This window comes from Pseudoalteromonas piscicida (genome assembly GCF_002208135.1).
Classification (GTDB): domain Bacteria; phylum Pseudomonadota; class Gammaproteobacteria; order Enterobacterales; family Alteromonadaceae; genus Pseudoalteromonas; species Pseudoalteromonas piscicida_A.
In genome coordinates this window covers 57,672-115,342 of sequence record NZ_CP021647.1, presented here as the reverse complement: position 1 = coordinate 115,342, position 57,671 = coordinate 57,672, and the positions used below count along the sequence as shown (strand labels likewise).

General features: G+C 42.1%; 45 protein-coding genes and 1 pseudogene (2 of these 46 cut by a window edge). 16 read left to right on the top strand and 30 right to left on the bottom strand.

What is annotated here, in order from left to right; all coding sequences use genetic code 11:
- Positions 1 to 701: the 3' portion of a M14 family metallopeptidase gene (locus B1L02_RS19045; RefSeq protein WP_088532392.1), read on the top strand. 217 nt of this gene lie to the left of the window's left edge; 701 of the gene's 918 nt are visible here — the last part of the coding sequence; its start codon lies beyond the left edge, outside the window; its stop codon occupies positions 699 to 701.
- Between the two features lie 127 nt (positions 702 to 828).
- Here B1L02_RS19045 and B1L02_RS19040 read toward each other — a convergent pair whose 3' ends face one another.
- Complete coding sequence (locus tag B1L02_RS19040; protein ID WP_088532391.1) at positions 829 to 1,416, bottom strand: CBS domain-containing protein; 588 nt, start codon at positions 1,414 to 1,416, stop codon at positions 829 to 831.
- 646 nt (positions 1,417 to 2,062) lie between these two features.
- Here B1L02_RS19040 and B1L02_RS19035 point away from each other — a divergent pair.
- Positions 2,063 to 3,019: an FHA domain-containing protein gene (locus tag B1L02_RS19035; protein ID WP_088532390.1), complete on the top strand. Its 957-nt coding sequence runs from the start codon at positions 2,063 to 2,065 to the stop codon at positions 3,017 to 3,019.
- A gap of 46 nt (positions 3,020 to 3,065) precedes the next feature.
- On the opposite strand, the gene B1L02_RS19030 is transcribed toward B1L02_RS19035, so the two are convergent.
- The 8 genes from B1L02_RS19030 to norR form a co-directional block, all read right to left on the bottom strand.
- Positions 3,066 to 3,578, bottom strand: a complete 513-nt coding sequence (locus tag B1L02_RS19030; RefSeq protein ID WP_088532389.1) for a DUF962 domain-containing protein — start codon at positions 3,576 to 3,578, stop codon at positions 3,066 to 3,068.
- 89 nt (positions 3,579 to 3,667) lie between these two features.
- Positions 3,668 to 4,036: a DUF1294 domain-containing protein gene (locus B1L02_RS19025; protein ID WP_088532388.1), complete on the bottom strand. Its 369-nt coding sequence runs from the start codon at positions 4,034 to 4,036 to the stop codon at positions 3,668 to 3,670.
- Position 4,037: 1 nt separating this feature from the next.
- Positions 4,038 to 6,191: an exonuclease domain-containing protein gene (locus B1L02_RS19020; protein ID WP_088533130.1), complete on the bottom strand. Its 2,154-nt coding sequence runs from the start codon at positions 6,189 to 6,191 to the stop codon at positions 4,038 to 4,040.
- A 77-nt stretch (positions 6,192 to 6,268) separates the two neighbouring features.
- Positions 6,269 to 9,580: a response regulator gene (locus tag B1L02_RS19015; RefSeq protein ID WP_088532387.1), complete on the bottom strand. Its 3,312-nt coding sequence runs from the start codon at positions 9,578 to 9,580 to the stop codon at positions 6,269 to 6,271.
- Positions 9,577 to 10,806, bottom strand: a complete 1,230-nt coding sequence (locus B1L02_RS19010) for an ABC transporter substrate-binding protein (protein ID WP_088532386.1) — start codon at positions 10,804 to 10,806, stop codon at positions 9,577 to 9,579. Before B1L02_RS19010 ends, B1L02_RS19015 begins: the two co-directional genes overlap by 4 nt.
- A gap of 152 nt (positions 10,807 to 10,958) precedes the next feature.
- Positions 10,959 to 11,441, bottom strand: a complete 483-nt coding sequence (gene bfr, locus B1L02_RS19005) for a bacterioferritin (RefSeq protein ID WP_088532385.1) — start codon at positions 11,439 to 11,441, stop codon at positions 10,959 to 10,961.
- Between the two features lie 3 nt (positions 11,442 to 11,444).
- On the bottom strand, positions 11,445 to 11,915 hold the full coding sequence (bfr, locus tag B1L02_RS19000; RefSeq protein WP_088532384.1) for a bacterioferritin: 471 nt from the start codon (positions 11,913 to 11,915) through the stop codon (positions 11,445 to 11,447).
- Positions 11,916 to 12,156: 241 nt separating this feature from the next.
- Positions 12,157 to 13,719: a nitric oxide reductase transcriptional regulator NorR gene (gene norR, locus B1L02_RS18995; protein WP_088532383.1), complete on the bottom strand. Its 1,563-nt coding sequence runs from the start codon at positions 13,717 to 13,719 to the stop codon at positions 12,157 to 12,159.
- A 161-nt stretch (positions 13,720 to 13,880) separates the two neighbouring features.
- Here norR and B1L02_RS18990 point away from each other — a divergent pair, with 161 nt between their 5' ends.
- The 5 genes from B1L02_RS18990 (at position 13,881) to B1L02_RS18970 (ending at position 17,827) form a co-directional block, all read left to right on the top strand.
- On the top strand, positions 13,881 to 14,105 hold the full coding sequence (locus B1L02_RS18990; protein ID WP_088532382.1) for a hypothetical protein: 225 nt from the start codon (positions 13,881 to 13,883) through the stop codon (positions 14,103 to 14,105).
- Positions 14,106 to 15,323: an NnrS family protein gene (locus B1L02_RS18985; protein WP_088532381.1), complete on the top strand. Its 1,218-nt coding sequence runs from the start codon at positions 14,106 to 14,108 to the stop codon at positions 15,321 to 15,323.
- Positions 15,324 to 15,348: 25 nt separating this feature from the next.
- On the top strand, positions 15,349 to 16,518 hold the full coding sequence (gene hmpA, locus B1L02_RS18980; protein ID WP_088532380.1) for an NO-inducible flavohemoprotein: 1,170 nt from the start codon (positions 15,349 to 15,351) through the stop codon (positions 16,516 to 16,518).
- A gap of 127 nt (positions 16,519 to 16,645) precedes the next feature.
- Positions 16,646 to 17,119 (top strand): low molecular weight protein-tyrosine-phosphatase, encoded by a 474-nt coding sequence (locus B1L02_RS18975; RefSeq protein ID WP_088532379.1) that lies wholly within the window; start codon positions 16,646 to 16,648, stop codon positions 17,117 to 17,119.
- A 63-nt stretch (positions 17,120 to 17,182) separates the two neighbouring features.
- On the top strand, positions 17,183 to 17,827 hold the full coding sequence (locus tag B1L02_RS18970; RefSeq protein ID WP_088532378.1) for a 2OG-Fe(II) oxygenase: 645 nt from the start codon (positions 17,183 to 17,185) through the stop codon (positions 17,825 to 17,827).
- 40 nt (positions 17,828 to 17,867) lie between these two features.
- Here the strand turns inward: B1L02_RS18970 and B1L02_RS18965 are convergent, their stop codons facing one another.
- The 6 genes from B1L02_RS18965 to B1L02_RS18940 form a co-directional block, all read right to left on the bottom strand.
- Positions 17,868 to 19,157: a sensor histidine kinase gene (locus B1L02_RS18965; protein WP_088532377.1), complete on the bottom strand. Its 1,290-nt coding sequence runs from the start codon at positions 19,155 to 19,157 to the stop codon at positions 17,868 to 17,870.
- A gap of 8 nt (positions 19,158 to 19,165) precedes the next feature.
- Positions 19,166 to 20,506 carry a sigma-54-dependent transcriptional regulator gene (locus B1L02_RS18960; RefSeq protein ID WP_088532376.1) on the bottom strand — a complete coding sequence of 447 codons (1,341 nt, stop codon included), beginning with the start codon at positions 20,504 to 20,506 and terminating at the stop codon, positions 19,166 to 19,168.
- A 106-nt stretch (positions 20,507 to 20,612) separates the two neighbouring features.
- The gene (locus B1L02_RS18955; RefSeq protein WP_088532375.1) at positions 20,613 to 21,815 is read right to left on the bottom strand and encodes an ABC transporter permease; all 1,203 of its coding nucleotides are present in this window, start codon (positions 21,813 to 21,815) and stop codon (positions 20,613 to 20,615) included.
- A 10-nt stretch (positions 21,816 to 21,825) separates the two neighbouring features.
- Positions 21,826 to 23,139, bottom strand: a complete 1,314-nt coding sequence (locus B1L02_RS18950; protein WP_088532374.1) for an ABC transporter permease — start codon at positions 23,137 to 23,139, stop codon at positions 21,826 to 21,828.
- 3 nt (positions 23,140 to 23,142) lie between these two features.
- Complete coding sequence (locus tag B1L02_RS18945; RefSeq protein ID WP_088532373.1) at positions 23,143 to 23,865, bottom strand: ABC transporter ATP-binding protein; 723 nt, start codon at positions 23,863 to 23,865, stop codon at positions 23,143 to 23,145.
- Between the two features lie 14 nt (positions 23,866 to 23,879).
- Positions 23,880 to 25,136, bottom strand: a complete 1,257-nt coding sequence (locus B1L02_RS18940; protein ID WP_088532372.1) for an efflux RND transporter periplasmic adaptor subunit — start codon at positions 25,134 to 25,136, stop codon at positions 23,880 to 23,882.
- A 324-nt stretch (positions 25,137 to 25,460) separates the two neighbouring features.
- On the opposite strand from B1L02_RS18940, the gene B1L02_RS18930 reads away from it, so the two are divergent.
- From B1L02_RS18930 to B1L02_RS18920, 4 genes and pseudogenes are all read left to right on the top strand, one after another.
- Positions 25,461 to 25,802, top strand: coding sequence for an insulinase family protein (locus B1L02_RS18930; RefSeq protein WP_088532370.1), 342 nt, complete (start codon positions 25,461 to 25,463; stop codon positions 25,800 to 25,802).
- 342 nt (positions 25,803 to 26,144) lie between these two features.
- A pseudogene (locus B1L02_RS24660) lies at positions 26,145 to 26,648 on the top strand (M16 family metallopeptidase); the annotation flags it as partial.
- Between the two features lie 132 nt (positions 26,649 to 26,780).
- Entirely contained in the window at positions 26,781 to 27,590 is an 810-nt protein-coding gene (locus B1L02_RS24655; protein WP_223192196.1) for a M16 family metallopeptidase, read from the top strand.
- A gap of 172 nt (positions 27,591 to 27,762) precedes the next feature.
- Complete coding sequence (locus B1L02_RS18920) at positions 27,763 to 28,503, top strand: M16 family metallopeptidase (RefSeq protein WP_232003213.1); 741 nt, start codon at positions 27,763 to 27,765, stop codon at positions 28,501 to 28,503.
- 161 nt (positions 28,504 to 28,664) lie between these two features.
- Here the strand turns inward: B1L02_RS18920 and B1L02_RS18915 are convergent, their stop codons facing one another.
- The 11 genes from B1L02_RS18915 to B1L02_RS18865 form a co-directional block, all read right to left on the bottom strand.
- Positions 28,665 to 30,062 (bottom strand): ATP-binding protein, encoded by a 1,398-nt coding sequence (locus B1L02_RS18915; protein ID WP_088532367.1) that lies wholly within the window; start codon positions 30,060 to 30,062, stop codon positions 28,665 to 28,667.
- Positions 30,063 to 30,243: 181 nt separating this feature from the next.
- On the bottom strand, positions 30,244 to 30,822 hold the full coding sequence (locus B1L02_RS18910; RefSeq protein WP_088532366.1) for a thymidine kinase: 579 nt from the start codon (positions 30,820 to 30,822) through the stop codon (positions 30,244 to 30,246).
- 56 nt (positions 30,823 to 30,878) lie between these two features.
- Positions 30,879 to 31,655, bottom strand: a complete 777-nt coding sequence (locus B1L02_RS18905; RefSeq protein WP_088532365.1) for a substrate-binding periplasmic protein — start codon at positions 31,653 to 31,655, stop codon at positions 30,879 to 30,881.
- 72 nt (positions 31,656 to 31,727) lie between these two features.
- The gene (locus B1L02_RS18900; RefSeq protein ID WP_088532364.1) at positions 31,728 to 32,189 is read right to left on the bottom strand and encodes a methylated-DNA--[protein]-cysteine S-methyltransferase; all 462 of its coding nucleotides are present in this window, start codon (positions 32,187 to 32,189) and stop codon (positions 31,728 to 31,730) included.
- Complete coding sequence (locus tag B1L02_RS18895; protein WP_088532363.1) at positions 32,186 to 33,544, bottom strand: AlkA N-terminal domain-containing protein; 1,359 nt, start codon at positions 33,542 to 33,544, stop codon at positions 32,186 to 32,188. Before B1L02_RS18895 ends, B1L02_RS18900 begins: the two co-directional genes overlap by 4 nt.
- 334 nt (positions 33,545 to 33,878) lie before the next feature.
- A complete protein-coding gene (locus tag B1L02_RS18890) occupies positions 33,879 to 34,490 on the bottom strand; it encodes a superoxide dismutase (RefSeq protein WP_088532362.1) in 612 nt (203 codons plus the stop codon).
- Positions 34,491 to 34,504: 14 nt separating this feature from the next.
- The gene (locus B1L02_RS18885; RefSeq protein WP_088532361.1) at positions 34,505 to 35,023 is read right to left on the bottom strand and encodes a hypothetical protein; all 519 of its coding nucleotides are present in this window, start codon (positions 35,021 to 35,023) and stop codon (positions 34,505 to 34,507) included.
- Positions 35,024 to 35,130: 107 nt separating this feature from the next.
- A complete protein-coding gene (locus B1L02_RS18880) occupies positions 35,131 to 36,015 on the bottom strand; it encodes a cation diffusion facilitator family transporter (RefSeq protein WP_088532360.1) in 885 nt (294 codons plus the stop codon).
- Positions 36,016 to 36,071: 56 nt separating this feature from the next.
- Positions 36,072 to 39,200, bottom strand: coding sequence for an efflux RND transporter permease subunit (locus B1L02_RS18875; protein ID WP_088532359.1), 3,129 nt, complete (start codon positions 39,198 to 39,200; stop codon positions 36,072 to 36,074).
- A gap of 13 nt (positions 39,201 to 39,213) precedes the next feature.
- The gene (locus B1L02_RS18870; protein WP_088532358.1) at positions 39,214 to 40,323 is read right to left on the bottom strand and encodes an efflux RND transporter periplasmic adaptor subunit; all 1,110 of its coding nucleotides are present in this window, start codon (positions 40,321 to 40,323) and stop codon (positions 39,214 to 39,216) included.
- A gap of 366 nt (positions 40,324 to 40,689) precedes the next feature.
- Positions 40,690 to 41,016, bottom strand: coding sequence for a hypothetical protein (locus B1L02_RS18865; RefSeq protein ID WP_088533129.1), 327 nt, complete (start codon positions 41,014 to 41,016; stop codon positions 40,690 to 40,692).
- A 284-nt stretch (positions 41,017 to 41,300) separates the two neighbouring features.
- Here B1L02_RS18865 and bfr (B1L02_RS18860) point away from each other — a divergent pair, with 284 nt between their 5' ends.
- Both bfr (B1L02_RS18860) and bfr (B1L02_RS18855) read left to right on the top strand, forming a co-directional pair.
- Positions 41,301 to 41,768, top strand: a complete 468-nt coding sequence (gene bfr, locus B1L02_RS18860) for a bacterioferritin (RefSeq protein ID WP_010607507.1) — start codon at positions 41,301 to 41,303, stop codon at positions 41,766 to 41,768.
- Positions 41,769 to 41,782: 14 nt separating this feature from the next.
- Positions 41,783 to 42,247: a bacterioferritin gene (gene bfr, locus B1L02_RS18855; RefSeq protein ID WP_088532357.1), complete on the top strand. Its 465-nt coding sequence runs from the start codon at positions 41,783 to 41,785 to the stop codon at positions 42,245 to 42,247.
- A 32-nt stretch (positions 42,248 to 42,279) separates the two neighbouring features.
- Here the strand turns inward: bfr (B1L02_RS18855) and B1L02_RS18850 are convergent, their stop codons facing one another.
- On the bottom strand, positions 42,280 to 42,474 hold the full coding sequence (locus B1L02_RS18850) for a (2Fe-2S)-binding protein (protein WP_088532356.1): 195 nt from the start codon (positions 42,472 to 42,474) through the stop codon (positions 42,280 to 42,282).
- Positions 42,475 to 42,957: 483 nt separating this feature from the next.
- On the opposite strand from B1L02_RS18850, the gene B1L02_RS18845 reads away from it, so the two are divergent.
- Positions 42,958 to 47,445, top strand: coding sequence for an EAL domain-containing protein (locus B1L02_RS18845; protein WP_088532355.1), 4,488 nt, complete (start codon positions 42,958 to 42,960; stop codon positions 47,443 to 47,445).
- A gap of 47 nt (positions 47,446 to 47,492) precedes the next feature.
- On the opposite strand, the gene B1L02_RS18840 is transcribed toward B1L02_RS18845, so the two are convergent.
- The 3 genes from B1L02_RS18840 to B1L02_RS18830 form a co-directional block, all read right to left on the bottom strand.
- Positions 47,493 to 50,276, bottom strand: coding sequence for a hybrid sensor histidine kinase/response regulator (locus tag B1L02_RS18840; RefSeq protein WP_088532354.1), 2,784 nt, complete (start codon positions 50,274 to 50,276; stop codon positions 47,493 to 47,495).
- 104 nt (positions 50,277 to 50,380) lie between these two features.
- Positions 50,381 to 51,271: a cation diffusion facilitator family transporter gene (locus B1L02_RS18835; protein WP_088532353.1), complete on the bottom strand. Its 891-nt coding sequence runs from the start codon at positions 51,269 to 51,271 to the stop codon at positions 50,381 to 50,383.
- Positions 51,272 to 51,776: 505 nt separating this feature from the next.
- A complete protein-coding gene (locus tag B1L02_RS18830; protein WP_088532352.1) occupies positions 51,777 to 52,262 on the bottom strand; it encodes a GAF domain-containing protein in 486 nt (161 codons plus the stop codon).
- A 166-nt stretch (positions 52,263 to 52,428) separates the two neighbouring features.
- Between B1L02_RS18830 and B1L02_RS18825 the strand changes: the two genes are divergently transcribed.
- Together B1L02_RS18825 and B1L02_RS18820 are read left to right on the top strand one after the other, a co-directional pair.
- Positions 52,429 to 57,027, top strand: a complete 4,599-nt coding sequence (locus B1L02_RS18825) for an ATP-binding protein (RefSeq protein WP_232003212.1) — start codon at positions 52,429 to 52,431, stop codon at positions 57,025 to 57,027.
- Between the two features lie 29 nt (positions 57,028 to 57,056).
- On the top strand, positions 57,057 to 57,671 hold the 5' portion of the coding sequence (locus B1L02_RS18820; RefSeq protein ID WP_088532350.1) for an EAL domain-containing protein. The gene runs 591 nt beyond the window's last position; 615 of the gene's 1,206 nt are visible here — the first part of the coding sequence; the start codon lies at positions 57,057 to 57,059; the stop codon falls past the right edge of the window.

Here is a 57,671-nt window from a genome sequence, read left to right as displayed (position 1 = left end):
AGCAAAGCAACCCAACAATACTCGTTACCGGTGGCGTGCATGGCTATGAAACAAGTGGTATACATGGTGCGCTCGCTTTTGCAAAATTAGAGGCACAACAATATGAACATGCTTTTAACTTCATTATCTTGCCTTGCTTGAGTCCTTGGGGTTATGAAACGATAAATCGCTGGAATCCACAAGCCGTTGACCCTAATCGCTCTTTTTATGCAGATAGTCCAGCACCAGAGTCTCGATTAGCGATGAACTTTGTCGACAAAAAAGCAGCGGATATTCTTTGCCATGTTGATTTACACGAAACCACAGATTCTGATAATTCTGAATTCCGTCCCGCACTGGCTGCAAGAGATGGTAAAGAAAATCACAATTGGAACATTCCTGACGGTTTCTATTTAGTCGGACATACTCAAAAACCAGAAGCTAAATTTCAAAAACGTATTATCGAAGAGGTTGCTGCGGTAACTCAAATCGCAGATGCTGATGAATATGGGCAATTAATCGGTGTTGATATAGAGCAACATGGCGTCATTAATTATGATGGCACTGCGTTGGGCTTATGTATGGGCATGACAAATGCGGCTTTTGTAACAACAACTGAAGTTTACCCTGACGGTAAAAGTGCAACGCCTGAAAACTGTATAGCAGGTCAAGTGGCATCCATTAAAGGGGCGATTAAGTACCTACAAAACGAAGACCTTTAAGGTCAATGGAGGTGTGGTTTTTTGAAACCACACCTCTGCTCCGAGAATAAACTGTACCAGCCATGTTGTCATATCGTGCAGTATTGGAACTTCCCTACCAAAACACTACGGTCTACCATAATAAATCTTAATTCGCTAAGTCTTCCTTTCCACTGACAACCCCAAAGATTTCTTTGAATGAAGTCGGTTTTTGCAAAATACTCACTGGAATATGCAGTGCTCTTGCGATATCACTAGCTGAGATCATGCCTCTCAGCCCTTCAGACCCAACTAATAAAACGTGCTGTAACCCCAAACTCTGCAACGTTTCTAGCACATCTCCTATCGTACTTTTAGCAACCATTTCATAGGGAACAGCATAAAGTTCTTCTTTACTCACCATCACATCTTCAACGCACACATCCTCTCTCGACACCTGTTTTCTTTGCGCAACACTTAAGACCTTTCTGCCAGTGAGGTCGCGACAGTTTACCACTCCCAAGAAATTATCATCCTCGTCAACCACAAGTTTTGAACGCACGTGGCCGTTTTTCATCATGTACAATGCATGATCAATATCAACGTCTTTTGCTATCACCTGAGGCTGCCTGCGGGTAAAGTCAGTTACCACCTTAACCGCGCTACTGTCCATATTTAAAGGTTCTGAATCGAAGTGATCACAAAGCTGAAATACCCCTTCCAACTTAACAGTTTTTAACGCTTTGTATTGGCCCATTTTATACTCCTGCATTTATAAAGACCTTCGAAAGTCTGGTTTTTATGTTGCTGCGAACAATTCACAACTACAAATAAAGAGGACAACCAGTGTAAAGGCAGTAAAGAATTATTTTAGGTAATTGGAAAATTAAGAGAGATTGCGAAAGCTCGAGCACACGAGAGCTAATCTCATGTCTCTCTAATCAACCTGAGCTGCGGATAATAAGCTAGCTCATTCCTCATCCAAACCTCAGGTTAATTAAAATATGGTTTATACAGCGGATATATTCAAGTCTCTGTTGTCTAAAACTCCTGTAATCTCAGTGTAATGCCGTGTAATAGCTATATTTATGTAAACGAATTAGACTGAAGATGTTTGCTAGGACTTATCACCCTAATATCAAACAATTGGTTTAGCCATTGGAATTCCGCGTCAAACTAGAAAAACTGTAATTCCGAATTAGACCAAGCTGGTACGTAAGTACTGGTGAATTCTTCCCTCAACGAGACCCACCTCGTGGGTCTTTATCATTGAGTAGAAGGGAATAAAATTGTATGCTTCACGGCACTTATACATTGATATACATGAAATTCACGACTTGGTGAATTATTGCATCTACTTTGTATAAGCATGTAATTTTCATCAAAGTTATACGGAACTAACTATGGCTTATTTAATCGACGAACAGAAACTCGAACGAGTCTATCTTAAAAGCTATCATACGGTGGGCCGCTATAAATATAGTGTAGACACCTTGATAGACAAGCCGGGAGTTTCACGACATCACGCCATTATCGAACTCAATGAAAACAAGTGGTTTATCAGAGACGTGAGTACGAATGGTATCTGGATAAACGACAAAAAGCTCGATAAGAACTTGCCATACCAGCTATTCGAAAACGATAAGATTGATTTTGCAGCGCCGGGTCAAAACTCCTTTGTGGCGGCGAATTTGCAAACCGAGTGTCAATATTTAGTTTCTCAGTCAAATAACCAAAAAGTTATAGAAGTAACCAATCAACTTCTATTACCAAGTGAAGATGATCCTAAACACATCATTTACTACGATAAATTGCTCAACTATTGGTTTTTAGAAGATCTCAACACCTCGGATCGCCAAGCTTTAATAGACGGCAGCATTGTGTCGTTGATGAACGATCAATGGATGTTTTTTTCTGCCACGACTATTGCTGTAACTAAGCACCTTGAATGCCAAAAAGCAGCTAAACCAATGGCACTAGAGTTTAATGTTAGTCAAGACGAAGAAGATACTCAACTAACGTTAAGTGTGGACGAGAAGCACCTAGATTTAGGCATAAGAAGTCATCACTACTTACTGTTACTGCTTGCAAGAACCCGGATCCAAGATAAAGATGCGGGCCTTGAGTCCGATGTTCAAGGTTGGGTTTATCGCGATGACTTAGCAAAAGCACTCGGTGTACAAACAAACCATATGAATATTATGGTCCACCGTGCACGTAAGCAATTCGTCGATTCTGGTGGTGAAGATTACCCAGAAGCAACATTCTTATTAGAAACTCGCTGCGGTCGAGTAAGATTAAATTGCCAAGATATCACGATAATAAAAGGCTCTAAATTAGAAACTCGCATGACAACTTAATCGATATGTGTAGTTGGGCAAAAATAGCATCCTGCCCAACTATCACCTATGCTTTATACTCGCCAGCATTAATCACTATTTTGTTTTCGAGCTCTTTATAAAGCCCCAATACAAATAACAGTTCCACGAGCACGAATAGTGGTCCAATTGCCAAACCGATTAGATCATCGACAAACGCAGGCTTTTTTCCCTCAAAATAATGACCAATAAACTGTAACACCCAGCCAACGAAGAAAACACCAGCCCAAAATAATACGGTCATTACTCCAGCATTAATGATGAGTGGATTCAACGTTAGAACAAGGAAGTAAAAAGCCAGCATGATAGCGCTCATCATGAGCCCGAATACGAGGGATAACATCAGGTAATAGCCACATAAAACTCCCCCTATCAACGCGGCAAGCGTGATAGTAACCCCAGATATGTCGAATAGCGGGATAAAAGTCATACCCACAACAGCAATCACAATTAACGGGATCCCAAAAAAGTGAGTCAGAATGTTCTTTTTACTGCGATGATACATGGCATATTGGCTTAGTAGTGTCTCTAGTTTGTTCATTATTGTTTTCTCTTTAATACCAATTACCCTACTGATAATTAGTCAACTAAGTGAATTAATCAATAAAAATTTCATTAGAGTATTAGCCGCTAGATAAATAACCAGATAAACAGCATAGCAAATACTATGGTCTGTATTATGAGCACCATCAAAAGCTTAAAATTAAAGCTTGGTTTGATGGTTTTATGCCTGAGCATATACATTGCCAGTGGTGTGATAATATTGAGCCCGAGCAACCCACACAGTATCAAGTTGCGCTCAGAAACGCGTGATTGAGCAAGCGTTGAAGCTCGCTTATCCCACCAAAAAAGCCCAAATACAAATAAATTGATAACCAACAACACCGCTGCGGAAATAACCCCCTGCCATGGCAGCTTAAATACGCAAAGCCCCCCTAACCATACGCCAGCGCCCCAAAATAGCCCCATCTGGTGATGCATTAAACGAACGCCTGACATGCTATTTTTCCTGTCTTATTGTATTGATTTGAATAAAAATTTCAGCGGTAGCATAAGCATCGTCCATTGCACGGTGATGATTAACCAGGGGTACATTCATCGCTTGGCAAAACGCCCCGAGCGCATAAGAGCGCAGGCCTGGTACAAACTTTCGACCTAATTGCACAGTACATAACTTCGCACGAGTAAACTCTCGGCCGACTCGAGCAAACTCCTGCCGAATAAAGCCATAATCAAAGTTCACATTGTGCGCGACAAAAATAGCACCTTGGCTAAACTGCTCAACTTGCTCCAGAATTTCAAAAAACCTCGGTGCATCACTCACCATTGTCTGAGTGATCCCCGTCAATTCTGTGATCTTTTGTGGAATACGGCGCATCGGATTAATAAGAGATTGCCATTGCGCAACGACTTCTCCATTAATAACTTTTACCATGGCAATCTCGGTAATGCGATCAAACTCTTTGTTGCCCCCTGTGGTTTCAATATCGACAACGACATAGGGTTGCTCTTTGGAGATATGCCACTCAACTGTTTGCAGTCGGGTGGGAATATTGCACTGCAAGAGTTTAGAAATGTTAACTAGCTGACTTCGGCTAAGACTATCTCCTGGCGCCTTGATTTCTTCAAACCTTAAACCCGCTTTTTTGTCGACTATCATCAGGTCGGGAAAACCAGATTTCATCAGAAGAAAGTCACTACACATTAGCCTTAAAACGGATTTGACATCCTCAATTGACAAGTTAGACAACAATATTTTTATCGAGTCGAGCACTTTATCGTGCCAAATAAACAACCGATTTGGTTCTCCATAATGTTCGCTCACCTGTCGTAGCAGCCAGTTAATCCAAGCCGAAGTATCTGTAAAATTCGCTAAACGACATTCAATCTCTTCCTCAAATTCGCGGTAAAAGCGATTTTCTTTTAACGCCAGCGGAGTTCTAGAAAATCCATTAGCAACGATACTTTTTGGGTGATAAAACAATTCTTGCCAAAAGGTCAGTCCGAATAAGGCCAGCCAAATTTCATTTTCAACGTGATAGGCTTCAATACCATGACGTTTATAATGAGCAATAACACCGACTTCTGTTTGTCCCTTAAATGCCTCATCGACTTGGATTGCGGGTTGGCTTTTTCTTAGCATATCAGTGAGAACAGAAGTGCGTTTTTGGTTAAATTTACGCTGGTAAAAATCCTCAGCAAAGATCGTTAATGTTTCATCGTTTTCACTCTGTAATATGCGCTCTAATTGCTCACGAACCAGTTCAACCTCACCTTGTTTATAATTATGCCGTATCAACATCTCACGAGCTTGAGGGTGCTCACTCATACGCAATAAGGTTGTAAAGTGGACGAATTCAGGACCTAACTTTCTGGCAAGTGTTAACAGGTACTTTGCATGTGCAGTCATTGCATATTGCCCATCGACTTTAGGCAATTGTTGCTCTGTAGCCTGTTTAGCGCGCTGTACTAATTCATCTTCTGGGACGTTCTTGAGCTCACTGAGTGCATTTGCATAATAAAACGCACTCACCGCTTCTGCTCTTTGCTCAAAATGTGCATGGTAACCGGCGCCAACGCTTCGGGTATTCATTACACCAAGATCTCGCATCGAAAATTGCGCTAAGCTAAAACCAACTTTACCAAAGTACAAAAATAGAAAGTAGTCGATATCGGCTTGAAATGAGAGCGTGAGATACTGGGATAGGTATTCTTGTGCATTTAGATGTTCAACGCAGACAGATTGATTGATATGCGCTACCCAGAGCGATTTTTTTGCCGATTTATTTGGCAGTGTAGTTAAATTCTCTCGCTCGGCAAGTTCAATTAGACAGGGTTTAGTTAAGCAATGTAGCAGTGCTTGAAAGTCGTCTTGCTGTACTTGACGAAGTAATCCCTTAGCTTTTAATGAAAACGCGACTTCACAAATATTATTGATCTCTTCGTAGCGCAGTGAATTGACATTCAAAAAAGGGGTTTTGCGGGAAATAAACCGCACTAACAAACACAATTCATCTTCAGGCAAGCGTTGTAGCTCAGCCAGCAGCTCACGCTGTCCACTACTTAATAGCGGTTGACATACTTTAAGTAAATAATCGCTAAGCTCATTAAAGTGGCTCAAGTAATATTTGGCGGGTAATTCTTTTCTCAACACAAATTCAGACAACTGTTTTTATATACAGTACAGACTACCATGGATAGAGCATATTGCCAATTTGCTTCAGTTACCCCTTAAGTCGTTTCTTCTGTATCGTCAGTGGATGCGTATTCGCTTTTGTATAGCCAATATTGTAGTTTCTCGCTCAATGGCTCCTCCGAAATGGGTTTTGTGAGATAGTCATTCATGCCTGCATTTAAACACTTTTCCCTATCACCGGACATTGCATTGGCTGTCATGGCCAATATTTTTACTCCCTGATAACTCTCACCTGCAGCTCCGTCTCGGATTAACTCGGTAGTCCGATAGCCATCCATTTCTGGCATTTGACAATCCATTAAGATCAACTCAAATCGACATTCATCTTGTTGAGATTTGAGTAGTTCAATGGCAAGTAGTCCGTTTTCAGCAACTTCAATATGGGTTATACCCAATTTTTTGAGCATACTTAATGCGACAACTTGGTTCACCTTATTATCTTCAACCAGTAGAATGCGACAAGGTGTTGGCCACGTAAATTCGGTTTCGTTCGCCTTTCTTACCAGCTTCAGATAGTGACTCGTAACCAGTGGTTTCGCATTCGCCAGCGCCTTGCCATCTTCAGCTAAAATGGTTAACGCATCAAAAAGGTCTTTGGTTGTCACGGGCTTTGGAAAATAGCCTGAATAGCCACGATCCGCGTAAAACTGGCCATCCCCCTTGGTACCCATTTGCGTCATCATGACAAGTTTTATCGCTTTGAATCGCTTATCATTTTTTAGTGCAGCACCGAGCTGCTCACCCGACATACCTCTGAGCGTCATATCCAATAAGGCGATATCAAACACATATTTATCACGTTGGTATTCAGCTTCACACAGCGAGAGTGCTTGTATTCCAGAGCTGGCTTTATACACATCCGCACCCCAGTGCCTCAATTGAGATTCCAAACTCGTCAAGGCAGAGAGATTATCGTCAACTAGGAGTATTTTGCTCCCTTGTAAATCAATTTTTGCAGCTTCGAACTGAGTATTATCGCCATGGATCAAAGTCACGAAAAATTCAAATTGGCTACCATGTCCAAACCGACTACTAACAGCGATATCGCCATCCATTAATTCACAGAGTTGTCTCACAATAGCAAGCCCCAACCCAGTCCCTCCATACTTTCTAGTAGTAGAGGCATCAACTTGAGAGAATTTAGCAAAAAGTCTATCCGCTTTGTCTTCTGGTATGCCTATGCCGGTGTCTTCTACTGAGCAATGAAATCTCAGTTTATTGTCTACCTCACTAAACCAAGCTCGGATGATGATCTCGCCTTGCTCGGTAAACTTGATTGCATTACTAATTAGGTTGGTGATGATTTGTCGAATGCGGCTCGGGTCCCCCTGCACCAATGGCTTTTCAAGTTGGGTAACATCTAGAATAAGTTCAAGTCCCTTTTTCTGTGCTTGCAACGCAACGGATTCAATCAATTCGCCAAGCAATGCCCTAACATCGAAATCTAGTGACTCAAGCTCAAGCTTACCCGCCTCAATTTTAGAAAAATCTAAAATATCGTTGATGAGATTTAATAACGACTTGGCACTGCCCATTGCTAGACTCACTTTATGTAATTGAGTTTGAGTAAGGTGCTCATCTTCTAGCAGACTTAACATGCCTATTACACCATTCATTGGCGTGCGGATCTCATGGCTCATTGACGCTAAAAACTCGCTTTTAGCTTGCGCGCCCTGCTCCGCCGCTTGCTTCGCTTGTTCTAGCTCCTTTTTCGCCTCAACAGCAGCAGTAATATCCTGTTGGATACCGACGAATGCCGTTAATTGATTTTGTTCGTTGAACACCGGAGAGATCTGTAAACTATTCCAGAATGCCTTTCCAGATTTGGTGTAGTTTATCAATTCAACTTTAATTAATTTGCGAGCTATTATTGCTTCTCTGATTTCGTCTAAAGCTTGCTGTTGGGTATGTTCACCTTGCAAAAAGCGACAATTTTTACCCAGTACCTCATCTCCATATTCGGTGATTTGTTGAAATGTCTTATTAGCAAATACGATCGGTAATTCAGGCTTATTCGCGTCAACAATCGTTATGCCGACATTTGCGCACTCTATCGCTTGGGCAAGTAAATCATTTTGTTCCTTTGCCTTTCTCAGTGCCTCTTGATGAAGCTTTTGATCGGTAATATCCGAAAGTGAGCCAACTATTCGCTTCGCTTGTCCATCTTTAAGTGCAGCAGCACCTTTTAGCCAAAAATAGCGATAGCTGTTTTGCCTCGTTTTTATTCGGCACTCTACACCAAAAGGCTCTTCTTCCGTCATATGAAACTTAATTGAGTTTTCTAAATTGGGGAGATCTTCTGGGTGGACTCGGTCAAATAAACTAGAAATGTGCGCAGAGAATAAGGCTTGCGTTTCTTGAGAAAAGCCTAGTAAAGATTTAAATCTATCTGAATAAAACACCGCATTTCGTTCAAGATCCCAGTCCCAAAGACCATCATCGCTACCAAATATTGCAAGTTTAAATCGCTCTTCACTACGTTTGAGTGTTGCCCTTGATTCTTCTAGCTTTTTGAACGGGTTTAACAGAAGTTGCTTACCAAACAAATAGAGCAAACCAAATGATAGGAACAGCCCAAAAGCAATAGCACCAACCAGATCCCACACAAATATTTTCACTTCGTCAGTGACCTGACTCTTTTCCACACGATAGTCTAATACTAAATCGGTAGAGCCAACATCGAGGCTGCTTACACTAAAGTAAGTTCCAACTTTTTGGGTGTTAGAAAAGTTAATCCACCTGCCTTTTAAACCAATGCTATGAAAAGATGTGGTTGATGAAGAGCTCAGCAGACTCTCTAAACTCGTAGAAAACTCGCCAATAAGTGCTCCCTCAGCAAACCCGTTATAATAAATCGGTACAGCTATTGTGAAATAGTGCAGGTTGCCAACCTGAGTAAGATCTATCGCACTGCCCAATTCTGCATTGATCACTTTGTCGAGCCATTTTGGTTTTTGGTCTAACACTTCATGAGAATCAAAGTTTGCGTAAACAACATCGCCCAATACATTGATCACCATTAACTTTTCTTCTTTACCTATGATCTGAAAACTGCGCATAAAGTCTCGTAACTTAGCAGCGGAGAGCCCCGTGCCCATCGCACCATTTACTATAATGGGATGGGACGAAAGGTCGTATAGTATTTGTTTGCGACTCTCAAGATACTGAGTTAAGTTATTAACCGATAGCTGAGCCTGAGTTTCGTTCGTTTCTCTCACCAAGTCTTCGACTATCACATTTGATCTCAGCCCAACAAAAAGTGCACTGAGTAGGAGTGAAACGACAGCCGTTAATCCTAAAAAGGCGTAAAACGCGCGATTACTCGTTAAGGTGAATTTAGTTTTCAATGCGACCCCGGGTAACTATAAACTAGTTTAATACTGCCATTAGACTGGTATTGCCCCATACACAAGTCTTGCACGGCTAGCGCTTCATGGGCTGAATCGTTTTGTTCACTCCACACACTAAAAGGCCGTTGATACGTTTTTACTAAACCGCTGACCGGCGATTGCAGATCCTCAAATGCACTTTTTAACAAGGCTCTGTTGGTAACAACTGAATCCGTCAGCTTTATTTGCTCCGCTGCCGCAATGAGAAGCTTGGCAATATCATACCCATGGATAAATCCTGGTGCCGCTTGAACAAATCCATACGTTGCAAACTGAGTTGGGAACAGCCGTTTTGCACGATTAAATACTCCTGCCGAAAACGCACTTAATGGTTTATTCTCAAAAGAAAAACAGCTTTGTAGGACCGCCAACGAGACATCTGCAGATAGCTTATCCCCAATAACTTTAAAAAAGTTACCCGCAGTTACCCCCCAATGACTAACAATAGGCAGGCGCTGAGCCTCGTCAATACCTGCCATGGCTTTTACAAACTCTGCGCCCTCAATCGCATTGCCAACAAAGATGATACATTGTGGCTCACTTTCAATAATATTATGGATGATGATCCGCGCCTCACTTTCCTTAGTTGCCCAATTAAACCAAGATACTGGCAGTGCGTGGTTTGGCTTGGCTTTTTTATGTTCTTCTAGCAGTGTATTGTAATTGGAGCGCCCCCACGCTGTATCCTCAAGTAATAAATGAGGAGCGGCACACTTTTGTTGGTTCGCATAATTGATAAGCACCTTCCCTGCTTTGGTATCATCTACGGAAAGCCTGAAAATCCAATTATCCTTACTCGGATATCTTGTTATTGGTCCACCAGCCGCCCAAGGAACCAATAGCAAGGCATCATTCTCATTGATGAATTTACGAAATTTAATATAAGGAGGAGAATGTACGCCACCAAGCACGAGCAAGGCATTCGGGTCTTTCAAAAATTGCTTAAAATGAAGCAAGCTTCGATTACTATTACCACGATGGTCTTTGGCCACCAATTCAATCTGATGACCTTGGATTTGATTATCTACTTCATCCAATGCGGTTAAAAACCCCATTTTTATCGCCTCGGCAGACTCATGTAAATTGGAATAATCTGCGTCATGATAAATACGTAGCACTTTTGCAGAGTTTTCTGCGAGGCAAATCGAGCTAAAAAGATAGAAAAACAATAGTAGTATTTTCATCGCATTACTAATCACCCAACACGTAATTAAACTTTAGTTCAAATCATTGTGATTGCTTAATTTTATGGCTAATACCTTGCACGGTATAAATCAGCTGGACAATGTATGGTGCGCAAAGAAACCGCACCCAAAAGTAGGTGCGGTAGTTGGGGTCATTCAGGGCTATTAGCGAGTTGGCTCTGAATGTAATTTGGTAAACCGATCAGCTTAATTAAATTAATATGCTGTTCAAGCCAATATATGTGATCCATCTCCGTGTCGTCTAACAGGGTTTCAAGCATCTCCCGCGTGACATAATCTTGCGCTTGCTCACAAACAGCGATCACCTTTTTCAAATGGTCTTTTACCAAAACTTCCGCAGCCAAGTCATTTTCTAGCATCTCCTTCACATCAGAACCGACGTGAATTGGCGCTCGAGAAGCGGTATCCGGCGTACCTTCCAAAAACAAAATACGTTCGGTGATCCGCTTTGCGTGATCAAGCTCTTCTTCGTATTCGTGAGATAACTTTTGGTGTAGCTTCTCCAGACCCCAATCTTCATACATTTTGGCATGAGCCAAATACTGGTCCATAGAAGAAAGCTCAAGCGTAAGTTGTTTGTTAAGTAAGTCGATAACGGTAGAATTGCCTTGCATAACTTACCCCTCAATCTGCGCTTGCAGATAATTTTCAATACCTGTATTTTTGATTAAGAAGTGCTGCGTTTCGAGCCAATCCACATAGCTCTCTTCATATTCAAGGATATCTTCTAGTAACTCTCGACTAACATAATCCTGTTCGTGTTCACACAGCGCAATCGCTTCGCGCAGTGTCGGAAGCTGATCGAGTTCAAACGCTAAGTCGCACGCCATCATTTCTTCGGTATGCTCACCTATTCGTAACTTTTCTAAATGTTGGAGGTTTGGTAACCCTTCAAGGAATAATATGCGCTCGATAAGATCATCTGCTTGCTTCATGTCCTTGATAGATTTTTTATACGCTTTCTCGTTTAGCTCTTCCAGCCCCCAATTTTTGTACATTCTTGCGTGTAGAAAAAACTGGTTTATCGATGTTAACTCTAGCGTAAGCACTTGATTTAGCGCTGTTATTACTTGCTTATTACCCTGCATAGGGCCCCCTAATAATGTCGAGTGACGCCCTATAACCCTAGTTCAATATTTATTCTTCGCAAGATTAAATAAAAATAACAGTTTTCTTAATATACCCTTTTAAAATAAACAACTTATAAGAGTATTAATAACAATTTTCATTACATTTAGGGTTTCATTTTTTGAACAGCTTGTATTCAATCAGAACTTTGAATAAAAAACTTGCTAAGTTATTGAGATTTATAAAAGCAGCTCCGGTTACTCAACTCATCTGCTTTTTAACATCCAACCCTAAACGCTTTGCCAGCCTAACTAAATTTGCTCTATCCATTTCCAGCTCTCTCGCAGCTGCCGACCAATTAAACCCATGATGTTCCATCGCGTTAACGATCATGTCTTTTTGTAGTAGCTCAACGGCAAATTTCATGGCAACAGGAGGTGTTTTCTCTTGCGTGGTAAGGCGTTCAATCTGCTGAGTTTGTTGATGGTGTTTTGGCGCGATGTCTATGTCATGGATCTCAATGATATTAGCCTGCCACTGTTGATGCTTAGCTTTTAACGCTGCACGACTGACACAATGTTCAAGCTCTCTGACATTACCCGGCCAATCGTAATGCATTAACCGGCTGAGTGCTTGCCTATCCATCACCACTTGTTTTGCGTTGAGCGTACCTCTTAGCTGCTCTAAAAAGAATCCAACCAGCAGCGGGATGTCATCTAGCCTCTCAGTCAGTGGAGGAACAAATAAAGGATACACACTCAAGCGATGATAAAGATCAGCCCTAAATTTTCCGCGCCTCACCTCTTCTTTTAAATCACGATTTGTGGCGGCAACCACCCTGACATCAACAACATGAATGCGGTCAGCACCTACCGCTTGCACCTCACCGCTTTGCAGCACACGTAATAGTTTGCTCTGTAAAGTCAAACTCAGTTCGCCAACTTCATCCAAAAACAGCGTGCCGCCGTCCGCGGCTGCAAATTTGCCTAATCGGTCTTTATCAGCCCCAGTAAACGCCCCTTTTTTGTGACCGAAAAGTTCACTTTCTGCAATCGAGTCAGGAAGCGCCGCACAGTTGATTTGCACAAATGGTTTGTCATTTCGTCGGGAGTTAAGGTGTACTTGTTTTGCCACCAATTCTTTACCCGTTCCGGTATCGCCTTGAATAAGCACATTAAACTCAGAGCCAGCAACCAATTTAATTTCTGATTTAAGCGAGTGCATTACAGCACTCTCTCCGACCAAGACTTGTTTTTTAACGGACTTTTGGGATTGGGTATGTATCGATGAGCGTGCTTGCTCATAGAGGCACTTAGCCTCAAACATACGTAATGCACTACTTGAGACAATTGCTTGTAGGGTTTTCATGTAAACATCAGACAAGTGCTCAAAGCTATCAGATTTAAGACTATCAAACGTCACCAATAAGATGTCGCTTTGAAGTGCAACCTTAAACCCCATGCAGGCATGCACCGGCAAGCGACTTTCTTCCGCTAGTAACAGACCATCGTAAGGGTCAGGTAAGTCGCTATTGGCAGGAAAACTAACTAGTTCGTCAGACTCGAAAATGGACATCAATCTAGGTTGCTCTGTAAGCAAAAACTGCCGCCCAACAGCGTCCGCACTCAATCCCTTGCAAGCTAGAATCGTTAATGCATGCTGATCGCCATAGAGAATGGCGATGGCATCAGCGGTAACAGATTGACTCAATGCTGATAGCAAGGACTTAGCGTATTGCTTAACCTCGCGACCCTCTTGCGCCAACGAAAGTCGTGATAACGACATACTAAGCTCAAGCAATTTGGAGAGCGCTAATGAATTCATGTCAAAAAGACTCAATTTATTTAAATAAACACCAGTTAAGATAGGTCAATTTGACTCAAACATCAATATGGTAATGCTAATACAATGATTTATATAAAATTTTAAAGTTGGCGTAACACCTGCAATGCGCAGTCTATATATCAACATTCGCAGAGTTAACGATGAGCCGTGCATACCAGCTTTTAAGATATAGCAACATCGTCATTTTCACTTCTCTCGCAGCGTTTATGCTGTCACTGCAAGTGAGTTTTTTTAGCGTTGAAAGCTTCAGCCTCTTCTCACAAATTGCAGCACATATTAGCACTATCGTATTGGCCGCCTTGATTAAGCTTGCCTACGTCATCCGCCTTGTTTGTCTATACCACCTAGGTTTGGAGGTTAAATAAATGAGCTTAATCCAGCTAGAAGAGCCCAGTCCAAAAGCAGTGTGTTGGTATACACCATCTACTTGGCCCGTGTTGATGCTCGGCTTTAGAGCGCTATTTTTACTCGCGGCTTTATTCGCTGTCGTAAGTATTTCTGTGTGGGCTTTATTGCTCAATGGCAATGTTGTTTGGCGTAATGATTACCCAGCGACCTATTGGCACGCCCACGAGATGCTGTTTGGCTTTGGCGGTGCAGTCGTCGCCGGATTTTTGCTAACCGCAGCAAAAAATTGGACGCAAAGACAAACATTACATGGTGGCGCACTGCTGTCACTCTGTATTATTTGGTGTGCCGCTAGGCTGAGCTTTTTTGTGGCAAATTCATCAGTCATCATCACCTTGCTACTACAACTGAGTTTTTGGCTCATTGTACTATTCAATTTAACGAGCGTAATTGTTGATGCAAAATCCAAAAATAATCGTGTTTTTATTTTTGCTGTAAGTATGTTGTGTGGCTGCAACATCGTATTTTTGATTTTACTTCACAACCAACACTTCTTATTGCTAAGCGCTACAAGCCAAGCAACGCTAATTGCTTACATGTTATTGATTGGTGTAGTGGGTGGCCGCGTTATTCCGTTTTTTATTGCCCGAGGATTGCAGCAAGCACAAAAACCACATACTCCAAGGTTAGACAGGGCGATCTTTTACCTCGCCATCATCTGCGTTTTCACCTATATCCTGCAGTTTACGAAGCAAAATACTCACTATTTAAGTGCTGCACTTCTGCTCCTTGGGCTACTGCATTCGATAAGAGCAATTTATTGGTTTAACGGTAAATTATTTAACGTACCACTGCTTTGGTCACTGTACCTGTCATATTGTGCAATCGCAGTGGGTTTAATACTTAGCGCATACAACAACACCTTTGCACCAGAGCATTTGCGCAGCCATCTTCACTTAGTGGCAATTAATGGCATGGGATTAATGATCTTAGCCATGATGACTCGCGTTACCTTGGGCCACACAGGTCGACTATTACAGGTAGGCACGACAACTACGCTGGCATTTATCTGTATCGCGATATCAGGTCTTATCCGCGCCTTCCTTATTCATTTTATAAACCCACACAATGCATGGCTGTTAAGTGCAGTGGCTTGGGTTTTTGGTTTTTTGCTTTTTTTCATTACCTTCGCGCCCATGCTGATACAAAAACGCGTCGATGGGCGAATAGGTTAACTCTACTCTCAAATTGGAGATATTAATGCTTACACACAATACGATTGAGTTGGTAAAACAAAGTGCACCACTATTGGCTCAAGTCGGTCCCGAGATCACCGCCAAGTTTTATCATCGGATGTTCAATCAACACCCAGAATTAAAAGGGGTATTCAACCAGTCCCATCAGGCTTCGGGAAAGCAGCCGTTGGCACTATTTGCAGCATTAGCGGCCTATGCCAATTACATTGATCAACCAGAAGTGCTCAGTGACGCCATTTTACGTATCAACCATAAACACGTTAGCCTTGGGATTTTACCGGAGCAATACGCTATTGTTGGCCAGCATTTAATTGCAACACTCAAAGCCGAGTTCAGCGATCAATTCACAGATGAAATAGAGCAAGCTTGGCTTAGTGCCTACCAGTTTTTAGCCGATTTATTTATCACCGCAGAACATGGCCTGTATCAAACCGCGCTTGAGCAGCAAGGTGGGTGGCAAGGAACTCGTGAATTTACAATTGACAAGGTGATAAGCGACACTGAAAATATTAAAAGCTTTTATCTCAAACCAGCCGACGGTAAAGCCTTGCCTCATTACCAAGCTGGGCAATTTGTTTCTGTCTTTGTACCAAAAGAAGTGGCAGGGTTTCAGCAGATCCGCCAATACTCTTTGTCTGTTGCGCCCAATGGTTCGTACCTTAGGATCTCTACTAAACACGACGGTGCCGTATCGCAATATCTTCATACACTTAAGGCGGGCGACACCCTCAAGCTCACCCCCCCCGCTGGAGACTTTGTCAGACAACACACAGCCAGTCCAAAGGTATACATTAGCGCTGGGGTTGGAATAACCCCTATGCTTTGCATGCTTGGTGTTCATAGCCAACATTCACCTGAAGTCGGAGCCCATTTTTTACACGCAAATAAAACTCACAGTGACTTAGGTTTCAACCAAGAAATCAATGAGCTTGGTAGCAATATCCGAGATTTTAATGTGGTTACTTGGTTGGAGTCAGAAGCCGACGGTACGCACTCCGGACTGATGGATATCAATGCAATCAAAGATACTTTGCCGCTCACAGACGGAGAGTTCTACCTATGCGGCCCGGTTGCCTTTATGCGCTTTATCAAAACCCAACTGATGAATGCTGGTGTACAAGCCGAGCAAATCTTCTATGAGGTATTTGGTCCTCACGAAAATCTTCCAAACTAACAATTTAAACTTGGCGTCCTAATACGATTGGTATTAGCGGCGCCTTATATTTTGCTCTAAATTAAAAAATCGGTAGACTTGGAGAATGAATACTTTTGGTATAAAAGCGTACTTGAAGGACAACAATATGAGCGCAATTTCTAGTATCTTAGTCGTCTGCATGGGTAATATCTGCCGCTCTCCAACTATGGAGGCGGTATTAAAGCATAAACTCGCAGCAACAGAGTTAACAATCCGTATCGATTCCGCTGGCACCATTGGCTATCATCAAGGTAACCCTCCAGATCCACGCAGTGTCACGGCAGGCAGCGCAAGAGGGTATGACTTTTCAGGCATATCAGCGCAGCAAGTAAAACCCAGCGATTTTGAAGATTACGACTTACTTTTGTGCGCAGACACCGCTAATTACCGCGACCTACTCTCTATTTGTCCTACCGGCTTGGAGCATAAAGTTCAGCTGTTTTTAGCGTTTGGTGACATGACTGAGCATGAAGTGCCTGATCCTTATTATGGTGGTGAACATGGCTTTGAACATGTGCTTGATTTAATCGAAGTAGCCTGTGAAAACATCATTAACAAAATTCGCTTATCGACAAGGTGAAATTAACTCGCTGGATCGGTACCAAACAAAGCGGTAAAAAGACCTTTTTAAGAGGCGCCGCTATTGTTAGATTTAGACTTAGAATTTCCGTTCGAGAAATTAGCTCAGGACTTACAAACCACAGGCATTAGTATTTTGCCAAATTTCGTCAGTCCCGACATTTTATCCAAGTTAGAATTGAGAATAGCAGAGCTCAGCAGTGACGACTTTAAGCAAGCTGGAATTGGTCGTTTAGCCTCTCACGAGCAAAATAAGAAAATTCGCAGAGATAAAATTCACTGGTTAGACACCAGCAATGAGTTGGAATCTGTTTGGCTCAACTACATGGGCGAGCTAAAGGCCTATTTAAACAGACGGCTGTTTATGGGACTCTTTAGTTATGAAAGCCACTTTGCCATTTATCCTCCAGGGGCGTTTTACAAAAAGCATATGGACGCCTTTAAGGGAAAGACCAACCGAATTTTGACCACAGTATTGTACTTAAACCAGTCTTGGACGTCAGACAATGGCGGCGAACTTGTCGTTTACAATCCCGATAATCATGATGAGATACTCACAACGGTACTGCCAAGTTACGGCACACTAGTTACCTTTTTAAGTGATGAGTTTCCTCATGAAGTACTGGTTGCTAACGAGAAGCGCTATTCAATTGCAGGGTGGTTTAGGGTTAATGCCAGCATTAATCACTCGATTGATCCACCAAAATAATTGATGAGCTTAGCCTTAAGTTTATTATCCTGAGTTAAACTCAGGATAATTTATTCGGTAACCGAATTTCGACACACAAACCTTTACCTTCGCGATTATAGAGGCTGATCTTACCGTTGTGTGCTTCAACAATTTCTCTGCACAGCGCTAAACCAAGCCCTGTTCCTGACGCTTTGGTAGAGTAAAATGGGATTAAGGCGTTTGCCATCACAGTGTCACTCATGCCTTCGCCTCTATCGAGCACCCATATATAAATCTCATCATTGCGCTGCTCAGATTGAACACAGATTTCCTCTATCTCTGAGCCAGACTCGGTCGCATTCTTTATCAAATTAATAAGTAACTGTTCTAACTGTGTGGTGTCCCCCTGTAATTGCATTTGATTAAGTTGATACTTAAATGACCAATGGCTTTGCAGCCGCTCACACAAAACCTGCAAATCCACAGGTTCAATGTTTGGCAGCGGAAGTTTGGCAAACTTACCATAGCCCTGAACAAACTCGCTAAGGTGCACAATGCGCTCTTCGATCGTCGCAAAGACTCGACTTAGCCTAGGTTCATCCAAGCGCTCAGCCAAGATCTGTCCGCTGTGCAGCATGGATGAAATAGGGCCCAACGAGTTGTTTAACTCATGGCTAATGATGCGGATCACTTTCTTCCAAACTTGCACTTCTTGACGGCTCAACTCTCGAGTGAATTGCTTAAAAATATATAATTTGTGAAAGTGGTTGTTGAGTAATAACTCACCATTGGCGAGATGCCACATTTGCGACTCACCACTGCTGTTTTGTATTGAGAACAAGCCATCAATTTGGTTGCTTGCAGCTTGCTGAAGTTCATCGGGGACTTCGGATAACAACTTACTAAAACGTTCACCTTCAAGGCGGTGCTCACAGTTAAAAAACGTTTTTGCACTATTGTTGGCAAACACCACCACACCTTGTGAATCAACGAGAACAAGTACCTGAGGTGACGACTCAAGCACTTTATCTAGCATCAGCTCACGCTGATAAATCCATTGTTTTTCATCTCTCAACTGTTTTGCGGTTTCATTAAATAACTGACACAGTCTACCGAGTTCATTGTTAGCGTCGTAAGTAATGGACGTAGAAAATTCGCCATCCTTAAAGTTCATCAAACCGACTTCTAACGCTTCCCAACCCGCTTTGTTTTCACGCATTAATAGTTTATACAGCACGAGTGCAACACTGACTGAGCCCAGTACTATTACAATGAAACCGCTGTGGTCATCGAGTAAGAACCATAAAGGAATAAGGCCAATAATAATACTGATGGCAATGATCAATGCATGTTGCTGCGATGTCGTCATTATTGTCCTTAATATTCAATGCCAAACTTTTGCAAGCGACGATAAAGCGCTTGTCTACTCATGTTAAAATGTCGCGCCACTTTCGCAATCACGCCAAGATGAGTCTTGAGCGCCTGCTCTAATTCTTCTTTACTGGGTTCTCTTATAGTTTGCGAGGCGCTAACTTGTGCTGTATTTGCCTGCACATCAAGACCAAAATCCTTCGCATTGAGCTCGCCATCAGGATTCAATACCGCCGCTCGTTTACAGGCATTTTCAAGCTCCCGTACGTTTCCAGGCCAAGGGTGTTCACATAAAGCTTGCTGGGCATCCGAAGTAAGCCCTCTTGCAGGTAAAAAATGCGCGACCAAAGCTAAAATATCATCCACCCGCTGTGACAACGCGGGTAAGTTTAGCTCGATGACATTTAAGCGATAATATAGATCCTCACGGAATTTCCCCCCTCGAATATCTGCTAGCAGATCCGCGTTCGTTGCTGAGATGACACGAACCGATACTTTTTTTGTCTCGACTGAACCCAGTCTCTCAAACTCGCCACTTTGCAAAACACGTAGCAATTTTGTTTGCCCCGGAAGAGGTAAATTACCAATCTCATCTAAAAATAACGTGCCTTTATCTGCGGCTTCAAAGCGACCAATACGCTGCTTATTCGCACCGGTATAAGCACCGCTCTCGGCACCAAAAAGCTCAGCTTCGATTAACTCACTTGGGAGCGCGCCTGCATTCACTTTTACAAACGGTTTGTCTTTTAGTGGTGAATTCGCTTGAATAATTTCCGCAATTTTTTCTTTACCGCTACCATTTGGACCAGTTATTAACACTGACACATCAGATTTAGCGACTTGCAGCGCCATATCTATGACTCGCTGCATGGCCACCGATTTATACACAAACCCGCATAAATCTGCACCTTGATTAAACTGTTGGCGTTCTTGTTCAGCCCGTTCAAAGTTTGCAACTTGCTTATGTGCCTCACCAAGCGCAACGAGGTTTGCAATCGTCGTGAGTAACTTTTGATCGTCCCACGGCTTGGCTAGATAGTCTGCTGCACCCGCCTTTACCAGTTCAACCGCGGTGGTGAGCTCAGTCCAAGCCGTTAATAAGATAATAGGCAGTTTTGCATTTAGTGCTTTCAATTGGTGAAATAGCGCAGCTCCCTCCTCTCCTGAAGTGGTGTCTGCACTAAAGTTCATATCTTGGATAACTAGTGCAATTTGCTGAAACGACACCACTTTAATTGCTTCTAACGGTGAGCATGCGGTAACCACTTGATAATCATGCAGCTCTAGTAACAATGACAGTGCATCAAGCACTGCCGGGTTATCATCCACAATTAAGATTTTATCCATATGATTTTATTCTTGTTATTACGTGTTACCTATACTAGCACAACTAATACAAGGCAAGTTAAGTAATACCAACTAGGCTGCTTACGCAACCTAGTTGGTATAAAGGTTATACACTTCTTGTCGCGATACTCGGTGAAATGTTCGCCGCCTTTTTAGCAGGAAAAATAACTGACGCGATACAGAGCACGATAAGCCCAAGCGCCGTTATCAAAATATAGCTTACTTCTAGCGGTGGCACTGAATATAAAGACATTAGCTTTTGTCCGAGGAAAACCGTAGCCACGGAGCCAAGTGCTAAGCCAATTGCACAAACAATGAGGTTTTCTACCACAAAGTAACGAACAATTGCAGACTTACGCGCCCCCAAAGCTCTGCGAGTACCAATCTGTTTAGTACGTTTACTGATATTAAACTGAGTAAGACCAAATATTCCCAGCGCCGTCACGACGACTAATGCTGTGATTAGCACTAGCAACATTCTTAGCATCAATAAGTCTTTCGAATTGTACTTTCCTTTCACCTCATCAAGTCCTTTAATGCCTGTGATCACACGACTAGGATTTTCTTGAAGCAGCGCCGACTCTATTTTTTTCATTACTTCGCCACGCAAACTCGGATCTGTGCGAACTAAGAAATCTTGAAATCCATTTGCATTCACCATAGGAAAAATAATTAAGCGATCAGCATTTCTAAAACGCGGCCAAGCATTCGTCATACGCTCAACAATCCCCACGACTTTTAACGGGCCGCCACCATAATAAATCGTTTCGCCCAATCCTTTACCCTCACCAAATATCTCGTCCGTAAACGCCTTACTGGCAATAACAACATCTGGTTGCTTAGCGTACTCACTTGAGATCAAGACATCACCAGATGTGAAATCACGGCCTTCAATCAATTTTACGCCCAAGGTACGGATCACTTGTTCATTGGCGTATAAATGCCCCGAGTTTGTATGTTTACCATCGTCTTCTGAGGTCAAGCTAAATCCCGAATTGCTGCCACCTCCCGAAAGCGGAACTGAACTCACTCCCACGGCTTCTATAACACCAGGGATACTTTTTAGTATTCTCTCATCAACGATAAGCTGCTGATTTTCATCTATCTTATCGTCAAACGACATGACACTGAAGGTGATTATCGACTCTTCTGGATAGCCAGTTGGCTTATTGAGATAGCTGACGCGCTCACTAATAATGGACAGCGAATTGCTGACAATTGCCAACGTCAAGGCAAGTTGTAGGATGGCAAGTACGGCACCAACTTTAGAGCGCAATAACGCATTAATAATGGGTTTTAGTTCCAACATGGGACTCTCCTTATTGCACTTTTAAATAAGTAGCTGGTGATGTTTTACACACTATCCAAGCGGGATAAAGACCAGCAAGAATACAAGTCACAATAGCGATACTCGGCGCGGCTAGCAGCATAGAGACATCCATTGTTGCTAGGCTTTCGTATAAATGGCTAGTTTTGCGGATCCCCCATAAACCGAGTTGTGCAAAAACAATCCCTATCACTCCGCCCATAAAACCAAGCAGCGCCACTTCAACCAAATGTTGGTAAAACACTTGCGTTTTACTTGCGCCAAGTGCTCTTCTCACACCAACATCAGGAGCACGTTTAAGAAATTTCGCTAGTAGCAACCCAAGAATATTAGCCAAGCAAACGGCAAGGAACATAAAACTTAAGCCAATCATAACTTTATTATCTTCACTAACCACATTATTATACTCGAGCCATTCAGTGACATTTCGAAGTGAAAATTCTCGCGTTTTACGGTTAAATCTTCCCAAATCTTGTTGAGTTTGGATGTAATTATCCAGTTGTGTTTCTAATGCTTGTTGTTCTTTTTCATTATCTAATTCAACCCAAAACTGAGTCCAAAGCATTTCCGAATTCATTTTGTCCGTAAAGTTGTTAATCTCTTCCCTCTTCCAGCCATTCGTATTTCCCCAGGTATCAATCTCATAAGCTGCCGCATGACTGAAGGGAATGAAGATACGCTCTGCATCAACAAAAGCCCCATTGTTCAAGTCATACATTTTTACGTTTGGCTGCCACTCCTTTGTTACCCCAACCACTTGATACCTTCGCTGTGCCAAATAAATACTTTCCCCCACGACATCACTGCGGCCAAATAACTTTTGTGCGATAGTTTCATCAATTACAACCACTGGTGCAGCATTGTCGGCTTGGCTTTGACTCCACACTCCACCATACAAAAAACTCAACTCAAACATGGCGAAAAATTCTCGCGTGATTAGCCGTGTCGTTTGCAACATGGGGCTCACTTCAGGGTTGTTCACATGAACCGCAAAGCCAGATTTAAACATCGCAACTTTTTTGTCGATGTTTAGCGTTTGATACAGGTTTTTCGCATCTAAAAAGGTCAGCTGAAAGGGAATATCATCAGCTGAATGATAGGTTTGTCCCTCATCCATCACTTGTAGCTGTACAGCATAGAGTTTGCTACTTTTGCTTGGGATTGGATCGGCGGACATCATGTGATACACAGACAAACTCACCATAGTGACACCAATGCCAATGGCAATAGCCAGCGCCATTAGGCTAGTCGCAAGCGGCGTGGCTTTTAGGCTACGCCACGCTAAATCAAGGTAATGCGCAAACATAACTTAAGCTCCCAGCTGAGATTTCAACGCTTGTGAAGCCGCACCTTTACCTTGATACAAAGTAAAATCCGCAACTTGTCCATCTACAATTTGGATGTTTCTTGGTGTACGCCTTGCGAGCTCCGGGTCGTGGGTAACCATTACTATCGTTGCACCATCACGGTTAATTTGTTCTAGTAACTCCATCACCTGACGCGCCATTAAACTATCTAGATTACCCGTTGGCTCATCGGCGAGTAAAAAGCGTGGCTCACCAGCAAGCGCTCTTGCAATAGCCACACGTTGTTGCTGTCCACCGGACAACTGTTGTGGCAAATGTTTTGCGCGGCCAGCAAGGCCTACTTGCTCTAGGCAGTTTTCAATTCTGCGCTTGCGCTCAGCCGCCTTGATACCACGATAGCGTAGTGGCACTTCAACATTTTCGTACAAGTTTAAGTCAGGGATAAGGTTAAACCCTTGAAAAATAAAACCGATTTTTTGGTTTCGCAAATCAGCTCTTTGGTTGTCGTTAAGCTTACCGACATCAATTCCATCTAGCATATATTGACCACTAGAGTACCCCTCTAGCATCCCAGCAATATTTAAGAAGGTCGTTTTACCTGAACCTGAAGGGCCCGTTACCGCGATAAACTCCCCTTCATTTACTTGCAGATTAAAATCTCTGAGTGCGTGTGTTTGCACCATATCAGTTTGGTATACTTTGCCGATATTATTCATAACTAACATTATTATTTTCCTTCTTATCTTAATAAGATGCTGGGCGCACGTTCGAATGCGTCGTAACTACTGATGATGATTTGATCGCCTTGCTTTAAGCCATTAAGCACTTCAACTTCACTGATACTTGAAGTACCGGTTGTGATTTCAATTCGCTCAGCGATATCACCACTTAGCTTGTAAGCAATGTGCCCACCTTCACTCATAAAAGCACCACGTTTAACCATTAAGGTGTTTTCTTTGTGCTCTAGTAAAATCCGAGCAGACAAACGTTGGTTTTGTCTAATGCCATCGATATTTTCGTCTGAAAAGCGCACCCGAGTAGTGACTTCACGGTTATTCACTTCTGGAGAAATCGCAGATAACACGCCAGAAATATTTTGGTTGCCAATCCTGAGCTCGACAGCCATACCCAGTCCAAGCTCTGCCGCATAACTTTCAGGTACCTGAAGCTCGGCTTCATAAGCACTTAGGTCAACGAGTTTCATCAACCCTTGATTGGCATTAACAAGCGCATTTTGATCAACTAATAAATTACCGACTATGCCGGAAACCGGCGCAATCACATCTAAGCTTGCAACTTGACGTTTTAATTCCTCAACAATTAAACGTTGCCGCTCGAGTTGATTCTCAACAGATTTAAGCTCAAAGGCCAAGGTATCTTTGCCTAGCGCAACTTCTTGCTCTGCATGATTGAAGTTTAATTTTGCGCGCGCTAGGTCGTCTTGCGCTTCTTCTAAATCAATTTGGCTGATGAGGTTTTTTTGGATAGACAACTGAGCACGTCGGTCTTCTCTATCTGCCGCTAATAGTTCAACACGAGCGAGATCTAAGGAGCGATTTAACGCCAAGTTTTGACGTCTAACATCTAGCTTTTTCCCTTCAAGCTCACCACTCAGTCTTTGCAGCTCCGCTTCTTCTTGTTGGAGCTGGTTGGTTAAAGTTGGACTCTTAACCGTGGCTAGTACTTCACCTTGAGTCACGCTATCACCCGCTTTGACCTGTAAAGAGACATAACCCTGCTCCGGACTATAAATTTGTGGTGCATTTGCAGCAACGACAAAACCTGTGGCGGCAATATCGCGGGTAAACTCACCAAAAGTCACGGCTGCAATTTGCACTCTATCTTTGGCCACGGAGCTACTAGCATTTGGCCCACCAAACACGACCTGTGCGGTAAGTGCTGCAATAATTACAACACCCGCTATTACAAGACCAAGCTTCTTTTTGGATTTACTAGTTTGGAGCACTTCATCTTGTCCGCTTGTGTCTTTAATCATAATGATTCTCCTCGAATTAACGAGTCAAATACCGCCACGACCGTTGCTACAGCCAACATCATCAAGGGTGAAATTAAAAAAGCAGTACTTAACCACATAACGTATCTTCTTTATTAGTCTGTATGCAGTAATAGAGGCGAACTTTGTGCCAAAACTTAAGACGCTGATTATATTGAATTATTCAAATTTGAAAGATGGAAAAAAGTGTCCGCGGACAGAAAAAGTGTCCGCGACGGACATGTTACAGTACCCTAGTGGAAAACTTCTGAACATCACTCTCCCTATCTGGACAAAAGGTCATGGAAACTTTAAATTGTCAATTAAATGAAAGCGGAAGTTAAATTAATGAACTTTACACTACTTTCGCTTGCCATCTCAGCAAGCCTTCTTACTCTTTCAGGATGCTCAACCTCTAACACAAATATCAGCCCCCCTTTTAGAATGCCAACCTCAGCCCCTTCAGAAAAGCCTAATCAGCCTTTCTATGTTGAATTTGAAAAGTTTACTCTCGCTAATGGCTTAGAAGTTATATTCCATATAGATAGATCTGCTCCTGTTGTTGCGGTTACGTTAGCAGCGCACGTCGGATCCGCACGTGAAAAGGTAGGCAAAACTGGTTTTGCTCACTTGTTTGAACATTTGCTGTTTTTAGAGTCAGAAAACTGAGGTAAAGGCGGATTAGATAAACTCAGTGCTCGTGTGGGGGTCCGGAGCAAAGGGGTCAACTAACCGAGATATCACGAATTACATGCAAACGGTACCCAATGATGCGTTGGAAAAAATGATTTGGGCAGAGGCCGATAGACTGGGTTATTTCATAAACACCGTAACCCCCCTGTTCTCCAACAAGAAAAAGAAGTAGTAAAGAATGAAAAGCGCCAGCGCGTCACTAACCAACCTTACGGTCATGTATTCGATGTTCTCACCAAAAACTTATACCCAGCAGATCATCCCTACAACTGGCTACCATTAGGCTCCCTTGAGGATCTAGCTAGCGCTACTGTCGAAGATGTCAAAGACTTCTATAAACGTTGGTACGGACCGAATAATGTTACATTAGTCATCTCTGGAGATTTTGATAGTGCTCAGGCAAAAGCTTGGGTCGAAAAATATTTTAACGATATTCCAAGAGGACCGGAAGTTTCACCTCAACCTAAGCAACCTATCGTGTTGACAAGCAGCAAAAAGCGCTATCATGAAGATAGTTTTGCGCAAGTTCCTCAGTTAACACAAGCTTGGCCTTCTATGCCGCGTTTTCACCGAGATAGCTATGCGATGGATGTGCTAATTAAGCTGTTAACTGATGGCAACCAAGCGCCTGTAACCAATGAGCTCGTTGAGAAGCAGAAATTAAGCTCTGGTTTAATGCTACTTGATATCCGCTCTGAATTAGCTGGCGAGTTACTCATGATGATAACCGCCTATGACGGTGTCGATTTAGATCAAGTTGAGCAAGCGATTGAAATTGGGCTAAAGCGCTTCGAAACAGAAGCATTTTCACAAGACGATCTTCATCGCGTAAAAGTGGGTATAGAAACTGAGTATTATCGGAATCTATCAAGTGTTGTAAATAAAGGCGTCGCGCTTGCCGATTACAATTTGCTGCTAAATGATCCTGGATACATTAATAAAGAAATTGACTTGATGCGTGCAGTCAGCGCAGACGATATCTGGCGTGTTTATAACACATACCTAAAGAATAAGCCTTTTGTTTCAACTAGTTTTGTACCTAAAGGTAGTAAAAAACTCGCTGTTGACACCGCCCAAAAGGCAGTGATTAAAGAAGAGCAGATCAACCTTGAAGACATCAGCGAACTCGATACAGCCAAGCCACTCCAGATTAGCAAAACACCATCTAGCTTTGATCGTTCCATTGAACCCGAGTTTGGAAAAACTCCGGTAATACCAACGCCAGATGTAAAAACAGCTCAGTTAAAAAATGGACTAGAGGTTTTTTCGTTATACAGTGACGAAGTGCCATTGGTTGAAATAAAACTTACTATCGATGGTGCATTGTTACTCGAGTCGCCAGATAAAAATGGCACCGCTAACTTAGTTGCAAATATGCTGACCCGGGGGACAGCGACAAAATCAGCTGAAGAGTTAAACAAAGAGATTAGACAGCTAGGCTCAACCATCACAGTAACAGCTGAGCGCGAGCAAATAGTGCTAAAAGCAAGTACCCTGGCAAGTAATTATGAAACCACAATGGCATTAATCGGTGAAATACTGACTCAACCGAGATGGGATTTAACCGAGTTTGAACTTGCGAAACAAACTGTAGCTGGACAACTACAACAAGCATCAGCAGATCCAGAAGCTATCGCCAAACAACAACTATACAGACTTGTATACCCAAAACATCACCCGTTAGCAAATAATACTCTTGGCACAGAAGAGAGTATCTCGAAGATCACAATTGATGACCTAATACCAATTAGCTTAATTAAGTGATCTATTTTGAGGCGAGAAAATCTTGTCGATAACTAGGCGAAAATTTTGCTATTTAGTTGTTCTAAATGAGAAATTTTTAACGCAGTTAGCGTCAGATTTGTTCCTTCAAATTGAGCAAGTATTAAGACTAATTGGTATAAAAGCCTACCACCAAAAAAATATAGCCCCGCAATTGGCAAAATTATATATAGCGGGCGCAGTCAAACACGCACAGATTGAAAAGTCTCTTGCACAACTAACTGATAACTGGTCCGCATCAAAGGTAACACTTCCTAATTTACCTGAGCCAAACACAATCAATTCTGCTGCAGTATATTTTTATGATATTCCACAGGCAAAGCAATCAACACTACTCATTGCTCATCCGTCACTTAAAGCAAATCACACTGACTACTTTAACGCGACAGCGATGAATTATATCCTTGGCGGTGGTGGGTTTTCTTCTCGCCTGGTTCAGCAGGTTAGAGCAAATAAAGGTTACACATACGGTATTCAATCTGAGTTTGATGCTACTCCCCACTCATCATTATTTATGGTTAAATCAAATGTGCGAAGCAACGTAACACTTGAGTCTCTAGTATTGATTAAACAGATACTAGAGGAATATCAAGACACGTTTACTACAGCTGATTTAATCACAACTAAGAATTACTATCTTAGAAGTGATATTAGGCGCTTTGAGACTTTAAGCGCTAAAATCGCCTTGCTTGAGCAAATAGGTACTTTGAATTTAGCTTACAACTTTGTACAGCAACGAAACGAGCAAGTAAAAACTTTACAAGTTGATGATATAAAGATGTTTGCAAAACAATATATCAACCCTAAGAAACTGATATATGTGGTGGGTGATGCTAAAAGTCAGGCCAAAAGACTTCGACAGCTGGATCTTGGTGAAGTGATAACGTTAAATTAATCTGAAGATAAGAAATTAGTTACCTAATTGAAATTCATAACTTCACTAAAACCACACAACTCTAAACAGAGTGCTATTCCTATCTGACTTAATACAAGGCAAATTTGTGTTGCGAACAAATTCAACGTAGTGGACCACGAACTAAAGGCAGATGCTTACAATCAGCTCAAGGGCAACCTGACGGTCGCTTTTGTGCCTTTACCTAGGGCAGATGTTAAGGATAGCTCTCCACCATGTGACTTGATAATGTTAGATGCAATGGTTAACCCAAGCCCCACATGCTTTTCTGAGGCTTTCGTGGTATAAAACGGATCAAATACTCGATGTACCAGTTTATCCGCAATCCCTTCACCACAATCGAAGATATCAATAGTCAACGTTTGATCCTCTACTTTTGTGGTGATTTTAATGGTCTTACGCATTCTACCCGTACTCTCTAGAGCATTCTTTATGAGACAGTAAATACTGTGTTCTAGGAGTGCTGGCGCACAATGTATTTCAAATTGTCCTCCTTTCTCAAATTCAATCAAGCTCAAATTTATACCATCCAACTCCAAATTAATCATCACAGAATCCATAATTTGAGAGTAAAACTCTACTTGCTGAAACTGAGTTTGATTGCTCTCAAAAAACACACTCAACTCTTTAACAATCAGTTGAATTCTGTCGAGCCCTGAATGCATTTCAGCCATCACATCGTCACTTTCACTCAGGGCCCAGTTTAGCTGATATTCTTGTTCCAGTTCACTCAGCGATTTTGCGCATTCAGGAGAAAGCTGTGAATTATTTGCCAAAAATTGCCAAGCTCGATACAACTTAACCAACGAACTTTGTACAAACTCTAAGTTACTTTTTAAATACGCAAGCGGATTATTAATTTCATGGGCTACACCCGCAGCAAACTGTCCTACTGAGGCGAGCTTTTCAGATTGGACCAAGGCTTGCTGCTGCTCAGAAATACGGTTATATGCCTCTCTTAAGGCATCATTTGACGATTCAAGTTCAAAGGTGCGCTGCTTGACCTTTTCTTCCAATCCTTCGTTAAGTTTGGTTAGTTCATCGGTCAACAACTCAAGTCGATTTAAATCTCGATAAGAACGCAGCGAGCTGGTTAACATAGTAAATAGGCGAGATTTGGTGAGGTCGGTTTTATTTTTATAGTCATTGATATCATAGCGCAGCATAACCTCGTGTTCAGGCACACTGCCGGGCTGACCAGTGCGAAGTACTATTCTTACGTTATGATAACCAAGTTCTTCACGTATGTATTGCGCACATTCTAAACCCGCTTCTTCACTTTCCATGATGACGTCGAGTAAGATCAATGCAACATCATCTCGATTGCTTAGAATATCAATCGCTTCTTTTTTGCTGTAGGCATGAAGCAGCTCGAGCGGTTTTAATTCAAATCGATAGGCTGTTAGCACAAGTTTGGTCACATCATGAACTTCAGGCTCATCGTCGACAATCAATACGACCCAGGGAGATATAGACTCGTCTCGTTTCGGTTCATCAGGCTCTGAAACGTTTAAGAAAGATAATGGCTGCTGTTGACTCATTAAAGTGACACCCTTACTCTTATCTCTTAAGGATGGTACAAAACCGCAGGTTTACCAAATAATTCGAACCAAAAAATCGTATAAATTTAGCACTATGGTAGGAAAAAATACTGAGTGGCTATAAAATAGAACGTGTACTGTTAAGAAGCCGCGCTTTGCAGTACACTTAGTTTAAATTTGCTTATGCCCTTAACGCGTCTTTATAGTGTTTTCTGCAAAGAGAAACATACCTATCGTTACCACCAATCACAACTTGATCGCCATCCGCAATGGCCTTGCCGTACTCATCGGTGCGAAGCACTCTGTTTGCTTTACGACCGCAATGACAGATGGTTTTTAGCTCAATCAATTTATCTGCCCATGCTAGCAAATAGTGTGACCCTTCAAACAGCTCGCCACGAAAATCAGTTCTAAGACCGTAGCATAATACTGGGATCCGCAGCTCATCTACGATATCCGTCAGCTCTGCGACTTGGGATTTTGTTAAAAACTGGCACTCATCTACTAATACACAATCAATTTTACTTTCGTTATGGGCAGACATCAGCAATGCTTTTACATCTGTTTGACTTTCAAAAACCTGCGCTTCAGCTTCTAAGCCAATACGTGATGCGACTTTCCCCACACCAGCACGGTTATCAATTGCAGCAGTGATAATAAACGGGCGCATGCCTCGCTCTCGATAGTTAAATGCCGACTGCAATAAAGTCGTCGATTTACCGGCATTCATTGCCGAATAGTAAAAATAAAGCTGGGCCATAATAGATATTTCGAAATAAAAATTCGCGCTAGTTTACTGGCTAACGATTAAAAGATCTATTGCTTATCCATTTGGGTGGGTTGTGAACGCAGGTACTCACTATATAAGGTATCGAGGTTAATAAGCTGACTTGCACGCCACACTTTCCAGCTTAACTCAGGGTGCTGCTGATAAAACTGCTCAGAAAATGCCATAAAACCAAACGACGTTTCTAACGGTGGAAAAACCGCTTCTAAATGGTTAAAGGGGGGCGATAATATGATTGGCATATTACCGATCTGGCAAAGGCCAATGGTCGCATCAAGTAATTCATTTTCAACCAGTGCAATAGCCTGCTCTAACGAATCGGTTTCAAGTATGGCAAAATGCTTAGGCATATTTTCTCGAATAGCGTAGCCGCGAGGGACTGCAAGCTCTATTTCTTTACTCAGATTTAGTGTTGTTTTATTGGTTTTGCTTTTGAGCAAACATGTACTGATCCGATTAATTGCATATTGCTGCGCAATAGTGCCATCAGGATTTTTTGGATACGCCATTAGCGCTTCTCTAGATTCTCGATGGCTTGCCACTACAGCATCAACTTTGCCACTTTCCAACTCATGCAAACAACGTCGCCATGGCATTCGAATGTAAGTGAAGTTTACCTCTTTTACATGCTTATCAAGCTGTTGCACTATCTGGATCGTGACCCCCTGATTTGCCGATGGTACAGTTTGTCCTGCACCATGGATAAAAGGTGGAGCGTGTTTATCTTCATAGCAAAAACGGATCTCCGTCGCCATGCTGGCCCACGAAGTAAAAACGCAAAAAACAATAAATGGCAGTTTCAACATTCACTCCAAACATGTAGTAAATCGAAATAACAACGATTGACTACTAGGGCCTGTTGTTCTTTCAAGTATACTCTATTTTTTGAAGCTTACTCCCTCGTGTTGCAATAACCACGCTTTTGCTTCTAGTCCACCAGCATATCCTGTTAGTTTGCCATTTGCACCAATAATGCGATGACAAGGTACGATGATACTGATTGGGTTTTTGCCGTTCGCAGCCCCAACAGCACGAACGGCATTTTTATTGCCTAAACGCTCTGCAATCCAACCATAGGTGTACGTTTCTCCAAACGGAACTTGTGCTAGTATTCGCCACACTTGCTTTTGAAAGTGTGTACCATCTACATCAAGCGCTACATCAAAGCGTTTACGTTTGCCAGCAAAGTATTCATTTAACTGTTTTTTTGCCGTTTCTGTATGCTGGTTTTCCCCTTGCTCGTAGCGCGTGTTTGGAAAAAAGCCAACATATCGTAAACCATCGTTGGACGCTTGTATTATCCACTCTCCAGTGGGCGATACTAATGTAGTTTCAATCATAATTGTTGCCATAGTTGAAATGTTAAATAAGAACGAAAAGGGGCACATTTTTCGAGATCTATTGTTTTTAAGGATTTTTCCATTGCTTTTTTCACACCCAGGTCACCACCCAAGTAAATGTCTGGGTGACTCAATCCACGCATTTTCGCATAGTCGACAGTCCAAGGTCCTATACCTTTAATTTTTAACCAGTTATCAAGTTCAACATGTTCCGAATCCACATATTGCGCAGCGAAAGCGTTAATAGCGGCCTTTCGTCGCTGTGGCATTTTAAAAAAGGCAAGATCACTATCAAATACGGCCTGAGGTTTGGGGAAGTAACGCATACCATCATCAGCTACTTCACCATGAGTTTCGACCAATAAAGCAAGTAAGTTTCTCGCCGCTTGAACACTAATTTGTTGACCCAAAATAGCTCTCATTCCCGCTTCAAATTCGCTCCAGATCCCGGGTAATCTGAGCCCCTCTTGTAGCGGCAAGTCGGGCGCTGCTTCATGAAGGTGGGACTCAATAAAGCCCGTGTCTGCATCTAAGTCTAACACGCGTCTGATCTGTGCAATCATAGGAACTAACAAGGATAGATCAGATAGCGCGATATCCACTTTAAAGCGATGTTTTTCAGGCTCGATAGTCGCGGTGAAACGCCCTTTTTCACCTTGTATCATCACTGTTCGCCCATAACTGTGTTCTGATAACCACTCTATACTTGGTACAATTCTCATCGCCAAAAACTGCTGCATTTTGTCCCAGTTGTACGGTGGTCGATAGGACAAGTAAATCGCGATTGCAGAGCCACTTCCCGCGTCTTTTCTAAGCTGACTTGGTGATAACTGATATAGTTTTTGGAATGCATCATTAAAACGTCGCAATGAGTTAAACCCAGCGGCAAACGCGACTTCCGTCACTGCAAGGTCGCTTTGCTGTAATAACTGCTTAGCTAAGTCACATTGCTTATAAAGTGCATATTGTTTGGGGCTCGTGCCAAAATATTGATTGAATACTTTATTTAAGTATCGGACCGAAATGCCTAATCTATCGGCTAAATCTTCTGTCGAATGACGTATTAAGGCACCTTCATCGATTAACTTTTTGGCTCTGACTGCAGTTGTTTCCGTGCCAAGCCATGCATAACTACCAGGCGCGCTGTCGGGGCGGCAGCGAATACAAGGTCTAAAGCCTGCTTGCGCAGCATTGTGGGCAAATTGAAAATACTCAACATTCTTTTCTTTTGCAGCAGGTGCTGGACATATTGGCCGACAATAAATGCCTGTGCTCTTTACCGCAACAAAAAACAACCCATCAAATCTAGCGTCGCGACTATTTCTAGCTTGAGAACAAACCTCTGGTGTATACATGACTTTCGCTCGTACTTCGTTTTCACTCAGTCTAATAGCTATCACACTAGCAAACTAGCCATTTTTGGTACTCAACCATGTTTGGAGTATTCATGAAAAAAGCCCACTAGGGGCTTTCTAACCTGAGCTTCGGATAACTAATGCCTTTCTAGCAGCCAGTTTTAGCGCTAACTGCGTTGAATTCACTTCCAATAGCCCGCTATTAATGCGTAAATTCGCCTTGTTATCCCTAAAACTCTCTGGCTAGACAGAAAGTCATTCAAGATAAATTTTAAAACTATATGTTAGCTCATTACTTACCCAAACCTCAGGTTAAATAACTGAGGAAAAAGTACTAACTTATTGCTTGACTATATCTTCGCTCAACTTCAGACCAATTGATGACGTTGTAAAAAGCGGCGATGTATTCTGGTCGACGATTTTGATACTTGAGATAATAGGCATGCTCCCACACATCTAAACCTAATATTGGGCTATGCTGCTCCATGTAAGGGCTGTCTTGATTGAGACTACTCGTTACCGCAAGTTTGCCATTCTCATCTACAACTAACCATGCCCAGCCACTGCCAAATCGACTGACAGCAGCGTTTGTAAACTCAGTTTTAAAGCTATCAAAACCACCGAGTTCATTTTCTATCGCTTGTCTTAACGGCCCATCACATAAAGGCGCATAATTCGGAGTCATAATTTGCCAGAACAAACTATGGTTATTGTGCCCGCCGACATGTTCTTGCACTGCTTTTTGTAAGTTTTCAGGTAACGTTTTAATGTTTCTCAGCAACATTTCGGTATCTTCACCTGCAAACTCCGTCTCCTCTAACGCTGCGTTTGCTTTATTGATATAAGTCTGATGATGCAAAGTATGATGGATCTCCATCGTTTTCGCGTCGATATGTGGTTCCAGTGCATCATATGCGTAAGGTAACTCAGGTAAGGTATAAGCCATTCGACCTCCAAATGTTAATGTAAAACGCGAGAATGCAGGTGTGTTACCAGCATCGCTTCGTTAATTTGATGAATAAGCTCAGGTAAATGAGGATAGCGTTTTGCAAAATAGATCAGCTCTTGCCGAGTTTTATGTAAATGATGCAAGACGATAGGCGCAAGTTCGTCATTATATTCAAGGTAGGTTGCATGTATCTTCAGATGGATTGAAACAAGTTGCTGGCACGCTCTATTTGGTTGGTCAAGGGCAATAAAGGTGTCAGCTAGATTATGCGCGGATACCACGACGGCAGGTAAACTGTGCGCTATGGCACTCATTACGACACTGTCTTTTTGGCATAATAAAAACTCATCTAAAATACCTGTCGCAAGTGTCAATGCGACCTGATATTCGTCACGGGCACGCAGGAATATTTGCGCTTGATATGCTTGATTACCTGAGAGTATTTTAGCTTGCCAAGGTGACAACACTGAAGATAATGTGCGAGCTCCGCTTGCTAAGCGATTTGCACTAAGGTCCATGCGATTTTTCATATTTTACCCTTTTACCAATCTAGCTTACTTGTGCAAGCAAACCAGTATGAGCTATTTAGGCACTATACGATCACATAAACATTAATGCAAACTATTTTCATTTGTATTTATTTAATTTCTACACACTGATGTGTTATCAAAGAGTCCTCGGTTAATTCAAGTGTGGTATGCAACAATCCAAACCGCGACTGTAACCCCTCTTTTAACCGTGCTAGCGTGCTTTGGTCGCTCAAGGACGTAATGACAACTTGCGCCTCTAAAATATATTCATGCTCATTGAGCTGCCAAACATGAATATGGCTTACTGTCTTAACATTCTCTTGAGTCTCAAGATATTCCTTAACCTCTTGAATATTAATATTATCTGGTGTCGCCTGCATGAGGATTCTAATACTACTTTTACTCAGTTCAACGCCATGGTAAATCACGTATGCGGAGATCAATACAGTGGCAATAAGATCCACCACATACCATTGATATAAGATGATTAATGTTCCAGCCACGATCACCGCAACCGAAGCCGCAGCATCAGAAACATTGTGAATAAATGCCGCACGTATATTTAGGCTGGTTTTTGCACCTGCAGAATAAGTAATAAGCGCTGTGATAACATCGATAACTAACGCTAAGGCCGCGAGCCACACCACTATCCAGCCATCAATAGGCTCTGGATTTAAAAATCGAGAAATCGCTTCAAACAGCAGGTAGACCCCAACAACAATGAGTGTCGCGCTATTAATTAACGCCCCGATTATTTCAGCACGTTGATAGCCATAAGTGAGCTCCAGAGAGGCCGGCTTTCTTGCAACTTTTTGCGCAACTAACGCGATAATAAGCGCACCGGCGTCACTTAAATTATGTAGCGCATCAGCAACCAAAGACAGGCTACCTGATAGAATACCGCCAACGACCTGCGCGACACTCAGCAGAATATTAACAAATACAGCCCAACCGAGCTTGTTTCCATGATGGTGATGATGTGCGTGAGACATACTCAATCCTATTGATTTATTCGAAGATGGGGCCGAACTCATCGACCCCCAGGTCATTACGAATTTTTAATTTGCTTTGAGAATAGTGGATAAAGTGCTGGCAATACAAACAAAGTCAGCAAGGTTGATGTTAATAATCCACCGACAATTACGCTGGCAAGTGGCCTTTGAATTTCAGCACCCACGCCTGTCGATAGCAACATGGGAATAAGTCCCAGTGCTGAGGTGATCGCAGTCATCAGCACGGGTCTAAGCCTTGAAATTGCTCCCTCAAAGACACCTGCATGAAGCGGCTCTCCCGCAGCCAATCGCTGGTTTATGCTCTCAACCATAACCACACCATTAAGTACCGCGACACCGAATAGGGTGATAAACCCAACCGAGCTTGGTACCGATAGGTATTGTCCTGAGATATATAAAGAAAATACTCCGCCAATCACCGCAAGTGGCACATTCACTAAAATAAGCGCAGCTTGAGCCATTGAACCAAATGCAAAGTAAAGCAGGAGTGCTATCAATGCCAAAGATAGCGGTACCACGATTGCCAAACGTTTTTGTGCTCGCTGCTGGTTTTCAAATTGACCACCTATTTCAACACCATAGCCTGTCGGCAAGTCAACTTTCCCATCAATAGCAGCGCGGATATCACTCACTACACTGCCCATATCTCGACCTTGCACATTAGCTTGGATCACGACTCGACGTTGAACATCATCCCGCCTTACTTGGGGCGGGCCAGATTGATATTCAACATTAGCTACATCAGCCAAACGGATCCACGCCCCCGAACTCGATTGCAAGCGTATTTCTTCAATGCTCTGTTTGCTTCTACGGTACTGAGGTGCCAAGCGCACGTAGATATCATAGCGTTCATTACCGTTGATGACCTGCCCCGCTTTACTGCCACCGATCCCATCTTGCACTAATGCCATAACATCTCCAACTGCCAAACCGTAGCGAGATAACGCTTGACGTTTTGGAGTGATGATCAGCTGTGACTCACCTGCTATTTGTTCAAGTTGAACGCCTTCAGTCCCTTCAACTTGCGCCACGGCCGCTTCAATTTCCTTACCTTTTTTTGCAAGCACAGCCAAATCAGGGCCAAACAGTTTAATCGCCAGCTGCGCCTTAACGCCTGAGAGTAATTCATCGACACGCGTCGCAATAGGCTGTGAGAAATTAAAGAGTAAGCCGGGATAGGCCGATAGCTTTTGTTCCATCAAAGCTTGTAATTCGTAGCGGTTACTCGCGCTTTGCCACTGTGCAACCGGTGCAAGGCCAATATAGATTTCAATGTTATTTACCGGCTCAGGATCGCCACCGATCTCCGCGCGACCAATTCTGCTGAGGGCGTAATTTACCTCCGGGAATGTAAGTAGCATTTTCTCCAGTTCAGGCGCGACATTAAGCGCGGTTTCAAGACTTGCTGAGGGAGCAAGTGTTACCCTAAGGTTGATGGTGCCTTCTTCAAGCTCTGGGACAAATTCGGTGCCAATTTTGGTGAACGTAAAACCGGCCGCCGCAATCAATAATACAACTATCGCCAGCAACAGCTTCTGCCTATGCAACACTCGATTTAACGTCCAGCGGTAGCCTTTTTCTAGGGCGACGAGAATAACGCTCTCTCGCGCTTTAACGCCATGCCTAAATAAGTAGGTCGCAAGCGCTGGCACAATGATAAGGGCCACAAATATCGCAGCAACAACAGCCAAAATGATACTGATTGCCATAGGTTGAAACAGTTTGGCTTCAACCCCTTCAAAACTAAATAACGGAGTGAATACCACTAAAATAATACTAGCTGCAAAGAAGATTGGTCTTGCCACTTCCTTTCCTGCAAGCTCAACGATGAGCCCTACAGAGTAGTCAACACTCTCCTTTTGCCTCGTCAGGTGTTTAAAAATGTTCTCTACCATCACCACTGAGCCATCGACTAGCATACCAATCGCCACTGCGATACCGCCTAGCGACATCAAGTTGGCCGATACGCCAAGCCATGCCATAACGACGAGTGCAATGGCAATTGAAATAGGGATTGAAATGAGAACCAAAAACGTCGCTCTAAGGTTCATTAAAAACAGCGCGAGCACTACAACGATAAAAATAAATGCCAGTGCCAAGGCTTCAACGACGGTTTGTACTGCTTTACTGATCAAATCAGACTGATCGTAAAAAGGCTCGAACCTTACCCCTTCAGGGAGTGCTTTATTGATGAGTTCTACACGGTTGTTAATGCTATCTATGGTTGCTTTGGTGTTTGCCCCCATACGCTTGAGCACAATCCCAGTTACAACCTCACCGAGCTGTTCCACCTCACCGGACTCTCGCTTTCTAGACATAGTCACCGCGCCTTGACGGATTTCTCCGCCAATCGATACGGTAGCAACCTGAGCAACAGTCACTACCGTGCCATCAATAGTTTTAACAGGCACATCGGCAATTTCTCGTATCCCTTTCTCCCCACTTTGAAACCAACCGGTTCCACGGATCACCAACTGCTCTTGACCACGCTCTAGATACCAGCCGCCGACATTTTGGTTATTACGTTCAATGGCACTCACAACATCTTGCTGAGTCAGCTCATAAGCCAGGAGTTTATTGGGGTCGATATTGACTTGATATTGGCGTACATCACCGCCAAACGCCAATACATCAGTTACCCCGTCAATTGGCATAATTAACAGCTTGACTACCCAATCGTTGAGACTACGCAGAGCCATTGCATCGTACTCGGAATTAGGCTCGCTCATCAGCATATACTGAAATACTTGACCAAGTCCTGACGTATTTGGTCCCATCTCAGGCGTCCCAACACCGCTTGGGATCAACTCTTTAGCGGCTTGGAGGCGCTCAAATACCAACTGTCTGGCAAAATAGATGTCGGTCCCTTCATTAAAAACCACCGTAACACCGGATAGCCCGGTTTTAGAGATTGAACGCACTTGCTGTACATCCGGCAAGGCATACATAACGGCTTCGATTGGATAGGTGATTAACTGCTCAACTTCCTCCGCAGCAAGTCCTGGCGCTTCGGTGTTCACTGCAACTTGCACGTTCGTTACATCGGGAAACGCATCTAAGTTGAGTTTTGGAATAGTCACGCTAGCAGTTGCCGTGATGACGAATAAAAAAAGCACAATTAGAAGCCGATTGTTTACAGACCAATCGATAATTCGATTAAACATGATAAGGCCCCTGTTAATGGTTATGTGGATCGAAGCCAGCTTTGGCTTGCTCTGACGCAATAAAGAAAGCCCCGGTAACGGCCACGCGCTCACCCACAGCCAAACCGATAACTTCAACTTGAGGTCCAAAGTTTTCACCTAAAGTCACTTCTTTGGGATGGAATTCGCCGGGCGCTTCTTCGATGTACACCACCCAGTCACCATCAGGTCCGCGACTTAAAGCATCAGCGGGCAGTGCAATGGTCGGCTCTTTTGACGGTACGATAAAGTTGACGTTAACAAACATCCCTGCGTGTAGCTTGTCGTCACTATTTTCAACCAATAGCCGGATCTGCCGAGTTCGAGTGATGGGATCGATAGTGTGTGCTTCTTGGATAACGCGAGCCGAATATTGCTGATTTTCTATGCCTATTAAGGCCTTGGAGTTAACCTCTAAAGAAAGCTGCGAGTTTGGTTGTAAACGGGCTTCCACCCATAGCTCACTTTCATCAGTAATTGCCATTAAGGTTGTGCCAGAAGCGACATGCTGGCCCTGAGTAAAGGCATCTTGAGTTACAACCCCCTCGCGCTCAGCAACGAGCGTATATTGCCCAAGTTCACTGGCGGGCTTATTGGCTATTTCTTTAATCTCTTTTTCTGTTACCCCAAGTGCCAACAACTTTGAATAAGCCGAACTAAAATCAGCACTTGCTTGAACGCGCTCACGCTCACTTATGGTTTCTTTGCTTAAGCGTTTCACTCTATCCCACTCTGTTGAGGCAACCAAATATTGCGCTTGGGCCTGCGCCATTGCCTCTGAGAATAAGGTGATAAGTGGGTCGTTAATATTAACCATAGAGCCAAGTGTAGTGTGGCGCCTAAGCACGATTGAATCAGCTCTTGGTGATACTAAATAGCTTGTATAGCCATTGGCTTTTACTTCTCCTGGTGCAAAGTAAAAGCGCTCATGGCGTTCCAGCTTTACTTCTTTGGTCTGAATTCCGGCAAAACGCATTTGTTGCTGCGTTAGTACGATAGCATTTTCTTCCTCTTCATGTTCTTCATGACCGTCGCCTGCATATGCCAGCGAGCTAAAAAGCGCGTTCACCGCGAAATAGATGGAGAAAATTTTAAAGTTTGTCATTCGATACTCTTTTACTCAAGAACGTAGGTAGACGTTCGAAACCGTTAGCTTGTTAACCGAATTGCACCAAGCACTGCTTTTGCGGTGGCAATTCTCGAACAAGAATGCGCTTCTCAGGCAGGCGTGAGTCATCTGTAATCAACGTCATTAACTGAGAAGGGGTAATAACAATCAGTTTTAAATAGATTGATATAAACGGAGTGGGCAGTATCACTGAAAGCAACACATATTAGCGGAGAGAACAAATCTAATTTGTTTATTCACCAGCACGAATTTGATCTGTGTTAGTTTTATCAATCAACTGGTTAACCTGAGCCAAGGTTAGTTAAGTCAAATTGAGATTACGCTTTCGATGATAACCGCTACTTAAGCGATCGGCGGACGATGTGCTTGCTCTACAAAGACGCGCACTTTGGTATCTGATTGAGAATAAGTTTCGCTATTTGGTCGCATTCCAAAGGGGATAAAAGACTTTAAAATCACTAAATTCAAATGCGTACCACTGCAATGGCCACAGTGGTGGCAGTCTTTTGTATGATGCTCGCTGGGATCTGCTTGCACATCTTCAGCATGATCGTGAGTGTGTTGGAGGTGAGATACTTCGATTTGATGGAAGCTAGATTCAGACGCGAACACACTCACGGATTGTACCGAAAGTAGAAGCATCACAAAAATCAGTATTAGCTTATTCAAATCTACATCTCTCTTAAAACAAAAGATCGTTGCCAATTTACCACCTGCACTTGTGCTGTCAATAGTTGCGCTACGCTTTACATCTTATTTTTTACTTACGTTACTAAAATAACTTTACTTATCCACTCAAAATGAAATAACAATAGTTTGCATTGTTAGGCCAAAACATCAACTTAAATGCGAATTATAATCAATATATAACACATTGTTTTATAAAGTTTTTTTATTGACACATCAAAGAAAACCGTTAGACTAGCCGCATATTCACAGTTTGAGGTAACAGCATGCAAGGTAAACAAAAAGTCATCGACGCATTCAACAAGCTATTAGCCAATGAGCTTGCAGCTATCGATCAATATTTTATCCATTCACGTATGTACGAAGATTGGGGTTTGAGCAAACTATACCAACGCCTTGAGCACGAACGTGAAGAAGAGACCACGCATGCGGATTGGTTGATTAAACGCATTCTTTTCTTGGAAGGGGTACCTAACATGACAAAACGTCGTGATTTACTCATCGGCCAAGATGTAAAATCTATGATGGAAAACGACCTAAAGCTGGAGCTTGAAGTCGTAGAGTGTGTTAAAGAAGCAATCAAAATCTGCGAAGAAGAGCAAGACTATCAGTCTCGTGAAACGCTTGAGAAGTTGTTGTTTGATACAGAAGAAGATCATGTTTACTGGCTAGAGCAACAAATTCGCCTGATTGATCTTATCGGCGCACCGAATTATATCCAATCTCAGCTTTAGTAAGGACTGTACGTATGAAAGGTGATAGAGAAGTAATCGTAGCGCTTAATAAAGTCTTAGCAAATGAGTTGGTAGGTATCAACCAGTACTTTTTACATGCACGTATGTTTAAAGACTTCGGCTTTAACCAATTAGATAAAGCGGATTATAAAGTTTCAATCCAAAAAATGAAAAACGCCGACCGACTTATCGAGCGAATTTTGTTCTTGGAAGGCCTTCCTAATTTACAAGATTTAGGTCGTTTAAAGATTGGTGAAAACAGCGCTGAGATGATTGATTGCAATATGGCATTTGAGCAAGCGTCTCTGGTCGACCTGCAAGCAGCAATTAAGTTATGTGAAGAAAAGCAAGATTACATTAGCCGTGAAGCGCTAGATAAAATCCAAAATGAGCAAGAAGAGCAAATTGACTGGCTTGAAACTCAGCAGCATCTAATTAAGGTGATGGGAATAAAAAACTACTTACAGTCTCAGCTATAAGTATTTAATTGAGGTTGCGTGATAATGTATTGTTACGCAACCTGATCAGTGACATCAACAATTGCAATCAGCTTTTCATTTAGAATCTTCTTCGTACAGTTACAGCACTTTCCACACTGCTTGCCAACAGATAATGTCTGGCTAAGATCACGCATTGAACGAGCACCATTGTCTATCGTCTCTGCAATCTTTTTATCTGTAACACCATGGCAAATGCATACGTACATAAATGAAAACCAATCTTAAACTCATTAACTGCGAACAAGTTTAATCTAAACGATAACAATTATCAACACACACCCTTGCTATAAATGCGAATTATTTTTCTTTTTAAGCTACTGCAAAGACTTAGTTCGTCACGCTTCGTAAAACGCCGTACTCGAGCCGACGTTTAGTTCTATAAAATTAAGAAAAATCCCATAAAACTGCTACGCTTAAATTAACTTAATCAGCGTTATTTTACCCATTAAGAGTTAGGGTGCTCCTTCACCTGTGTAGATTGTTTTATTTGCTACAAATGATAAACCTTAAACATGTATAAATTGTTAATTAAATTACATAAAAAACCAAGGTTTAAGTTGATTTCAATCTAGTATTTCCGCTAGACTGCGCGTCACTGCTAACAGTTTTATTAGCGCAGATCAGCTTAGTTTGATTTGGTAACATGTTGTTAAAGGACTAAATAAGATTGGATAGAGAAAGGTCTTTTAATGAAACAAGCGCTATTGTGTTTTTTTATATTATTTTTTTTGTGTTGCATAGTCGCGCCCAGCCAAGCCCATAACTTCGGTCAATATACTTCTCGTTTCTCTGTTGAGGAAGGACTAAGTCAGTCTGCAATCACCGCCATAACACAAGATAAACATGGCTTCATTTGGATAGGTACTCTTCAAGGGTTAAACCGCTATGACGGTAATCAACTCGTTAGTATTGCAGCCTCTAAGGGTCTGGATGAGCAAGAAATAGTTGAGTTATTCAATATCTCGAGTGACGAGCTTTTGATCTCTACTGGAGTCAGCGGTGCGTTTTTACTGAATGTCGATGACTACACAGTTCAACAAATCTACGATGGTAAACGCCAAGATAATAATACAGTTTCAAAACCCATCGCCACGGCCATTGGGCATAGAGAAAACATCATTTTCTCCATTGAAAGTGACCTCTACACATTAGATCGCAATACGTTAAAATCTGAATTACTCACTCACTTCAAACCAAGTAGTTACATTCGCGCTATAAACGTTATCGGTAACTTTGTGATTATTGGTACAACGGAAGGCCTTTTCACCTATTCTCTCGCAACCGGTAATGTAGAGCAAATAAGTTACACAGATTCAAAATCAGAACTCAGTCATGATGTTAAATTATTAAAACGCGACCCATCGTTGGGACTACTTGTGGGTACTGTAGAAGGCTTATTTGTAATTCCAGTAAGCAACCAAACACTGATTGCTTCAAAAAGCTATGAGCTTGTTCCTGAAAAAAATATTTGGGGACACCAAATCACTCCCTATGGCGAGTTTATTGCGACTGAACATGGGCTGTTTATTATAGATAGAAGAAAAAAAACCAGTTCAAAAGTCCTTTCCTTAACCGATGGGCAATATCGCCTCACCAACCCAAGTATCACTGAGCTTTACGCAGATAGAAACAACAACCTATGGATGGGTACATATAACGATGGTGCATATTTATGGCCATCAAGCTCCCTGCGTTTTGCTTCACTTATAAGTACCCAAGACAGGTTTGCTAATAATAATATCTGGTCAATTCATCCTACCAACAATAATACGGTGCTCCTTGGTACGGATAACGGAATTAACGAGTTTGATTTAAGCACACATCAATTGAAATCCAGCTACCTACAAAATAGAGACTCAAAAGCACTGTACGGAGCAGATGCTGTATTCTCTATTCTTAATTCTTCACATTTCGACGAACACACTTTCCTAATCCAGACAGCTCAAGAGACCGCACTATTTAACACCGACACCAAGCAGCTAAGCCCAATTACACTTGAAAATGGTGACAAACTTGAGCCATATAGTTGGGGTATAGCTAAGTACTCTGAGCACAAATTTCCATTTATTAATAGTAATGGCTTTTACGAATATGACGCAGCTACCAATACAGTACGGGCATTAAAAGGACTGTCAAAACAACTGGCAGCAGCACAGAGCTTTTTGATCCTACCGCCTTTGGATACGACAGACGGTGAATATTGGATAAGTACAGATATCAGTTTAGTCAAATATAATGAGTCAACCGATACACTGACAACGATTTACAACAAATCGGATAAGCACTTGGTCTCTGCCGTTAATAGTTGGGTAGTAGATAGAGTAGGCACGTTGTGGTTGGCAACCTCAACCGAAGGTCTTGTCGGGATCAATAAAGATACTTACGCCGAAGAGTACAAGCTAACAACTGAACAAGGTTTGTTGAGTAATGCTATCTACAATCTCCTGTTAGATAGAGATGGAATGATTTGGGCCAGCAGTCAACGAGGCATGTTTAAGTTTGACCCGATAAGTAAAGTCTTAGAAACCTTTGGAACAAATCAAGGCTTACCGACGCTTGAGTTTAACGGGGGCGCTGCCGCAGCTCTCGAATCTGGCAAGCTCATGTTCGGCACAGTCAACGGCTCTATAACTTTTGATCCAGAACAGTTTTCAGACAGCTCCGTTAAACGCCGTTCGCTACTGATCACTCAAATGGATATCTTAAGCAGAGGTCAGACCTACTTAGCCCCTGATGCAATTTTGCAAGCACTTGATTTTAAGTTTGACGATATGGGCATTGAGCTACAGTTTTCTGACTTTGATTTCAATGCTGATCATCATATTCAGTATCAAGCCTCCTTGAATGGCCCAAGTGCACTAACGTTTTCAAGCTTAAAACGAAATAAAGTATTTCTAAATCAATTACTCCCTGGCGACTATCAATTAATCATTTCTCCTCGTTCGCTTGACAGGGACGATCTTAGCAACGCACTCAACTTGCGCTTTAACGTTGCTCACTCTCCGTGGCGTTCTCCTCTTGCATTAATTGTATACAGCTTAAGTGCTTTTGCATTCATACTGCTAATTATTATTAAACATAAGCAGAAACAACGTCAGCTCGAAACTGCACTTAGAGCCGTTACGCATGCAGGGAGACAGACAAAACTTGCGTTGAAATCAACCAAGAGCGGCGTTTGGTCGGCGGATCTCGTGGCACGTCAGATAACGCAACAGCGTGCAGAAACGCTCGGCTTTGAGAGTGATACCATGACGCTGCAAGAACACTATAACGCGATTCACCCAGATGATAGAGAACTCGTCGAACGTGCTTGGAAAAAATTTATTTCTAACCCGACTAATGAACAGCTTTCTCTATCTTATCGACTGCGCTGCGCAGACAATAATTGGCACTGGTTTCACGACTTTGGTCAAGTCGCAGAGTTTGACTCGCACGGAAAAGCCAAAGAACTACATGGTATTTATACCAATGTTACCACGCAAAAAGCGAACCAGATGCGCGCAAATATGCTGGGCGAGGCTTTCAGTCAAGTAAACGATTGGATTTTGATCTTAGACCCGAACTTACAGCCCATCTCAGTCAATAGTAGCTTCTGTAGAGCGTTTCAACTGCAAGAAAATGAAGCATTAAACGACTTAACAACTGAACGCTTTGTCAATGCCATTGGGCAAAAGAAATTCCACGGGTTGATTGCAAATTTAAAATCTCTTGGACCGAATCAATATCTCAGGCAGGAAGTACAAGTTACAGACGGTTGGGATAAAGTGCATCCGGTTCAACTTAGCATTAGTGCGGTGTCCAAGGACAACGTGAACCTACAATACTTCGTGGTTGTTGTTACTGATCTGACTGAGCAGAAAAAAGCCGAGAATGAACTCAGATATCTCGCCAATTTTGACGCTTTGACGGAGTTACCCAATCGCAGCTTAATGCTACAGCACATCGAATTTGCGCTGTTTAACGCAAACAACACGCAGCAAAGCTGTGCCCTACTATTTATTGACTTAGATAAGTTTAAACCAATCAATGATGCCTACGGACATCATATTGGCGATAAATTACTGGTTGCTATTACTAAACGGATCCAAGAACAAATAAATAATAATTGCATTTTAGCAAGACAGAGTGGTGATGAGTTTCTCGTGCTAATTAAATCTTTTCCTAGCATCGAATACGTGAGCGAAGTAGTCACCCGTTTAGTAAAGCACATACCCGAACGTATCGAAATTGATGGTATCACCATGAGTGTATCAGCCAGTATTGGTATTGCAGTTTACCCATTCGATGCACCAGACTCTGAATCCTTGATCCGTAACGCCGACATCGCCATGATCCATGCAAAGCAGTCGGGCAGAAACGCATTCAAATTCTTTACTGAATCAATGAATGAAGAGATCAGTAAAAAGTTGCGGTTAGAAACGGCAATGAAAACAGCCGTTAAGGATGGAGAATTTTTTAATCACTATCAGCCTATCATTAATACCACAACGGGTCAGCTTGCCGGTGTTGAGTTACTTATGCGCTGGCAGAATAATGATATGTTGGTTCCTCCATGCGATTTTATTCCGATTGCAGAAGAAAGCGGTTTGATTGAAACCTTAACTGAACAAGCGCTTATCAGAGCCTTGATCGAATTGCGCCCTTTATTTAAACAAGAGCCTGAGTTTTATTTATCTCTTAATTTAAGCGCAGTACATATTTTGCGCTCAGATATTGCGCACCAATTCACTGAGATTTTAAAAGCACATGGTCTTACAAATCGTTGCTTAAGGCTTGAGATCACCGAGTCAATCTTTATGTCGGATATGGTTAAGGCTCGGGCAACTATCAACGAAATGAAGCGGGCTGACTTTGTATTGCTACTTGATGACTTCGGCACTGGCTTTTCTTCACTCACGTATCTGAATGAATTCCCTCTTGATATTATAAAGATTGATCAAGGGTTTGTACGTAATATGAGTGCAAAACCCGCGAATAAATCTATCATTAGAACCATTTATTTACTGGCGCAAAGCTTAAACATGAAGTGTATTGCAGAAGGTGTCGAGACAGAATCTCAGCTAAATTACTTAAGGGATGTAGGCTGCGAATATATGCAAGGCTATCACTTTGCAAAACCCATGGCGATTGACGATTTACTCGCATTTTACGAGCAACATGAGCGCTCACGAGCTTGATCTCGCGCTTAGTGCTTTAATTTTGTTACGTTGGGCTAGCACAAGAGTTAGCCCTTACCCACAGTTTCACTGTCAGGCAGTTCTGGCTGCTGCCATTCACTAAGCTTTTGATAGAGTTCATTAATATCAATGGGTTTTGCAATAAAGTCATCCATACCCGCCTGTATACATTTTTGTTTATCTTCCTCATAGGCGTTAGCTGTTATCGCGATAATATGTGGGCTGCCGTAAATATTTGGCTCGTTTCTAATTGCTTTGGTACACGCAAAGCCATCCATATTCGGCATTTGGCAATCCATTAAAACCAATGCATAGTTCTTTGCCTTCATTGCAACTAAAGCTTCGACTCCATCGTCAACCTTGTCCAAAAAACAGTTAGTTTTCTCTAGCAACTTGCCAACAACAACTTGGTTAATTTTATTGTCTTCCACCAATAAGATATCAAGACCATTAAAATTAGGTGCACCTACCTCTTGTTGCTCTTTCTTAATCCCTTGTCCTTTTGAAGCGGGAATATCTACATAAAACTGACTGCCAAGCCCAAGTTCGCTGTGAACTCTTATCTCACCGTGCATTGCTTCGACGAGCTTTTTAGAGATGGCTAAGCCAAGTCCGGTACCGCCAAATTTTCTTGTGGTTGAAAGATCTGCCTGAGTAAACTCATGAAACAAAGTTTCCTGCTGCGCTTTTGAAATGCCAATTCCAGAGTCAGCAACGGTAAACTTTAACACCCCGTTCTCATAGTGAACCGAGAGTTTAATGTATCCTTTATTGGTAAACTTTCCAGCATTGCAGAGCAAATTATTTACCACTTGTGATACACGTAGCTCATCTAACTCAAGATATGTAGGTAGCTCAGCACCCTTTTCGTACTTAAACTCCACCCCATACCTGACGTTAGAAATTTTGAAAATACTGACCAAACTATCAAGCATTTCCTGTAAATTCACGGCTCGACGTTCTATGTTCAATGCCCCAGCCTCAATTTTAGAATAATCCAAAATATCATTTAGGATAAGCATTAGGTTCTTTGCCGACTGCCGAATAATTGTGATTTGATCTGCCATCTCATTACTAAGACTCTTTTCTCTGATCAAGTTATCAGCCATACCGATGATTCCATTTAGCGGCGTCCTAATTTCGTGGCTCATGTTCGCGAGGAATCTGCTCTTCGAGTGATTGGCGGCGTTAGCGGCTTCTACCGCTCTAGTAAGCTCTTCCGTCTTCTCAGCTACTTGCTGCTCCAACTCGCGATTGAAGTCGGTAAGCTTGCGGTTAAGCCGTTCATTTTCTAAGCTGGCCTGGTTTTGTTTGGTAAAACTCAGTGTTAGCTTAAAAGCCAATTGATTAAATTGCTGCTGTAACTCAATTATTTCTAAAAAGCTGCTATCGGCATTAGCCGAATTTTCGATTAAAGTTGAAGGCTCGTAAGCCCTAATATCATGACTTAACGCCACAATTGGACGCACCAGCAATCGAGTGAGCTGACGGACAAAAATAGAGCTCAATACAATAATCGCGAGCGCAAGTCCCAGTGCATCTGACCACGCTTCAGCAGCAACTAAGTTAAGATATTTACGGTCGAGCATGGTGATAACTGACCATTCATATTTTTTGGATACCGCAGTTTGTTTAAATAAGATCTGCTCAGTAGAGTCTTCAAAAGTTGCCGATTCCTTATCAAACAAGGCTTGTAATACCAAATCACTTGGCATATCCAAGGTTTTAAATTCGGTTTTTAATGAGCTATAAACGACCCTTTTATGCTTATCAAATACGATCAAATTAGCGTCTTCAGCAAGAATTTTTGGAATAAAGCGTTCAAATGAGCCAAAGATTAAAGACCCTTCCACAATTCCTTTAAACTTTTCGGCGATAAAGATCGGCGCAGATATTGCGACGATAGGAGCTTCATCAAAGCCACGTCCTTGAAATATACCTGAAACAAATCCTTCGGGGGATTCAGGTGCTTTAATAAAATAGTCTCTATCAGATACGTTAGCATTTGTTCCCTTCATAGTCTCAGCAAAGTGCTGCGGATATAGATGAGTAACATTAGCAAACTCGTCTGCAACAATAGCGGTTCTAAAATTTGCGTGTGTCTTCAGTAACCGCTCTATAACATAATCAGCATCAATTCCTAAGGATATATCCGTCGCGGATATCACCATTGCGCGGCGATAAGCATCCAAGTAGTCATCAATTTGAGCGCTAATAGAGCCTGAGGCTTCTTCAAGCTGGGTTTTTATCTCAGCTTCAATTCTTTTATAGTAATTGTTTGTCAGCACGACGGTTGTCATTAATACAACCAAAACGATAACAAGATTAACGGTAGAATTAAGGATTTGATTGAGCGGCATCCCTTGCCATTTTCTGCGAGTAAAGAAAAAACTCAACAGGTCGACTACCGCAAGACAAATACCGGCGTTGATAAGGTATTTTGCCAGTGCCGTGAATATAACGAGTAAGGGAAGCTCAAGGACGAAATAACCGAAAATAAATAGTGCAGGTAACCCGAGCAAAATCCAATAAGCGATACCCCGAACAAAAAAAGGCTTGGCGAAACGAACACATACAAAGTGTAACCATAACACTTCGAAGAAAAAAACCACCGAGGGCCAAGCATGCTCCCATCGATACCAAATAAAGCCAGCCTCAATAATCACAGCAACGATGGCATAGCGCCATCCGCAAAGCAGTAGAATAAATAACACAAACAGCTGGCCAAAAAGAAACTCTGAGCTATCTAGAAACCAAATTGGTAAAAGGTTAGCCAACCCGCCAAGTACAGCTAAGACGAAAGTTATTATGAGCGCTTGCTTTTGATTCAAGTGTTACACCATCTGTTTGTGATACTGCCTATGTATAACAATAAAAAATATTTTAAAACCTGCCAAGGTAGTGCAACAAATAACTAGAAAAAGTATGATCCATGTTAGTGGTGAGGGCAATCATGGCTCTCTATTTGTAACACACTACTAAGTACATTAAAGGACTTTTTTAACGCTTCTTCCACTTCCACTCTACACGCTGAATCATGAGATTCGATAGTGCAGTGATGCTTTAATACCACGTGTGCACCAACAACAACCGCTCCATCAATTTTACTCACCGTAATATTATGTGCGCTTTCAACATGCTCTGTGGACACGATGGTTTTCTCAACTTCTTGAACCGTGGGCAAAACTTCAGGTGGTGTAGCAAGCCCTTTAAGACAAGCGATTATTACCTTAATACCTGTAAACAATACAAAGATAGAAATCAGCATGCTCGAGAGAATATCAACTACCTCCCAACCTGTAAGGTGTATGATTACACCTGCGATAAATGTCGATATCGTGGAAAGCAAATCAAAAAATGAGTGCAAGAAAACAGCATAAACGTTGATACTGTCTTTACGGCCTTTGTACAATACCCAAGCAGAAGCCCCATGAAAAAGAAACCCAATTGCGGCAATCATAGACATTAAATAGCTGTTAACCTCTAGGTCATGACCACCCGCATGGTGAGACAATCGCTCACTCCCTTCTAGCAAAATAATTACCGCTATTGAAAGATAGAGAATGCCATTAATAAGCCCACCGGTATATTCAGCCCGCTTGTAACCATCGTTGTATGTTTTAGCTAGATAAACTGCCACACTTGACGCTATCAACGCGATAAACAAAGAACTATTGTGAACAAACAAGTGCCCAGCATCAGCCAGTACAGCGAGAGAATTAGCGTAATAAGCACCAATAACTTGAATGATCATAAAAGAGCAAGTGATTGCAAGCGCAATCAGTAGTCTTCGGCGAGAAGCTTGATGCGTAGTGATATCTGTCATGGAATGAGTCGTGTACCTATTTAATATAAGATGCTACGTACAACCACAGCGTAAAATGAAGCCATCACACTAAATGCACCTCATCTTATCTTTTATACCGTGTAGGAAAAAAGCCGTGATTCAAAAATACAGAAATAAATTTAGAAATATACGTAGTTAACCTGAGCTTAGGATAATTAATGCCTTTCTAGCAGCCAGTTTTAGCGCTAACTGCGTTGAATTCACTTCCAATAGCCAGCTATTGGTACGTAAATTCGCCTAGTTATCACTAAAACTCTCTGGCTAGGTAAGGAAAAATTTAACATTATATAAAAAAACAATGAGTTACCTCATTCCTTTTCCAAACCTCAGGTTAGTTATCGCTTAAACATTGCCCTAAATGGCAATGATATACAGTCTCAATTGTAACGCTTCCACGTGCTAAATGCACTAACATTTGCGGCTGTAGAGACCGGCTTTACGGAAAAGTTTAGCTCGCATTGCTGTTACTTGGCGTTAAATAGAATTAGGTTTTCTCCAATTGAGTCACAACATCGTTTGCGATTTGCTTTAATATTTCACAGTCAGCTTCACTCAACTCTCGCGGCTCTATGTCGATAACACACACTGTACCAACGCAAAAACCGCTGGACAATATGATAGGAGCACCAGCATAAAATCGAATATGAGGGGCATTTAACACCAAGGGGTTATCCATAAAGCGAGGATCTTCTAGCGTATCGGGAACAACAAATACAGTATCTTCTAATATCGCATGGCCACAAAAAGAAACATCACGAGACGTTTGCTCAGCATCCAGTCCGAAGCAAGATTTAAACCATTGTCTGTCCTTGTCAACAAGACTTACCAATGCAATAGGAACATCAAATACATGAGCGGTAAATTGGGTAATTCTATCCAATTCAAGTGTTGGTTTTGTATCGAGTATCGCAAGTTCCCTAAGCGCTTGTAACCTAGCATGTTCGTTTTCTGGTAACTCAGGGATTTTCATAATCTACTTAATTAGACAGTGTTTATATTTCTACTATAGTTTGTTTTGTGAGATAACGCAGGTGGCAAATGTGAGCAAATATCTTAAAATAATCGCCCTAACCCTTTTTTCCCTAGTCTGCCTAAGTGGTTTTTACCTCGAGATTAATGAGTTTAATAAAAATCGCGTGGTTCACCAGAGTCTAACCCAATACTACAATAACCTCTCAGGCCTTGATAACGCGATTGAAGCGATATTTAGTCTGCAACGTGAACGAGGTATGTCAACAGGGTTTAATTCCGAAAAAGAACATGAAGCGCGACTACTAGCGTACTACCAAGACACGGATGAAAAAATAATAAGGCTCACTGCTGAAAAACTCACTAGCATTAATAACTTCGATCAGTTTCAATTGACTATAAAAGAAGACCTACAAACACTGAGAACGCTTTATCGACAAGAAAATGTCGACCGCGATCAGCTCTTTCTTCGCTACACAATTTTAATAAATTACTTAATCGATACAGTCCGGAGCATACAAACCGAGCAATCCTTCATCCATAATTTTGGTAGCAAAGCACACAAAACACAGTTCCAGAATATTCATATACTTATCAGAGCTATAGAGTTAGGAGGAAGACTCAGAGCTAAGATCAGTAGTTATCTAACAGCAGATGAAGAAGTAACTAGGCTAAGCGCAATGAGAAGTGCATTACAATACTACTCGACCCATGTCACACTTATGGAAACTCTCAAAAATAATCAAAATACAGTACAACTATATAATGCGGCTACGGCGTCTAGAGAGTTTGACTATGTGACCGCAGCTCTAAATCGGTTCAGCCGTGGTTCTGAGGCCAACCTACCACACTATGTGTGGTGGGATAATAGCACCGCGTATTTGAATCTCCTCGCAAACGGCAGTATGACTCTACTTGAATATATGAAAGAATCTGCTGCTGCATCCATGCAAAAGTCACAAGAACGCGCTCAAACTTCACTCATTATTTCTCTGATCATTGCGCTTATCTATATCATTTTAATTTGTTTATTAATTAGAGCGTTTACCGAATTAAAAATATATAAAACCGCACCAATTAGAACGCAAACCACACAGCTCATCGTCATATTTTCCTCAGTGCTTGCAGTGCTATTTGTGGAACATTTCGCAAGTCAAAAGCAACTATTGTATCTATCAGAAATGCAAACGCTTAGGCAACTAAATAACCAATCATTGGAACGTGTAAATCGCCTTAAAACGCTGTGGTATAAGCCGCATATTGAAAGGCTCAGGAGTGCGAGTATTAGCACAGGTACAGATCCCGCAAAACGGTCTCAGTTACAGACCCTAGCCATTAACAATCTTAGTAGCACTCAGTATGTAGATAAAAGTCAGGTCACGTTATTTTACTCGCACCATCAGAAAAGCATGCAACGTGGTGGAATCATTACCCAAATTATAAAGGGCAATAATGGTCACCGTATACTGGTTATAGCGGGTCTTGGACTGTCCGTTCAAGGGCTGACTGAAACACTGTATTGGTACGAAACTCAACTGGACGTGTTACTTGGCAGCTTGGAGCTAAACCTTGAGACACGCCTTAAGAATGCATCAGGTTACTACACTGAAAGAGAAATACAGACTGTTCAAGTTAGCGGCAGTCAAACTCCATTAAGTCGTTTACTACTTGATAACCATATTGAGTACGGTGGCTTTCTTGGTGCAAAAATCTGGGATCAAGAGCTTCAAGTCGGTGCTTACGCTTATTCTAATGAGGCGTTTAATCAAGATCTCTTTCACACCATAGAGATAAAGTTTATTTGGCAAGTACTGTCTTTAGTTGCATTTTGCTTGTTTGGTTTGGCAATTAGCTATCGTGCCCAGCAAAAAGCCAAACTAGACAGACAAGTCGCAAAAGACGCCATTCAAAAGCGTCAAACTTTGTTAAATTCATCTGAAAAGCTTGCTTCTATCGGCAGTTTTGAAATATCGGTAGGCCAGTTTTACGGCCATACCTCTGAAGGGTTTAGAGCTTTATTTAACTTAGCACCAGAGCTTGAACACCACAGCCTAAAGCCAATCATTAAGTCACTTGATACCGATAACAAACAAACACTCTATTCAAACCTTCGCGCTCTAGATTTAGCACAACCTAGAGAATTTCAGCTAACTATTGAAGAGCATAGTTCTACCCGATATTTTAGTGTGATACTAAACTTAAAATACTACTCTAGCGAAAACACACAGTTTATTGTCGGTGTCGTAAAAGATATAACCAGTCAAGTCAACGAATCTAATCGTCAACAACGGATCCAAAAAGAGCTTGTTGCAGCAAGAAAAGCTGCCTTGGATAAAATGCATGAGGCCGAAGTGGAAAGGTCGTCCGCTCAATATTTATTAAGAGTTCAAAAATCGACTGAAAAACTGCTTCAAGAAGCTATAGACTCATTTCCAGCATTTATTCTGCTAGTTGATGAAAACCAACATATAGCCATGTTGAATCAGTTTAACGAACACATAAAAAGAACCGAACATAACGAATACCAATTCAAGGGAAGCTCTCTCAGCAAAGGTTCCGACGTTATAGAGTTTATTACCCAACTTCCAATGACTGACAGCAGCGAATTGCTCTCAATGTTGGAACAATCAAAAGACAAAGAGCAATATCAAGCGCAAACGACCTGTCAGTACAACGCCGAAGGGGCCGTATTTTGGTTCAACGTTTTAGTTAAAAATATCACTACTGATTCCGGAAAATATACCCTCATCTATCAAAATGATATAACTAAAAGCATCAATTTTTCTGCAGAGCTGGAACAAGCTCGCATAAAGGCCGAACAAGCTAGTGAAGCTAAATCTCGTTTCCTAGCAACAATGAGTCATGAGATAAGAACGCCGATGAATGGCGTGGTAGGCATGCTGGATATTCTCGCCCAGTCTAACCTTGATCATGAGCAATCACACCTCACCACAGTCGCAAAAAGCTCAGCGTTGGTACTACTTCGAATAATTAACGACATATTAGACTTTTCAAAAATCGAAGCTGGGAAAATGCAACTAGAATCTACACCATTTAGCTGGCAAGAAATTATTAAGGAACTTGCGGAGCTCCTTGCATATCAAGCGGGTTCTAAAAAGCTCAAACTTGCTTTTTATCTTTCGCCACAGTTACCAAACTGGCAATTAGGGGATCCAGTTAGACTGCGCCAAATTTTATTAAACCTAATAGGTAACGCCTTAAAATTTACCAAAACTACCGCAACCGCTGCGGGAGTTGTAGAAGTGACTATTGGACGCTCTGCCGATGATGGTTATATGGAAATTAGCGTCAAGGACAATGGTAAAGGCATGTCAGAAGAACAAGTAGACAACCTTTTTAAACCATTTGTTCAAGCAGATAGCAGTATTCAACGCCAATATGGCGGTACTGGGCTGGGCCTTTCCATTACCCACAAGCTTGTTGCTATGATGGAGGGGGAGATTGACTGTAGAAGCTTAGAAGGTTTCGGCAGCAACTTTATTGTAACCCTGCCATACTGCGAAGTACCAAAACAAACCAGTGAAAGTGGGTTAACCTTAGACAGGCTAAAAGTTGCTGTAGTGGGAGACGAGGACAAATTTGAAAAAGACCTGCAAAATCAACTACGCATCCATGAGGCACAATGCGAAATATTCCCTCGAGAACTTTTTAACGCACAACTGATTGATAGCCAACGATTTGATTATCTCGTTATTACTGCTGAAGCCTTCCAACAACTCACCACAGAAGGAAAAGAAGTTTTCGTCGCCGAAAGCGAATGCAAGTATATTATACTAGACAACAATCAAGATAAGCTTCCGCACGCAAATAACATCAACGTCTCTAACCTCTCGCTATATCCTTATTACGCTTATAAAGTCGTTTCACACATTGCCACCTTAGAAGGACTAATTGACAGTGAATCAACAAATGAAGACAGCGATGCTAAACCAAAGACGCTGCCCACAATCAGTGAAGCGCAAACACTTAACAAGCTTATCTTAGTCGTTGAGGACAATGTTTATAATCAAGATTTATTCAAAAGACAGTTAGCACTATTAGGCTATCAATGCATTATTGCCGACAACGGCAAAGTTGCCCTGCAGCTACTCGATCAATATCACTTTTCGCTAATTATTTCGGACTGTCATATGCCCGTGATGGATGGTTATGAATTCACAAAACAGCGTCGCGAACATGAACGTGCACGCAACCTTGAGCATATACCTATCATTGCAGCAACAGCTAATGCTTTAGAAGGTGAGAAAGATATTTGCTTTAACGCCGGCATGGACGACTATATTGCGAAACCCATTGTGTTGCAAAAACTAAACAGAACGCTAAAAAAATGGTTTGCGAGCAACACACCAATAAACAACCAAGCCGAAGAAAATCCCCCCTCGCTATTAGTAGAACTCGATGCCCCCACCAAACACATCGACTTAGTGATACTCAGTGAGTATGTAGGCACAGATAAAGAGCTACAGAGCATTTTCTTGAAAAGCTTTGTTGATGACACGAAAAAGCTGTTACAAGGGATCGATCTAGAACAGCCTGAAAGTGTCAAGAATATTGCACATCAAGGGAAAACCTCCGCAAAGGCAGTCGGTGCAACACAACTTTCTGAAAAATTGGCAGAACTTGAGCATGCTGCAAGTGAAGGCAAGCAGATAAAGATTGAAAATTTAATGAATCAATGTTTGATGCTTTTTGACAATGCACAAGCTGAAATCGCTTCTATACTTAACGTAGAAGATCTAATGTAACACGTGCTAACAATTCGGGTCTGGTATGTATGATAAATGAAAAGCACCTTATTATTGCAATTGATGACAGCGAACTTATTCTCACGCAATTGCAGTTATTGATTTCTAACCAGACACCATGCGCCTTTAAAGGTTTTAACAGCGGTCTGTCTGCACTAGAAAGTCAAGAGCTCCATCAGGCTTCCCTTATTTTACTTGATATCAACATGCCACAGATGGATGGTGTGGAGATATTGAGGAAATTTGCCGAGCTAAACATCCAAGCACCTATCGCATTGCTAAGTGGCGAAAAGGGTCTATTTATCAAAAATACCGCTGCACTAGCTGAGCTTCATGGCCTCAGCATTATATCTAGTTTAGAAAAGCCACTTTCTGCCACCAAACTAAAAGAACTCTATGGTCAGCTGCTGTCTCGCGATACACCTAAAAAGTCCCAACATGCACTACAAAACTTTAGTAAAGATGAAATCTATGAAGGATTATTGCGCGAGGAGTTTTGTGCTTATTTTCAACCCAAAGTTGCAAGTCCATCCGGTGCAATCATTGGTGCAGAAGTGCTAGCTAGATGGCATCACAATACTGATGGTACTGTGCTCCCCTCCCAATTTATCGCGACAATGGAGGAACACGATTTAATTCACCTG

Coding starts and splice junctions, on each gene's coding strand:
- B1L02_RS19040 (WP_088532391.1), bottom strand. CDS start 1,416: ATGGGCCAATACAAAGCGTTAAAAACTGTTAAGTTGGAAGGGGTATTT.
- B1L02_RS19035 (WP_088532390.1), top strand. CDS start 2,063: ATGGCTTATTTAATCGACGAACAGAAACTCGAACGAGTCTATCTTAAA.
- B1L02_RS19030 (WP_088532389.1), bottom strand. CDS start 3,578: ATGAACAAACTAGAGACACTACTAAGCCAATATGCCATGTATCATCGC.
- B1L02_RS19025 (WP_088532388.1), bottom strand. CDS start 4,036: ATGTCAGGCGTTCGTTTAATGCATCACCAGATGGGGCTATTTTGGGGC.
- B1L02_RS19010 (WP_088532386.1), bottom strand. CDS start 10,806: ATGAAAATACTACTATTGTTTTTCTATCTTTTTAGCTCGATTTGCCTC.
- bfr (WP_088532385.1), bottom strand. CDS start 11,441: ATGCAAGGCAATTCTACCGTTATCGACTTACTTAACAAACAACTTACG.
- bfr (WP_088532384.1), bottom strand. CDS start 11,915: ATGCAGGGTAATAAGCAAGTAATAACAGCGCTAAATCAAGTGCTTACG.
- norR (WP_088532383.1), bottom strand. CDS start 13,719: ATGAATTCATTAGCGCTCTCCAAATTGCTTGAGCTTAGTATGTCGTTA.
- B1L02_RS18990 (WP_088532382.1), top strand. CDS start 13,881: ATGAGCCGTGCATACCAGCTTTTAAGATATAGCAACATCGTCATTTTC.
- B1L02_RS18985 (WP_088532381.1), top strand. CDS start 14,106: ATGAGCTTAATCCAGCTAGAAGAGCCCAGTCCAAAAGCAGTGTGTTGG.
- hmpA (WP_088532380.1), top strand. CDS start 15,349: ATGCTTACACACAATACGATTGAGTTGGTAAAACAAAGTGCACCACTA.
- B1L02_RS18975 (WP_088532379.1), top strand. CDS start 16,646: ATGAGCGCAATTTCTAGTATCTTAGTCGTCTGCATGGGTAATATCTGC.
- B1L02_RS18965 (WP_088532377.1), bottom strand. CDS start 19,157: ATGACGACATCGCAGCAACATGCATTGATCATTGCCATCAGTATTATT.
- B1L02_RS18960 (WP_088532376.1), bottom strand. CDS start 20,506: ATGGATAAAATCTTAATTGTGGATGATAACCCGGCAGTGCTTGATGCA.
- B1L02_RS18955 (WP_088532375.1), bottom strand. CDS start 21,815: ATGTTGGAACTAAAACCCATTATTAATGCGTTATTGCGCTCTAAAGTT.
- B1L02_RS18950 (WP_088532374.1), bottom strand. CDS start 23,139: ATGTTTGCGCATTACCTTGATTTAGCGTGGCGTAGCCTAAAAGCCACG.
- B1L02_RS18945 (WP_088532373.1), bottom strand. CDS start 23,865: ATGTTAGTTATGAATAATATCGGCAAAGTATACCAAACTGATATGGTG.
- B1L02_RS18940 (WP_088532372.1), bottom strand. CDS start 25,136: ATGATTAAAGACACAAGCGGACAAGATGAAGTGCTCCAAACTAGTAAA.
- B1L02_RS18930 (WP_088532370.1), top strand. CDS start 25,461: ATGAAAGCGGAAGTTAAATTAATGAACTTTACACTACTTTCGCTTGCC.
- B1L02_RS24655 (WP_223192196.1), top strand. CDS start 26,781: ATGCGTGCAGTCAGCGCAGACGATATCTGGCGTGTTTATAACACATAC.
- B1L02_RS18915 (WP_088532367.1), bottom strand. CDS start 30,062: ATGAGTCAACAGCAGCCATTATCTTTCTTAAACGTTTCAGAGCCTGAT.
- B1L02_RS18910 (WP_088532366.1), bottom strand. CDS start 30,822: ATGGCCCAGCTTTATTTTTACTATTCGGCAATGAATGCCGGTAAATCG.
- B1L02_RS18905 (WP_088532365.1), bottom strand. CDS start 31,655: ATGTTGAAACTGCCATTTATTGTTTTTTGCGTTTTTACTTCGTGGGCC.
- B1L02_RS18900 (WP_088532364.1), bottom strand. CDS start 32,189: ATGATTGAAACTACATTAGTATCGCCCACTGGAGAGTGGATAATACAA.
- B1L02_RS18895 (WP_088532363.1), bottom strand. CDS start 33,544: ATGTATACACCAGAGGTTTGTTCTCAAGCTAGAAATAGTCGCGACGCT.
- B1L02_RS18890 (WP_088532362.1), bottom strand. CDS start 34,490: ATGGCTTATACCTTACCTGAGTTACCTTACGCATATGATGCACTGGAA.
- B1L02_RS18885 (WP_088532361.1), bottom strand. CDS start 35,023: ATGAAAAATCGCATGGACCTTAGTGCAAATCGCTTAGCAAGCGGAGCT.
- B1L02_RS18880 (WP_088532360.1), bottom strand. CDS start 36,015: ATGTCTCACGCACATCATCACCATCATGGAAACAAGCTCGGTTGGGCT.
- B1L02_RS18875 (WP_088532359.1), bottom strand. CDS start 39,200: ATGTTTAATCGAATTATCGATTGGTCTGTAAACAATCGGCTTCTAATT.
- B1L02_RS18870 (WP_088532358.1), bottom strand. CDS start 40,323: ATGACAAACTTTAAAATTTTCTCCATCTATTTCGCGGTGAACGCGCTT.
- bfr (WP_010607507.1), top strand. CDS start 41,301: ATGCAAGGTAAACAAAAAGTCATCGACGCATTCAACAAGCTATTAGCC.
- bfr (WP_088532357.1), top strand. CDS start 41,783: ATGAAAGGTGATAGAGAAGTAATCGTAGCGCTTAATAAAGTCTTAGCA.
- B1L02_RS18850 (WP_088532356.1), bottom strand. CDS start 42,474: ATGTACGTATGCATTTGCCATGGTGTTACAGATAAAAAGATTGCAGAG.
- B1L02_RS18845 (WP_088532355.1), top strand. CDS start 42,958: ATGAAACAAGCGCTATTGTGTTTTTTTATATTATTTTTTTTGTGTTGC.
- B1L02_RS18835 (WP_088532353.1), bottom strand. CDS start 51,271: ATGACAGATATCACTACGCATCAAGCTTCTCGCCGAAGACTACTGATT.
- B1L02_RS18830 (WP_088532352.1), bottom strand. CDS start 52,262: ATGAAAATCCCTGAGTTACCAGAAAACGAACATGCTAGGTTACAAGCG.